The 54,898-nt window shown below is 70.3% G+C and carries 51 protein-coding genes and 4 pseudogenes (2 of these 55 only partly in view); 28 read left to right on the plus strand and 27 right to left on the minus strand.

What is annotated here, in order from left to right; all coding sequences use genetic code 11:
* Positions 1 to 69, plus strand: the 3' portion of a protein-coding gene (gene pcp, locus ACH4F2_RS13160) for a pyroglutamyl-peptidase I (protein ID WP_398132799.1). 582 nt of this gene lie to the left of the window's left edge; 69 of the gene's 651 nt are visible here — the last part of the coding sequence; its start codon lies off the left edge, out of view; its stop codon occupies positions 67 to 69.
* Entirely contained in the window at positions 69 to 1,082 is a 1,014-nt protein-coding gene (locus tag ACH4F2_RS13165) for a DUF2891 domain-containing protein (RefSeq protein WP_398132800.1), read from the plus strand. Before pcp ends, ACH4F2_RS13165 begins: the two co-directional genes overlap by 1 nt.
* Before the next feature lie 387 nt (positions 1,083 to 1,469).
* Here ACH4F2_RS13165 and ACH4F2_RS13170 read toward each other — a convergent pair whose 3' ends face one another.
* Positions 1,470 to 2,756, minus strand: a complete 1,287-nt coding sequence (locus ACH4F2_RS13170; protein WP_398132801.1) for a hypothetical protein — start codon at positions 2,754 to 2,756, stop codon at positions 1,470 to 1,472.
* Positions 2,731 to 3,573, minus strand: coding sequence for an alpha/beta fold hydrolase (locus ACH4F2_RS13175; RefSeq protein ID WP_398132802.1), 843 nt, complete (start codon positions 3,571 to 3,573; stop codon positions 2,731 to 2,733). Before ACH4F2_RS13175 ends, ACH4F2_RS13170 begins: the two co-directional genes overlap by 26 nt.
* 267 nt (positions 3,574 to 3,840) lie before the next feature.
* Here ACH4F2_RS13175 and ACH4F2_RS13180 point away from each other — a divergent pair, with 267 nt between their 5' ends.
* The 3 genes from ACH4F2_RS13180 to ACH4F2_RS13190 all read left to right on the plus strand — a co-directional run bounded on the left by ACH4F2_RS13180 (position 3,841) and on the right by ACH4F2_RS13190 (position 6,571).
* Complete coding sequence (locus ACH4F2_RS13180; RefSeq protein WP_398132803.1) at positions 3,841 to 5,691, plus strand: AMP-binding protein; 1,851 nt, start codon at positions 3,841 to 3,843, stop codon at positions 5,689 to 5,691.
* 189 nt (positions 5,692 to 5,880) lie between these two features.
* On the plus strand, positions 5,881 to 6,168 hold the full coding sequence (locus ACH4F2_RS13185; protein ID WP_398132804.1) for an ArsR/SmtB family transcription factor: 288 nt from the start codon (positions 5,881 to 5,883) through the stop codon (positions 6,166 to 6,168).
* A 10-nt stretch (positions 6,169 to 6,178) separates the two neighbouring features.
* Positions 6,179 to 6,571, plus strand: a complete 393-nt coding sequence (locus ACH4F2_RS13190) for a VOC family protein (RefSeq protein WP_398132805.1) — start codon at positions 6,179 to 6,181, stop codon at positions 6,569 to 6,571.
* An 80-nt stretch (positions 6,572 to 6,651) separates the two neighbouring features.
* Here the strand turns inward: ACH4F2_RS13190 and ACH4F2_RS13195 are convergent, their stop codons facing one another.
* A complete protein-coding gene (locus tag ACH4F2_RS13195) occupies positions 6,652 to 7,470 on the minus strand; it encodes a siderophore-interacting protein (protein WP_398132806.1) in 819 nt (272 codons plus the stop codon).
* Between the two features lie 257 nt (positions 7,471 to 7,727).
* Here ACH4F2_RS13195 and ACH4F2_RS13200 point away from each other — a divergent pair, with 257 nt between their 5' ends.
* The 4 genes from ACH4F2_RS13200 (at position 7,728) to ACH4F2_RS13215 (ending at position 11,635) form a co-directional block, all read left to right on the plus strand.
* Positions 7,728 to 8,525 carry an endonuclease/exonuclease/phosphatase family protein gene (locus ACH4F2_RS13200; protein ID WP_398132864.1) on the plus strand — a complete coding sequence of 266 codons (798 nt, stop codon included), beginning with the start codon at positions 7,728 to 7,730 and terminating at the stop codon, positions 8,523 to 8,525.
* Positions 8,526 to 8,586: 61 nt separating this feature from the next.
* Positions 8,587 to 9,453, plus strand: coding sequence for a GNAT family N-acetyltransferase (locus ACH4F2_RS13205; protein ID WP_398132807.1), 867 nt, complete (start codon positions 8,587 to 8,589; stop codon positions 9,451 to 9,453).
* Positions 9,454 to 9,840: 387 nt separating this feature from the next.
* The gene (locus ACH4F2_RS13210; protein WP_398132808.1) at positions 9,841 to 10,755 is read left to right on the plus strand and encodes a YceI family protein; all 915 of its coding nucleotides are present in this window, start codon (positions 9,841 to 9,843) and stop codon (positions 10,753 to 10,755) included.
* Between the two features lie 226 nt (positions 10,756 to 10,981).
* The gene (locus ACH4F2_RS13215) at positions 10,982 to 11,635 is read left to right on the plus strand and encodes a YceI family protein (protein WP_398132809.1); all 654 of its coding nucleotides are present in this window, start codon (positions 10,982 to 10,984) and stop codon (positions 11,633 to 11,635) included.
* Between the two features lie 93 nt (positions 11,636 to 11,728).
* Here the strand turns inward: ACH4F2_RS13215 and ACH4F2_RS13220 are convergent, their stop codons facing one another.
* The 4 genes from ACH4F2_RS13220 to ACH4F2_RS13235 form a co-directional block, all read right to left on the minus strand.
* A complete protein-coding gene (locus tag ACH4F2_RS13220) occupies positions 11,729 to 12,607 on the minus strand; it encodes an ATP-binding cassette domain-containing protein (RefSeq protein WP_398132810.1) in 879 nt (292 codons plus the stop codon).
* Positions 12,604 to 14,454, minus strand: coding sequence for a dipeptide/oligopeptide/nickel ABC transporter permease/ATP-binding protein (locus ACH4F2_RS13225; RefSeq protein ID WP_398132811.1), 1,851 nt, complete (start codon positions 14,452 to 14,454; stop codon positions 12,604 to 12,606). The genes ACH4F2_RS13220 and ACH4F2_RS13225 overlap by 4 nt, the downstream gene beginning before the upstream one ends.
* On the minus strand, positions 14,451 to 15,392 hold the full coding sequence (locus ACH4F2_RS13230) for an ABC transporter permease (protein ID WP_398132812.1): 942 nt from the start codon (positions 15,390 to 15,392) through the stop codon (positions 14,451 to 14,453). Before ACH4F2_RS13230 ends, ACH4F2_RS13225 begins: the two co-directional genes overlap by 4 nt.
* 79 nt (positions 15,393 to 15,471) lie before the next feature.
* Entirely contained in the window at positions 15,472 to 17,001 is a 1,530-nt protein-coding gene (locus ACH4F2_RS13235) for an ABC transporter substrate-binding protein (RefSeq protein WP_398132813.1), read from the minus strand.
* Between the two features lie 190 nt (positions 17,002 to 17,191).
* Here ACH4F2_RS13235 and ACH4F2_RS13240 point away from each other — a divergent pair, with 190 nt between their 5' ends.
* Complete coding sequence (locus ACH4F2_RS13240) at positions 17,192 to 17,851, plus strand: TetR/AcrR family transcriptional regulator (RefSeq protein WP_398132814.1); 660 nt, start codon at positions 17,192 to 17,194, stop codon at positions 17,849 to 17,851.
* On the opposite strand, the gene ACH4F2_RS13245 is transcribed toward ACH4F2_RS13240, so the two are convergent.
* Positions 17,841 to 18,758, minus strand: a complete 918-nt coding sequence (locus tag ACH4F2_RS13245; RefSeq protein ID WP_398132815.1) for an SGNH/GDSL hydrolase family protein — start codon at positions 18,756 to 18,758, stop codon at positions 17,841 to 17,843. The two genes, ACH4F2_RS13240 and ACH4F2_RS13245, sit on opposite strands and share 11 nt — an antisense overlap.
* 269 nt (positions 18,759 to 19,027) lie before the next feature.
* Between ACH4F2_RS13245 and ACH4F2_RS13250 the strand changes: the two genes are divergently transcribed.
* Together ACH4F2_RS13250 and ACH4F2_RS13255 are read left to right on the plus strand one after the other, a co-directional pair.
* Positions 19,028 to 21,457, plus strand: a complete 2,430-nt coding sequence (locus ACH4F2_RS13250) for a beta-glucosidase (RefSeq protein WP_398132816.1) — start codon at positions 19,028 to 19,030, stop codon at positions 21,455 to 21,457.
* Positions 21,454 to 22,677, plus strand: coding sequence for a serine hydrolase domain-containing protein (locus ACH4F2_RS13255; RefSeq protein WP_398132817.1), 1,224 nt, complete (start codon positions 21,454 to 21,456; stop codon positions 22,675 to 22,677). The genes ACH4F2_RS13250 and ACH4F2_RS13255 overlap by 4 nt, the downstream gene beginning before the upstream one ends.
* Positions 22,678 to 22,753: 76 nt before the next feature.
* On the opposite strand, the gene ACH4F2_RS13260 is transcribed toward ACH4F2_RS13255, so the two are convergent.
* Entirely contained in the window at positions 22,754 to 23,332 is a 579-nt protein-coding gene (locus ACH4F2_RS13260) for a TetR/AcrR family transcriptional regulator (RefSeq protein ID WP_398132818.1), read from the minus strand.
* A gap of 10 nt (positions 23,333 to 23,342) precedes the next feature.
* Positions 23,343 to 24,614 carry a glycoside hydrolase family 1 protein gene (locus tag ACH4F2_RS13265; RefSeq protein ID WP_398132819.1) on the minus strand — a complete coding sequence of 424 codons (1,272 nt, stop codon included), beginning with the start codon at positions 24,612 to 24,614 and terminating at the stop codon, positions 23,343 to 23,345.
* A gap of 294 nt (positions 24,615 to 24,908) precedes the next feature.
* Between ACH4F2_RS13265 and ACH4F2_RS13270 the strand changes: the two genes are divergently transcribed.
* Positions 24,909 to 26,501, plus strand: a complete 1,593-nt coding sequence (locus tag ACH4F2_RS13270) for a family 20 glycosylhydrolase (RefSeq protein ID WP_398132820.1) — start codon at positions 24,909 to 24,911, stop codon at positions 26,499 to 26,501.
* Positions 26,502 to 26,696: 195 nt separating this feature from the next.
* Complete coding sequence (locus ACH4F2_RS13275; RefSeq protein WP_398132821.1) at positions 26,697 to 27,488, plus strand: VOC family protein; 792 nt, start codon at positions 26,697 to 26,699, stop codon at positions 27,486 to 27,488.
* A 55-nt stretch (positions 27,489 to 27,543) separates the two neighbouring features.
* On the opposite strand, the gene ACH4F2_RS13280 is transcribed toward ACH4F2_RS13275, so the two are convergent.
* The 3 genes from ACH4F2_RS13280 to ACH4F2_RS13290 form a co-directional block, all read right to left on the minus strand.
* Positions 27,544 to 27,963 (minus strand): hypothetical protein, encoded by a 420-nt coding sequence (locus ACH4F2_RS13280; protein WP_398132822.1) that lies wholly within the window; start codon positions 27,961 to 27,963, stop codon positions 27,544 to 27,546.
* A 113-nt stretch (positions 27,964 to 28,076) separates the two neighbouring features.
* Positions 28,077 to 30,053, minus strand: a complete 1,977-nt coding sequence (locus ACH4F2_RS13285) for an ABC transporter ATP-binding protein (protein ID WP_398132865.1) — start codon at positions 30,051 to 30,053, stop codon at positions 28,077 to 28,079.
* Positions 30,054 to 30,076: 23 nt separating this feature from the next.
* Positions 30,077 to 30,247, minus strand: coding sequence for a hypothetical protein (locus ACH4F2_RS13290; RefSeq protein WP_398132823.1), 171 nt, complete (start codon positions 30,245 to 30,247; stop codon positions 30,077 to 30,079).
* 548 nt (positions 30,248 to 30,795) lie between these two features.
* Here ACH4F2_RS13290 and ACH4F2_RS13295 point away from each other — a divergent pair.
* Positions 30,796 to 31,167, plus strand: coding sequence for a hypothetical protein (locus tag ACH4F2_RS13295; protein WP_398132824.1), 372 nt, complete (start codon positions 30,796 to 30,798; stop codon positions 31,165 to 31,167).
* A gap of 38 nt (positions 31,168 to 31,205) precedes the next feature.
* Here ACH4F2_RS13295 and ACH4F2_RS13300 read toward each other — a convergent pair whose 3' ends face one another.
* From ACH4F2_RS13300 to ACH4F2_RS13315, 4 genes are all read right to left on the minus strand, one after another.
* Complete coding sequence (locus tag ACH4F2_RS13300) at positions 31,206 to 32,330, minus strand: hypothetical protein (protein WP_398132825.1); 1,125 nt, start codon at positions 32,328 to 32,330, stop codon at positions 31,206 to 31,208.
* Between the two features lie 46 nt (positions 32,331 to 32,376).
* A complete protein-coding gene (locus ACH4F2_RS13305) occupies positions 32,377 to 32,751 on the minus strand; it encodes a hypothetical protein (RefSeq protein WP_398132826.1) in 375 nt (124 codons plus the stop codon).
* A gap of 748 nt (positions 32,752 to 33,499) precedes the next feature.
* Complete coding sequence (locus ACH4F2_RS13310) at positions 33,500 to 33,805, minus strand: hypothetical protein (RefSeq protein ID WP_398132827.1); 306 nt, start codon at positions 33,803 to 33,805, stop codon at positions 33,500 to 33,502.
* Positions 33,806 to 33,932: 127 nt separating this feature from the next.
* Complete coding sequence (locus tag ACH4F2_RS13315; protein WP_398132828.1) at positions 33,933 to 35,612, minus strand: carboxylesterase/lipase family protein; 1,680 nt, start codon at positions 35,610 to 35,612, stop codon at positions 33,933 to 33,935.
* 177 nt (positions 35,613 to 35,789) lie between these two features.
* On the opposite strand from ACH4F2_RS13315, the pseudogene ACH4F2_RS13320 reads away from it, so the two are divergent.
* Positions 35,790 to 36,278 (plus strand): annotated as a pseudogene (locus tag ACH4F2_RS13320) (alpha-hydroxy-acid oxidizing protein); the annotation flags it as partial.
* A 33-nt stretch (positions 36,279 to 36,311) separates the two neighbouring features.
* Here ACH4F2_RS13320 and ACH4F2_RS13325 read toward each other — a convergent pair.
* Complete coding sequence (locus ACH4F2_RS13325) at positions 36,312 to 37,118, minus strand: helix-turn-helix domain-containing protein (RefSeq protein WP_398132829.1); 807 nt, start codon at positions 37,116 to 37,118, stop codon at positions 36,312 to 36,314.
* 267 nt (positions 37,119 to 37,385) lie between these two features.
* Between ACH4F2_RS13325 and ACH4F2_RS13330 the strand changes: the two genes are divergently transcribed.
* The 4 genes from ACH4F2_RS13330 to ACH4F2_RS13345 all read left to right on the plus strand — a co-directional run bounded on the left by ACH4F2_RS13330 (position 37,386) and on the right by ACH4F2_RS13345 (position 41,871).
* Positions 37,386 to 37,670 (plus strand): hypothetical protein, encoded by a 285-nt coding sequence (locus ACH4F2_RS13330; protein WP_398132830.1) that lies wholly within the window; start codon positions 37,386 to 37,388, stop codon positions 37,668 to 37,670.
* Between the two features lie 426 nt (positions 37,671 to 38,096).
* Positions 38,097 to 38,390, plus strand: a complete 294-nt coding sequence (locus ACH4F2_RS13335) for a hypothetical protein (RefSeq protein WP_398132831.1) — start codon at positions 38,097 to 38,099, stop codon at positions 38,388 to 38,390.
* Between the two features lie 714 nt (positions 38,391 to 39,104).
* Positions 39,105 to 40,550: an aldehyde dehydrogenase family protein gene (locus ACH4F2_RS13340; protein WP_398132832.1), complete on the plus strand. Its 1,446-nt coding sequence runs from the start codon at positions 39,105 to 39,107 to the stop codon at positions 40,548 to 40,550.
* A 136-nt stretch (positions 40,551 to 40,686) separates the two neighbouring features.
* On the plus strand, positions 40,687 to 41,871 hold the full coding sequence (locus ACH4F2_RS13345) for an FAD-dependent oxidoreductase (RefSeq protein WP_398132833.1): 1,185 nt from the start codon (positions 40,687 to 40,689) through the stop codon (positions 41,869 to 41,871).
* 81 nt (positions 41,872 to 41,952) lie between these two features.
* Here the strand turns inward: ACH4F2_RS13345 and ACH4F2_RS13350 are convergent, their stop codons facing one another.
* On the minus strand, positions 41,953 to 42,825 hold the full coding sequence (locus ACH4F2_RS13350) for an aldo/keto reductase family oxidoreductase (RefSeq protein ID WP_398132834.1): 873 nt from the start codon (positions 42,823 to 42,825) through the stop codon (positions 41,953 to 41,955).
* A 136-nt stretch (positions 42,826 to 42,961) separates the two neighbouring features.
* On the opposite strand from ACH4F2_RS13350, the gene ACH4F2_RS13355 reads away from it, so the two are divergent.
* Complete coding sequence (locus ACH4F2_RS13355) at positions 42,962 to 43,387, plus strand: winged helix-turn-helix transcriptional regulator (protein ID WP_398132835.1); 426 nt, start codon at positions 42,962 to 42,964, stop codon at positions 43,385 to 43,387.
* Positions 43,388 to 43,621: 234 nt separating this feature from the next.
* Here the strand turns inward: ACH4F2_RS13355 and ACH4F2_RS13360 are convergent, their stop codons facing one another.
* Both ACH4F2_RS13360 and ACH4F2_RS13365 read right to left on the minus strand, forming a co-directional pair.
* On the minus strand, positions 43,622 to 44,161 hold the full coding sequence (locus ACH4F2_RS13360; protein ID WP_398132836.1) for a hypothetical protein: 540 nt from the start codon (positions 44,159 to 44,161) through the stop codon (positions 43,622 to 43,624).
* 335 nt (positions 44,162 to 44,496) lie between these two features.
* Positions 44,497 to 44,958 (minus strand): MarR family winged helix-turn-helix transcriptional regulator, encoded by a 462-nt coding sequence (locus ACH4F2_RS13365; RefSeq protein WP_398132837.1) that lies wholly within the window; start codon positions 44,956 to 44,958, stop codon positions 44,497 to 44,499.
* 119 nt (positions 44,959 to 45,077) lie between these two features.
* On the opposite strand from ACH4F2_RS13365, the gene ACH4F2_RS13370 reads away from it, so the two are divergent.
* On the plus strand, positions 45,078 to 45,983 hold the full coding sequence (locus ACH4F2_RS13370; protein ID WP_398132838.1) for an NADP-dependent oxidoreductase: 906 nt from the start codon (positions 45,078 to 45,080) through the stop codon (positions 45,981 to 45,983).
* Positions 45,984 to 46,055: 72 nt separating this feature from the next.
* Here ACH4F2_RS13370 and ACH4F2_RS13375 read toward each other — a convergent pair whose 3' ends face one another.
* Positions 46,056 to 46,391 (minus strand): EthD domain-containing protein, encoded by a 336-nt coding sequence (locus tag ACH4F2_RS13375; protein ID WP_398132839.1) that lies wholly within the window; start codon positions 46,389 to 46,391, stop codon positions 46,056 to 46,058.
* Positions 46,392 to 46,534: 143 nt separating this feature from the next.
* Here ACH4F2_RS13375 and ACH4F2_RS13380 point away from each other — a divergent pair, with 143 nt between their 5' ends.
* From ACH4F2_RS13380 to ACH4F2_RS13390, 3 genes and pseudogenes are all read left to right on the plus strand, one after another.
* Positions 46,535 to 46,957: a MerR family transcriptional regulator gene (locus tag ACH4F2_RS13380; protein WP_398132866.1), complete on the plus strand. Its 423-nt coding sequence runs from the start codon at positions 46,535 to 46,537 to the stop codon at positions 46,955 to 46,957.
* A gap of 451 nt (positions 46,958 to 47,408) precedes the next feature.
* Positions 47,409 to 48,251 (plus strand): DUF899 family protein, encoded by an 843-nt coding sequence (locus ACH4F2_RS13385; protein ID WP_398132840.1) that lies wholly within the window; start codon positions 47,409 to 47,411, stop codon positions 48,249 to 48,251.
* Positions 48,184 to 48,564 (plus strand): annotated as a pseudogene (locus tag ACH4F2_RS13390) (transposase family protein); the annotation flags it as partial. The gene ACH4F2_RS13385 and the pseudogene ACH4F2_RS13390, both read left to right, overlap by 68 nt.
* A gap of 44 nt (positions 48,565 to 48,608) precedes the next feature.
* On the opposite strand, the gene ACH4F2_RS13395 reads toward ACH4F2_RS13390, so the two are convergent.
* A complete protein-coding gene (locus ACH4F2_RS13395; protein WP_398132841.1) occupies positions 48,609 to 49,172 on the minus strand; it encodes a DinB family protein in 564 nt (187 codons plus the stop codon).
* A gap of 722 nt (positions 49,173 to 49,894) precedes the next feature.
* Between ACH4F2_RS13395 and ACH4F2_RS13400 the strand changes: the two are divergent.
* Both ACH4F2_RS13400 and ACH4F2_RS13405 read left to right on the plus strand, forming a co-directional pair.
* Positions 49,895 to 50,128: pseudogene (locus ACH4F2_RS13400) on the plus strand (helix-turn-helix domain-containing protein); the annotation flags it as partial.
* A gap of 207 nt (positions 50,129 to 50,335) precedes the next feature.
* Complete coding sequence (locus ACH4F2_RS13405; protein WP_398132867.1) at positions 50,336 to 50,749, plus strand: hypothetical protein; 414 nt, start codon at positions 50,336 to 50,338, stop codon at positions 50,747 to 50,749.
* 513 nt (positions 50,750 to 51,262) lie between these two features.
* On the opposite strand, the pseudogene ACH4F2_RS13410 reads toward ACH4F2_RS13405, so the two are convergent.
* A pseudogene (locus tag ACH4F2_RS13410) lies at positions 51,263 to 51,532 on the minus strand (transposase); the annotation flags it as partial.
* A gap of 113 nt (positions 51,533 to 51,645) precedes the next feature.
* On the opposite strand from ACH4F2_RS13410, the gene ACH4F2_RS13415 reads away from it, so the two are divergent.
* Positions 51,646 to 52,083 carry a glutaredoxin domain-containing protein gene (locus ACH4F2_RS13415; RefSeq protein WP_398132842.1) on the plus strand — a complete coding sequence of 146 codons (438 nt, stop codon included), beginning with the start codon at positions 51,646 to 51,648 and terminating at the stop codon, positions 52,081 to 52,083.
* Positions 52,084 to 52,328: 245 nt separating this feature from the next.
* Here ACH4F2_RS13415 and ACH4F2_RS13420 read toward each other — a convergent pair whose 3' ends face one another.
* The 3 genes from ACH4F2_RS13420 to ACH4F2_RS13430 form a co-directional block, all read right to left on the minus strand.
* A complete protein-coding gene (locus ACH4F2_RS13420) occupies positions 52,329 to 52,484 on the minus strand; it encodes a hypothetical protein (protein WP_398132843.1) in 156 nt (51 codons plus the stop codon).
* Between the two features lie 530 nt (positions 52,485 to 53,014).
* A complete protein-coding gene (locus tag ACH4F2_RS13425) occupies positions 53,015 to 53,923 on the minus strand; it encodes a serine hydrolase (protein WP_398132844.1) in 909 nt (302 codons plus the stop codon).
* Positions 53,920 to 54,898: the 3' portion of a LysR family transcriptional regulator gene (locus tag ACH4F2_RS13430; protein ID WP_398132845.1), read on the minus strand. Its footprint extends 2 nt past the window's final position; the window shows 979 of its 981 coding nt (coding positions 3–981); the start codon is cut by the window's right edge — 1 of its three bases falls inside, at position 54,898; the stop codon is at positions 53,920 to 53,922. Before ACH4F2_RS13430 ends, ACH4F2_RS13425 begins: the two co-directional genes overlap by 4 nt.

The following is a 54,898-nucleotide window of genomic DNA, read 5'->3' on the forward strand; positions in this document are numbered from 1 at the left end:
CTGCTGGCCACCGCCGCCCGCACACCGGCGGAGCGGGACCTGAAGATCTCCGAAGGAGCCACCCACTGATGCCGCTCAGCGCCTACGCGGCCCCCTTCGCCGGGCTCGCCCTCGCCAACATCACCCGCGAGTACCCCAACTTCCCCGCGCACCTGATCAGCTCACCGGACGAGAGCCTGGAACCCCGCTCCCTGCATCCCGCCTTCTACGGCGCCTACGACTGGCACTCCTCGGTCCACATGCACTGGCTGCTCGTCCGTCTGCTCCGCCGCCACGGCGGCACGCCGGCACTGCCGGACACCGGGACGGCCGTCGACGTACTCGACCGGCACCTCACCCCCGACAACCTCGCCGCCGAAGCCGCCTACCTCCGTGACCGGCCCTCCTTCGAGCGGCCCTACGGCTGGGCGTGGCTGCTCGCGCTCGCCGCCGAGTGCCGGGCCGTCCCGGACGCGGCGGGCGCCCGCTGGGCCGAGGCGCTGAGGCCGGCCGTCGCCACCGTCGACCACCTGCTGGCCGACTGGCTGCCCAAGGCCACGTATCCCGTACGCCACGGCAACCACCCCAACAGCGCCTTCGCGCTGAGCCTCGTACTCGACTCGGGAGAACTGTCGGCCGCGACCGACCGAGCCGTAAGGGAACGCCTGCTGGCCTGGTTCGCCGACGACCACGACGCGCCCGCGCACTGGGAACCGTCGGGACAGGACTTCCTGTCCCCGGCGCTGACCGAGGCCGACGCGGTGCGCAGGGTGCTCCCGAAGGAGAGGTTCGCGGCATGGCTCGACCGCTTCCTGCCCGCGCTGAGCTCCGGTGACCCCTGCCCGCTGCTGGACGTACCGGTCGTCTCCGACCACGCCGACCCGCAGATCGGTCATCTGCTCGGCCTGTCTCTCAGCAGGGCGGCCGCGTTGCGCTCCCTCGCGGACGCCCTGCCCGACGGACCGGTCCGCAGCCGCCTGGACGCAGCGGCCGGGGCACACCTCTCGGCGGGCCTGCCGGCGGTGGAACGCGGCGACTTCACCACCGACCACTGGCTGGCGACCTTCGCCGCGCTGGCTCTCGACCCCGTCGCCGGCGGCTGAACGAGCCGCCGTCGGCGACGGCGGCAGACTTCGGGCGACCCGGTTCGCTGTCATCGGACAGCCCCGAGTACGCCGCCGCCCGGCCCGACATCACCCGCACCTTCACCGAGGCGACCCGCGGTGAGCCCGAGTGCCTGTGGTTCGACTGGTCCCGCAGGAGAACTGGTTCCTGGTCGGGGAGACGGAGGTTCCCGAAGAGGGCTGAGACGACGCCGGCATATCGCTTGCGGGGCCTTCCGCGGAGGGGAGGCCCACAAGCGGTGGCCGGCTCGGACGGTGCCTGCGGCCTGCCTCGCCCGTGTCGGGTCCGCTGCCCCGGAAAGAGCGCACGGGTCCCGGACGGTCCGTTCCGGCGAGCACCCCGTGGAGCGAGAGGTCCGCTGAGCGCTACGTGGCGTGCGAGGTGTTCAGGACGCGGGTCAGGACCGAGTGGACCGGCTCCCCTTCGAGCAGCCTGCCGAGCTCCTCGACGCCCTGGCGGCGTTGAGGCGCGGTGAGTGAGACGTACTGCTCGATGCGTTCGTTGAAGGTTCGCCGGTACTTCGCGTAGAGCCCGTCGTCTTCCCGGATGCGGCCTGCCAGCTCGGCGAGGGCCACAGTCCCGGCGAAGTCGTCCTCCGGCAAGTCGTGAGACGGCACCACGTCCGTGAATCGGCCGCCGCTGCGTCCGAAGAGTGTGCCGTGCAGTGCGCGCATGGTGAAGACGTGGGCGTAGTGCTGCTCGTGGATGGCCAGGGGCAGCCGCCCCAGGGCGATCGCTTCGTGGAGCGCCGTCAGCCCGGGAGCCAGCAGGTAGTCCGCCGTACTCGCCGCGACCTGGAGCAGGTCGCGCTGGCGCAGGAGACAGCAGTCGGCCTGCCTGCGCCCGACCGTGACGGTCCGCTCCCGGCCCCTCCCGAACGGGCCCCCGCAGACGAGGACACGGCGGAAGCGGGGCCAGTCACGCAGCAGGTCCGGTATCCACCGGCGCAGCAGGAGCACATAGTCGTTGTTCACGTCGAAGTCCAGGAAGAAGTTCTTGAACCCGCCGATGTTGAGCAGCAGGTCGTACTCCGGCTCGATGGTGTGCACGGCGTTCCGGAGCCCTTCGACGTCGACGATCGAGCCGGTCCGGTGCATCTCGGGACCGGTGGCCACAGCGGCGAGCTCGGCCGCGCGCTCGGCGACGCCGGGGAAGTTCTGCACGACGCTGTGCGTGGCGAGCAGATGAGCCGCGACAACGCGTTCGTGCGGCGAAAGAGGCGTCAGGTGACGGTCGGCGGAAGCGAAGCAGGAGCGTGGCATGGACAGGCATAGTTCATGGATCCTGGCCGGCGGGTGTGCGAGCCGCCAGAAACTGAACAGGGTGTCCACCATGGTCACGGGCCGCCGTGCCACGACCGACCGGACCACCAAATCGGCGTCCATGACGGAGACCACGTGATCGCAGCCCCGCAGCAGATCGTCGATCACCGCCGCCGCGGCCTGCTCCGGCATCCCGCTGGTGTCGTACACGTGGTCGAAGGCATCGGGGTTCCGGCGGGCGAAGACGGCGGAGACGCCGTCGCCCACGAACACCCGCTCGTGCTCGGGAAGTTGCCGGGAAACCGCGACGAGCTCGGAGGCCGGACCGAAGCCGCAGGTCTGCGCCCCCATCACGATCCGCACGTCACAGCCTTCCGCCGGTGGTCCCATGCGGACGGTCCGCCGCCCCGGATGCGGCGGTGAGGACCTCGACGAGCCGCTCGGCGAAGTCGGCCGGATATCTCGCGTAGCCGACGTGCCCGCCGGGGAACAATTCCAGTTCGCGGCCGACCCGCGCGGCGAGGACGAGCGCGGGGCGGTGCACGAGGTCCCCCCGCGAGGCGTGTCCACCGGCCCACACCACCTTGTGTGCCACCTCTTCGAGCGCCGTGGGATCGGGCACGAAGCGCGTGAAGGGCTGGACGAAGTGGGTCAGGAAGAAGTCGGTGTTGTTGTGCACTTCCGGGAGGGCCGGCGCGGGCCGGCCACCGTGGAGGGCCTGCAGCTTGACCAGGGCCGGTGCCATGCCCTCACTGCGGTACGTCCGGCAGACGTCATCGAGAAGTGCCAAGTGCCGGCCGGCGTCGGGAAGGATGCTGAGAACAGGCGGTTCGTGGGCCACGGTCAGCCGGATTCTGTCCGGATGGCGGATCGTGAGTTCCAGCGCTATGAGCCCGCCCGAGCAGCTTCCGAAGACGCACACGCGCTCATGCGGACCGGCGAGGTGTTCGATCAGCCGGTACGCGTCGTCGGCGTGCTCCTCGACACTCTGGTCCACGGGAGGGCCGTCGAGCACGCTGCGTGAATTCCCGCGCGGATCATAGGTGATGACACGATGGCCGTCAGCCAGGACGGAAGCCAAGCGCTTGTACACGGCCGCGTCGGAGTTTCCTCCCCCGATGAGCAGCAGGAAGGGTCCTGTACCTCTGACTTCGTAATAGATTCTCGCGCCCGGCACCGCGAGCGTCCCACTGTTCGGTTGGTTCATCACGCTCCAATGGCACAGTCGGTGTGGCAACACAGCGTGTCACGGTGAACCCGTACGGTGCAGGGCGTACGGGAGCTCGCCATGCCCACGCGTCACGCTTCCGCGGCCGCATACGCCTCCCACTGCTCCCACGCGCCGGTCTGGTGGCGACACGCACCGGGCATACCGACCGTGTCGTCCACCTCGTCGGAGGCCGCCCACCGACCGACGACGGACTGTGCGACGCGCTCGCGTCGCAGCGATGTGCCTCGAGGCAAGGAGGCCCGGGTGACGGGCATCGAAGAAGTGCGGAAGATTCTCCGTGACCTGGGGATCGAGGAAGAGCTGCTGCGTGACGACGCACAGCTGCGTACACAGCTCGGGCTCGACTCCGTCGACCTCACGCAGCTCCAGGTGGAGCTGGCCGAACGGTTCGCCACACGGGTCGATCTGTGGACCGAGCACGACTACACCTTGCGGCAACTCGCCGACATCGTCGGCGAACACCTTCCTGGCGCGGCGGGGGCCCACAGGGAGTACCGAGACCGTGGCTGGTGGCGCCCGGAGTTCCTCGACGACCTGGTGCTGAGCACCCGTGTGCACGCGGGTCACGGTGCGGCGCTGGCCGGCGAAGACCGCGCTTTCACCAGGGCCGAGCTCCGAGCGGCGGTCTCCGGCTGTGCTGCGAAGCTGGCGCACACCGGCGTCCGGCCCGGCGAGACCGTACTCGTGCAGCTACCGAACCAGGCCCAGATCGTCATCCTCGTACTCGCGCTGATCAGGCTCGGTGCGCGCCCGGCTCTCGTCCTCCCGGCCCTGCGCGAACACGAACTCGACTCGGTCCTCACCGCGTTGAAGCCGACGGTGCTGGCCGTTCCGGCCCGGCACCAGCGCTTCGACCACCTCCGGCTCGCCGGAAGGCTCCGCGAGCGGCATCCGTCCGTGCGGACGTTGCTCGTCTCGGGAATCACGGGGCCGGCCGGTGGCCACGTGAGCCTCGACGATCTCATCGAGGGCGATCTCCTCGAGGCCGGCGGTCCGGCTCCCGAGGGCGTGGTCCGACACCCCTCGGACACCGCCCTCTTCCTGCTCTCGAGCGGAACCACCGGCGCCCCCAAGCCCATCGCCCGCACCCACGAGGCGCTCGGACACGTCATCCGCACCTCGGCGGCGGTCTCGGGACTCACACCGCGATCCGTGTTCCTCGCCGTCCTGCCGGTGACACACGCATTCGCCTTCTCCGCCCCGGGAATCCTCGGCACCCTCGCCGGCGGCGGGAAGGTGGTGCTCGCGGCACCGGACGACGCGGCCGCGGCCCTGGCGCTGATCGAGCGGGAACGCGTCACACACTGCGCGCTCACTCCCGCGCTCGCCCGGCAGTGGCTCACCGCCCACGCCGTCTTCAACGGTCATGACCTGTCGAGTCTGCAGGTGCTGCAGATCGGTGGGGCGCGCTTGGACGAAGCCACGGCCACCCGACTGGCCGAGGCCTTCGACTGCCGGATCCAGCAGGTGTACGGCATGAGCGAGGGTCTGTTGAACTTCACCCGACTCGAGGACCCGCCCGAGGTGGCGTTCGCGACGCAGGGGCGACCCTCCTCGCCGGGCGACGAAACCCTCGTGGTGGACGACGAGGGCCGACGGGTCACCGACGGAGAAACCGGCGAGCTCCTGGCCAGGGGCCCGGGCGTCATCACGGAGTACCACGGCAACGTGGCAGCCGCGTCGTTCACCCCCGACGGCTACTACCGCACCGGTGACCTCGTCCGGCGCCATGCGTCCGGGAACTTCGTGGTGGTCGGGCGCCTGAAAGACGTGATCAACCGCGGAGGAGAGAAGATCGCGGCAGACGAACTGGAAGCGCTGGTACTGGCGCACCCCTGTGTACGGGCCGCCGCGGCCGTCGCGATGCCGCATCGCGTGCTGGGGGAAGCCGTCTGTCTGTACGTCGTGGGCGGCGACGACGGGGCGCCGTCCCTGCGGGAGATGCGCAAGCACCTGGAGGACAGTGGACTGGCCCGGTTCAAGTTCCCCGAACGTCTCATCGAGGTTCCGGCACTTCCTCTGACCGGGGTCGGCAAGACGGACAAGATGCGGCTGCGTGAGGACATCAGGTCTCGACTGGAGTCCGAAGGCTGACGCCCCGGCTTCGGTGCGGCGTCGTCCCTGCGGCCCCGCAGCAGTGAGGCGAGGCGTTCCATGGGCCGGGCCGGTGTCGACGCTGCGCTGCCCGAGCGGCGCGCGAGGCCGCTGTCGAGCGGCTGTGACGCCTGCTGCCGTGACCCCCTCGACTTGATAGGCAAGTGACTGCTTGCCTATCCTGTGGGCGTGGCCGACGACCTGTTCAAAGCCCTGGCCGACCCCACCCGTCGGACCATCCTCGACGAGCTCGCGGAGAGATCCGGACAGACACTGTTCGAGATCTGCTCGAGACTGAGCATGAAGCATCAGCTCGGCATCTCGCGTCAGGCGGTCTCCCAGCATCTCGCCGTGCTGGAGGGCGCCGGGCTCGTCGAGACCAGGCGGGAGGGCCGATACAAGTTCCACGACCTGAACACAGCCCCGCTCCAGCAGATCACCGAGCGCTGGCTCGTGCCCGACACGCACCGATCGTAAGAGAGCACCCATGAAGATCCATATGACCAGCGTCTTCGTTGATGACCAGGCCAAGGCTCTGCGCTTCTACACCGAGATTCTCGGCTTCGTGAAGAAGCACGACGTGCCGGTGGGGGAGAAGGACCGGTGGCTGACCGTCGTCTCGCCCGACGAGCCCGGCGGCACCCAACTCCTCCTGGAGCCCGCCGGCCACCCGGCCGTCAAGACCTACCGTGACACGCTCGTCGGGGACGGCATCCCGCTCGCCCAGTTCGCCGTCGAGGACGTGACGGCGGAATACGAGCGCCTGCTCCAGCTGGGCGTTCGCTTCACCCAGGAGCCGCTGGAGATGGGCCCCGTCACCACCGCCGTCTTCGACGACACCTGCGGCAACCTCATCCAGATCGCGACACAGGAGCAGTAGGCGACAGCAGACGGCAGGCCTCGACGTGTACGCCGAACGTCGCAGGCCTCGGGCCCCGGCCTGCTCCGTCGGAACCCCGGTCAGGCGGCCCGCGCCTTCTCGTGCTTCCAGAAGCCCGAGAAGGTGATGCGGTCCTTCGGCAGCCCCAGACGGTGCAGATGTCTGCGGCCCTCGGTGGCCAGGGCCGACTCGCCGACTACGAAGGCGTATCCCGTCGCGTCGGCGCAGGAGAGCCGTCGCAGCTCACGGAGTGCGGCGACGCCGGGAACGGAGGTGCTGTCCTGACGCACGACCCAGGAGACGGTCACTCCGGCCGGTCCGTTCAGTGCGCGCCTGTCCTCCGCGGTGGGAACCTCCTGGATGAGCCGTCCGACGGTCCCGCTGGGCAGGGAGCGCAGAATGCCCGCCGCGGCGGGCAATCCGGTCTCGTCGGCCACGACGGTGACCTCGGAGGCGTCGCGCGGGCAGTCGAACAGGACGCCTTGGTCGAGCAGCGCCAGGGCGTCTCCCGCGGCGGCTCGGCAGGCCCAGATCGCGGCTCTGCCCTCGATGTCGCCCCCGGGGCCGCGGTGCACGACGAAGTCGATGTCCAGCTCCGCCTTCTGCTGACGGAAGTCGGCGACGGAGTAGTTGGCGCAGTGCGGCCGTTCGCGTTCGGGGATGGCGAGGTAGGGCTGCCACCACTGGGAGCCGCTGAACTCAGGGAGGAGGAGGCGGCGTTGGTGGGGGAGCTGGAAGAACAGCCGGAACCAGTGGTCGTACCCCAGCCATGGAAACTCGGCAAGATCCGTGCCGGTGACGGTCACACGCTGCATGGACGGGGAGACACGTTCGGTGCCCACCACGCGGGCGCGGAACATCCTGGGGTGTTGTGGCATGAGCCGACGGACCTTCGCCATGCAGGACAGGCTAACCTAAGTTGAACGTCGTATCACCCTCCTGGCCCCTGAAGGGGCGTGGACGCACCCGCCGTCCCTCGTCGTCGACGTGACTCCACTCGGGCGGCCGCGGGGCGGCGAGCCCAGTGACTGGGCAGAAGCACGCGTTGCCGACAACCGCGTCCCATAACCTTGTGCACGGAGACGTCAGACGCATCTGTATCCACATTGAGGAGGCGACGGTGCTCGGAAGGGGCACGCGGTTGCTCGCGGGCGCCATGACCCTGGCCTGCATGGTGCTCGTCGGGGCCAGCGCGCCGAGCGGTGTTATCCCGGCCAGGTCACTGCCCGTCGATGCCGTCAGGGACGTCGTACCGAACCGGGTCATGACGTGGAACATCTGCAACCCTTGCGAGGTGAGCAATGCCGACCGGGCAGCGGAGATCGCCACGTACGCGCCCCAGGTCGTCGGCCTGCAGGAAGCGTGCGTGCGTGACGTCGAGAGGATCCGGGGCTACCTGAAGAGCCTCTACGGGCTGGATTACCACGTCGAGTACGGGGCGGTGCTGCGTCATCGCGGCCGCTGCGGGGGAGTGCCCTGGAATCCGGGGGCCTTCGGCCAGGCCGTCCTCTCGGCAGCACCGATGACGGACCCCGTCAACGTGGAATACCCCGACGGCGGATCCGAAGACCGTGGGTACATGGCAGTCACCACCACGGTGGGCGGCCAGTCCGTCCGCGTCTTCAACACACACCTCGCCCACCGACGTCAAGAAGCGGTCCGAGCGGACCAGTCCGGTGTACTCGCCGCAGATGTCGCCCGGTACGACCGCGCAGTCGTTCTCGGTGACTTCAACGCCGTGCCGGACGCCCCCGAACTCGGCAGGATATGGGCGCTGGCCGCGGACACTGACCCTCAGTGCCGTCCCTCGCCCGTCGGCACCTGCAAGCCGACCACCGACTGGCAGAGCAAGTTCGACTACATATTCCTGCGAGGCTTCGCCCCGCTCGAGCACCGCGTGCAACCCACCCCGTACTCGGACCACCACCTGCTCCACACCGACCTGGAGTCGTGACCGGCAAGCGGTGGCCGAAACCGGGTGCGGACCGCCTGCGCCGTGGTGTGTCATCGAGGGTATGGCGATTGTGTCGGGCAAGCCGAAAGTCGACGGACTGAGCGGGACTGTGGGCGTGCTGCGCGAATGGCAGTACGAGGGGGCGCCGATGCAACTGCATCCGGGGGACCTGGGATGGTTCTGGCGGTCGGGTCCGGAAGCAACGGCCGCGGCGGTCCGGACGTGGAGCCGGGACGGACAGATCCTCGCCGTCGGGCTGCTGGACGGTCCGGGGCTGCTCCGGCTGACGATCGCACCGGACGCTCAGCTGGACGAGGAACTGGCGCGGCAGTTGGTCGAGGACGTGACCCGGCCGGAGCGCGGCGTGCTGCCCGAGGGAAGGGTGAACATCGAGGCACCGTTGGGCGCACTGCTCCAGGATCTGCTGCTCGAGGACGGCTGGAACGCCGACGAGCCATGGACACCGCTGCGCCGAGACCTGACGAAGCCGGTGAGGGATCCAGCCGTGCGGATCGAGGTGGTGGGGCCGGAGCGGGCGCACGAGTTCACCGCCGTCCATCGGGCAGCGTTCGACGGGTCGGCGTTCACGGACGAGCACTGGCACGCGATGGCGGCCGGCTTGCCGTACGCCGACGCCCGGTGTCTCGTCGCGTACGACAACCGAGGCGACGCGGTGGCAGCGGTGACGGTCTGGTCGGCCGGCCCCGGCAGGCCCGGGTTGCTCGAACCGATGGGAGTACACCCAGAACACCGTCGTCAAGGCTACGGAGAGGCCATCACCGTCGCCGCGGCAGCCGCACTCCGGGAACAGGGCTCCTCCAGCGCGCTCGTCTGCACCCCGAGCTCCAACGTCGGCGCCGTCGCCACCTACAAGTCAGCCGGATTCCGGCAACTTCCCGAGCTCCGGGACCGATACCGGGACGCCTAGCGTCCTGTGCCAGTGATCGACCGCCGTCGGCCGGGAAGTGATGCCCGCCCGTTCGTCTGTGTCGGGTCCGTGATGAAGTCGCAGACCGCTGGTGAACATAGTGGTCTCCTTCCGTGTCCTTCACCACGGCATTGCTGCAAAGCAGGGAAGTCGAGGTGTGGCGTTATGGCCGGTCGATGTACTGATTTGCGACCCCACATCGGCCGCCGCAAGGTCTGGGCAGCCCGGATGCCGGGGCGAGCTACCTGTAGGCGGACGGCTTTATGATCGTCAACGAACTACTGTCTCCGCGCCCGTCCTCCTGAATTCGACGGAACTTGGCGACCGCGAACGTAACTGGCCGAGCGGGTCGCGCGACGGTGACGCATGTGAGGAAAGGTGAACTCCATGGCCCTCGGGCTGCTCCGCCGTCGGCGTTCCCGCGGCACCTCCGGTGCCGGACCGAGCATCTCGGTCCCCCTGCCGCCCGATGCAGGGGCCTTCGGCTTCGAGGTCGTCGATTCCATGGGGCAGCCCATAGGCGGAGCCGACGTCACCGTGACCTCGCTGGACAGCCACCGGGTGGTGACGCGTGGCACCACGGACCCTCACGGCTACTTCATCGCGACGCTGCCACCGGGCGCCTACAGCGTGATGACCGTGGCGGAGAGCCTGTCACCCGCCCGCGAGAACGTCGACATCGCCGCCGGTGTGGCCCTGCCCCCGGTGCGTATCACGCTCACGCCCGCCCGCCGGCTGGAACTTCCGACAGCCGGAACCTGGCTGTTCGACCCTCCGCACACCGCGATCCGGTTCATCGCCAAGCACGTGGGCATGGCCCACGTCCATGGCCGGTTCACCCGCTTCCAGGGTGGTATCCGCGTCGCACCGAACATGGCCGACTCGCACGTCTCGGTGCGCATCGACGCCGCCAGCATCACCACGGGCAACAACACCCGTGACAACCACCTGCGTTCCGCCGACTTCCTGGACGCGGAACGCTACCCGTACATCGACTTCACCAGCACCCGGTTCGCCCACCGCGGCGGCTCCAAGTGGACCCTGCACGGCACGCTGACCATGCACGGCACCAGCCGCTCCGTCGGCCTCGACACGACCTATCTCGGGACGGTCAACGGAGGCTACGACCAGGAACTGCGCTGCGCGGCGCTCGCGAAGGCGGAACTCCACCGGGAGGACTTCACCCTCAACTGGCGTTCCATGCTGGCCCGCGGTATCGCAGTCGTCGGACCCACCGTCCAACTGGAACTGGACGTACAGGCGATGTACCGCACCCACGACACGCCCACGCCCCCGGACTAGGCCCTCGAAGGGAGACGCCTGACGTGGGCTGCGGCCCGTCAGGTGTCTTCAGGCCGTCGAGGGGTGCGGACCGGGGCTCATCCGGCCGCGCACCCCCACATCATGTTGATCTTGTGCAGCTTCGCAGTCGACCGCGTGGAAGCCGGACGAGGCCACCCGTCTCGCCGGGCCTGCCCGGCGACACCGTGACAGCACGGAGCGATCAGATGGGAAAGGTCTCACGATCATGGGTATCTTCAGCCGTCGCCAGACCGACGTCCTCGAGCCGGCCCCGGCCGACGACACCGGTACCACCGTCGCGGAGGCCGCGACCCGGGGTGTCGCGCTCGCCCCGGCACTTCGCGCGCTGACCGGGCGATGGACCATCGACCGACCGCACAGCCGCATCGGATTCTCCGTGCGGCACGCGATGGTCACAACGGTGCGGGGATCCTTCGCCGACTACGACAGCACGTTGTACTTCGACGGAGCCCGGCCCGCACAGTCGCGGGCCGAACTCGTCATCCGGGTCGCCAGCGTCGACACGGGCGTGGAACAACGGGACGCGCACCTCGTCGGCCGTGACTTCTTCGACGCGCGCCGCTACCCGGAGATGACCTTTCGCAGCACCTCCACCCTCCACGAGGGCGGAGAGAGCTTCCGTATGACCGGGGATCTGACCATCCGCGGCGTCACCCGGCCCGTCGACCTGCAACTCGACTACCTCGGCTCGGTCCTGGACCCGTTCGGCTTCGAGCGGGCCGGCTTCGACGGCACCACCACCATCGACCGCACGGAGTGGGGCCTGGTCTACAACCAGCGCTTGAAGGCGGGCGGCACGATGGTGAGCGAGAAGGTCCGACTGCAGTTCGACATCTCCGCGGTCCGGTCGACGCCGTAGAGGGCGCTGGTGGGCCGCTCGGGCCGCGAGGCCGTAGTGCCGTGGCCGAGCGGTCGGCGCCGAACCGCACCTGTGCCCACTCTCCGTACCCGCTCAGGGGCTGATGCCGCGTACGGGGTCACTCGGCGCGGTGTTCCGCCGTCGGCGCTGCGCGGCGACGTTCGCGACGGGCGCGGCGAGCATCAGCGCCCGGGTGTAGGCATGCCGGGGAGTTGCGGTGACGTCGGCGGCGTCGCCCGTCTCCACGATCTCTCCCCGGTGGATCACCGCCACCCGGTGGCTCATGAAGCGCACCACGGACAGGTCGTGCGTCACGAAGAGGTAGGCCGTTCCGGTCTCCTCCTGGATGTTCAGCAGCAGGTCGAGCACGGCCCGTTGGGTGGTCAGGTCGAGCGCGGACACCGGCTCGTCGCAGATGACGAGCCGGGGCCGCAGGGCCAGCGCGCGGGCTATGGCGACCCGCTGCCGCTGGCCCCCGGAGAACTCGCGCGGCAGCCGGTGGACGGCGTCCGCGGGCAGGTGAACGCGGTCGAGGAGGCTACGGACCCGGTCCCGGGCCTCCTGCGGGCTCGTGCCGTGCGCGATCAGCGGCTCGGCGAGGATGTCCCCGACGGTCAGCGAGGGATTCAAGGAGGTGTACGGATCCTGGAAGACGACCTGGAGGTCCCGGCTCAGTGCACGGCGGCGGGCCCGGCCGGCCCCGTGGATGTCCTCCCCGGCGAAGGTGATCGTGCCGGAGCGGACCGGCACCAGCCCGAGCACGGCGCGGCCGATGGTGGTCTTGCCCGACCCGGACTCCCCGACCAGACCGAGGGTCTCGCCCGGCCGGATGTCGAGCGACACGCCCTTGAGTACTTCGGTGTGCGGGGCGCGTCGGCCCCTGCCGGGGAAGGAGACGCGCAGGTCCCGCGTCTGGAGCAGGGCGTCCCGTGCGACGGCGGTGTCGACGGTCTCGGTGACGTCGGCGGTCATACGGAGGTGCTCCTCGCCTCTCGGGGCTGCCAGGGGCCACGTGCCGGAGCCTCGTCGAGGACGGCATCGAGCAGGGTCCGGGTGTAGGGGTCCTCCGGGGAATGGAGGACCTGTTCGGCGGTGCCGCTCTCGACGATCCGGCCGCCGTTCATCACCGCGACGCGGTCGCACAGATCCGCGACCACCCCGAGGTCGTGCGTGACCAGGAGGACGCCGAGTCCGCGATCCCGCTGCAGCCTGCGCAACAGGTCGAGGATCTCCGCCTGGACCCGCACGTCGAGCGCGGTGGTGGGTTCGTCGGCGATGAGCAGGGCCGGGTCGCAGGACATCGCGCCGGCGATGAGGACCCGTTGGGCCATGCCTCCGGAGACCTGGTGCGGATACAGCCGCAGGGTGCGCTCGGGGTGCGGTATCTCCACCAGACGCAGCAGCTCGACGGCGCGCCGGGCCGCCTCCTTGCGGGAGAGGCCGAGCACGTGGCGCATGGGTTCCATGAGCTGGCTGCCGATGGTGAACGCCGGGTCCAGGTTGCTCATCGGTTCCTGCGGGACGTAGGCCACGGTACGGCCCCGCAGCGCGCGGCGGTCGCGTTCGGGCAGCCCGACCACCTCCTGACCGCCGACGAGGACGCTGCCGCCGCCGATCAGTCCCCCGGAGGGCAGGAGGCCCAGCACCGCGAAGGCGGTCTGGGTCTTGCCGGAGCCGGACTCGCCGACGAGGCCCACTATCTCCCCGGCGTGTACGTCGAGGTCGACGTCGTGCACGACCTTCTTCTCGGTGCCGTCCGGCCGCGTGTAGGCGACGGTGAGCCCGCGCACGGAAAGCAGTCCGGCCCGGTCGTTCGAGGTGCCTCCGGTGGCGGCCCGGTCCGTGCCGGCGGGCACCGGCGCGGTGCGGCGGCGCGATGCCCGGGGGCGGGCGGCGGCCGGCTGCCCGGTGGGGTCCTCCAGCCCGTCGCGCAGGGCCGAGGCGAGCAGGACGAGAGCGCCGTTGGTCAGTCCCAGGGCGAGGCCCGGCCACAGCATCAGCAGCGGCGCGCGCTGGATGTTCTGGAACGCCTCGTTGAGCATCGCGCCCCAGGTCGCCGAGGACCCGCTGCCGACGCCGAGGAACTCCAGACCGGCCTGCAGGCCGATCGCGACGCCGGCGACGAGGGCCACCTGGATGATGACCGGGCCGCGTACCACGATCAGGACGTGCCGGGCCACGATGCGGGCGTCGGACAGACCGGAGACCTTCGCGGCGTCGATGTACAGCTCCTTGCGCACGCCCGCGACGATGCCCCGTACCAGGCGGTGGAAGCTCGGTGCCGCGAGGACGCCCAGCACGATCATCAGGGCCCACACGTCGGGGCCGAGGATGGCACGGGAGGCGAGGAGCACCACCATCGCGGGCAGCGCCATGACGAGATCGACCGTCCAGTTGGCGGCGGAGTCGAACCGGCCGCCGCGGTAACCCGCGTACAGCCCGGCCGGCACGCCGAGGGCGAGGGCGATACCGAGGGCGATGAGCGCTCCGCCGAGGGTGTTGCGCCCGCCGTACAGGATGCGGGAGAGGATGTCCCGGCCCGCGGAGTCCATGCCCAGCGGATGCGCGCCGTCGGGGCCGGCGAAGGCCTGGCCGAGCGATGCGGCCGAGGGGTCCTGCGGCGCGAGCCAGGGGGCCAGGAGAACCGCGGCGACGAGCAGCACGAGCACGGTGGCGGACACGGCACCGAGCGGGTTGCGCAGCAGCCGCCGCAGCACACGGGGGTTGCGCGCGGCCTTGCTGCCGTCGGCCCGCGCGGCGCCGTCGGGGTGACCCGTGGCGGCCGTGCCGGGTGGGCCGGCCGGAAGGTTTTCGCTCATGCGGCCCTCGCCTTCGGGTTGAGCCAGCCGATCGCGATGTCGACCAGAAGGTTGATCAGGACGACGCCGACCACGGTGAGCATGACCAGTGCCATGATCACGGGGATGTCGCCGCGGGTGGTGTAGGTGACGGTCATGCTGCCGATGCCGGGCAGTCCGAAGATCTGTTCCACGACGACCGCGCCGCCGAGCAGGCCCACGAACTGCATGCCGAGGACCGACAGCGCGGGTGCGGAGGCGTTGCGCAGGACGTGGCGGAAGACGATCCGGGATGCGGGCAGGCCCCGGGCGCGCAGTGTGCGGACGTAGTCCTGGCGCAGTACGTCGATCACCGCGCCGCGCACCTGCTGGGAGACGCCGGCGACGGAGGCGACCGAGAGGGACAGCACCGGCAGCGTGATCGTGGACAGCCAGCCGCTGGGGGAGTCGGTGAAGGGGATGTAGCCGATGGCCGGGAACCAGTTCAGCTCGACCGCGAAGAGCAGGACGAGGACCAGCGTCACCAGGAAGCCGGGCAGCGCGTAGCCCACGACGCCCAGCACCTGGACGAAGCGGTCCACGGCGCCGCGCCGCACCCCCGCCCAGACACCGAGCAGGAAGGACACGGCCGTGGTGACCAGGGCGACGCCGACCATCAGGCTGGCGGTGACCGGCAACCGGCTCCACACCGCCCGCGTGACGTCCTCGCTGGTGAACCAGGAGGTGCCGAGGTCACCGCGCACAGCGTGCGCCAGCCAGTCGGTGTACTGCGCGAGCACTGGCCGGTCCAGGCCGAGTGACGCGTTCTTGGCTTCGACGGCGGCCTGGTCGGCGCCCTGGCCCAGGAGCTGCCGGGCGACGTCCGTGTCGGGAATCGACAGCAGCGCATAGGTGAGGAAGGAGATGACGGCCAGGAGCAGGGCGCCGGAGGCGATCCGGCGGGCGATGAAGGTCAGCATGGCACTCGGTATCCGTGACGCGGCGCCGGGGGTGGTGCGGGCGTCGGCCGCCCGTAGCCCTTTCCCCGGCAGTCCGGGGTCACTTGGCGGGGGAGTAGTTGTAGATCGACGGGACGGCCATGCCGGACTGCGGGCGGATGTTCACCGAGCCGTCGGAGACGTGCAGGTAGGTCATCCGGTAGAAGGGCACGAACCAAGCCTCCTTCACCAGGTGCTCGCCCAGCGCCCGCACCGCCGCCCCGGCCTGTTCGGCCGAGCCGGACTGGATACGGGGAACCAGCTCCCGCACGGTGGCGTCGGTGGTACCGAACATGTTGAAGGCGCCCGGGGTGACGAGTTCGTCGACCACCACCCAGTCCGACGAGGACTGGCCCATGTTCATCACCATCCCGGAGTAGGCGCGGTCGGTGAACACCTTCTGGACCGCGGAGGCTCCGTCGAGGTCGTCCCAGACCAGCTTCACGCCGATGGCCTCGAGGTCGGTGGCCAGCGATGCGGCGAGCGCGTCGTTGACGATGGCGGCGATGCGGGGGAGCTTCAGCGTGAAGCCGTCGGCGTGGCCCGCAGCCCGCAGCAATTCCCTGGCCCTGTCGGGGTCGTGGGCGTAGTACGTGTCCAGCTTCCTGTCGTACCCCCGGGTGTCGGGGCCGAAGACCTGGGAGGTGATCTCACCGCGGTTCTGGCGGATGGCCCCGAGCATCGTCTTCCGGTCGACGGCGAGGTTGAGCGCCTGGCGGACGCGGGGGTCCTGCAGCTGCGGGGTCAGCTTCCCGTCCCGGTCGAAGAGCAGCAGCCCCTGGAAGTCGAACTCCTGCTCCGTCGTCTTCATCCGGGGGTCGGACTCGACGCTGATCTGCTGGTCGGCGCTCTGCAGGAGGGCCGCGTTCACCTGGCCGGTCTTGAGGCCGTTGACGATGGCCGTCTCGTTGTCGAAGAAGCTCATCGTCACCGTCTCGTACGGGAGGGGATCGCCCCAGTAGTCGGGGTTGCGCTGGTAGACCCACTTGGTGCCGACCGCGGTCTTCGACTCCTCGAGACGGTAGGGGCCGGTGCCGTCGGGGGACGTCTTGAGGGCGTCACCCCTGCCGAAGGCCGCCGGGTTGGCCATCAGGCCGGCCGCGTCGCTCAGGTAGAAGAGCATCGCCGGGTTGGGCTGCTTCAGCTTCAGCGTGGCGTGCGAGGCGTCCTCGACCTCGACCGACTCGAGGTCCTTGAGCCACTTGGCGTCGGCGCCGCCGCCCTTCTTGAAGCGCTCCATGTTCGCCTTGACCGCCGTCGCGTCGAAGACGGTGCCGTCCGCGAATTTCACGCCCTCGCGCAGGGTGAGAGCCAGCTCGGTGCGGTCGGCGTTGTACTTCCACGCGGTGGCGAGCATGGGACGGAACTCGCCGTCCGGCTCACGCTTGACGAGCGTGTCGTACGTCGCCTGGAAGAACGGCAGGGCGCTGCCGACCGCCTGGGCGGGGTCGAGGCTCTGCGGGAACGTCATGGTCGCGATGTTCAGCGTCGACGTGCCGGTGCCCGCGGTTCCGGAGCCGGTGCACCCCGCGAGGGCGAGGGACGCCGCCACGCAGACGGCCGCGGCCCCGGTTCGGGTGGTTCTGGTCATGTGGATCGCTCCGTGTGGAGGGCCGGGAAGGGAGGTCCCGGACGAGATGGGCGGTGAGCTTAACCACAGAACTAACCGCTTGGTAGGTTTTTCACGGGGAAGCCGGCCGGCTGGTAACTTCCGGTCCTCGCGGGGCCGTGGCGGGCGCCGCCCCTCGATCCACCGGTGCCGACGGCAGGAGACCGCCGAAGTGAGCGCACGTTCCCAGGACGTTCCGCGCCGCCCCTCCAAGGGCGAGCGGACGCGGGCCCGCATCCTGGACTCCGCGACCGAGCTGTTCGCCCGATCCGGCTTCAACGCGGTGTCGCTGCGGGACATCGCGGCCCACGCGGGGCTGACCCACGCAGGGGTGCTGCATCACTTCCCGGGCAAGGATTCCCTGCTGGCCGAGGTGCTGAGCCACCGCGACCGGATCGACGCGCAGTCGGTCTTTCCCGGCATCACCCACCCGGGCACGCCCGAGCCGGCGCCGGCGGAGCGGCTGCGCATGCTGACCGGCGTGGTCGCCCGCAACGCCTCGACCCCGGGCCTCGTGGCGCTCTACACCAAGCTGTCCGCCGAGGCCACCGACCCGGGGCATCCCGCTCACCACTACTTCAAGGAGCGGTACCGCGTACTGCGGGAGGAGCTGACCCTTCTCGTCGACGCGCTGCGGGAGGCGGTCGACCCGCCACCCGTCGTCGAACCGGCTGTCGTGGCACGGCAGTTGCTGGCACTGATGGACGGGCTGCAGACGCAGTGGCTGCTGGAACCGGAGGCCGTGGCGATGGAGGACACGGTGCGCGACTACCTGGTCCGGCTCGGACTCGATCCGGACGGCGGCGTGCGGGAGGCCGACGTCAGCGGGTGAGGGCGGCGAGCACCGCATCGGCCGTACTCCGGTGCCCGGCGGCGTTGGGGTGGAAACCTGCCGCCGACGCGGTCTCCTCGGGCTCGATCCAGCGCACACCGGCCGGCCGGCACACATCGTGCCCGACGGAGGGGCCGTAGGCGTCGACATAAGTGGCGCCGTGCTTTCCTGCCTGCCGCGCGAGCATGGTGTTGAGCTGCTTCGCCTTGTCCCGGAGCCAGGGGAAATCGCCTTCGGCGAGCGTGACCGTCTCCCGGCAGGCCGTGCCGTCCTCGGGGAAGATCGCCGGATACCCGACCAGCAGGACCCGGGCGTCGGGGGAGCGGGCGTGGATCGCGTCGAGGACGGCGGCGAGGCGCGGTGCCGTGCCATCGATGCGGGAGCCGATCTCGTCCCTGCCGAACAGCGTGTAGCTCCACTCGCAGGGCGCGCCGCGCGGGGCCACGTGTCCCAGGAGCACGCAGCGGGTGATGACACCGGCGAGGTCGAGGTCGTTTCCGCCGATGCCCAGCGTCACCAGGGTGGTGTCGGGGCGCAGGGCGTCGAGCTGTGGTGGAACCGATTCCTGAGGAGCGGTCATGTGACTGGTTCCGGCGCCCGCGCACGTCACGTCGGTGAACGAGTCGGCTTCCACCGCTCGGGCCACCAGGGCGGGGTAGTTGACCGACGAGCGCCCGCACGCCGGGTCGGTCTGTTCGGGGATGCCGGGCCCCGAGCTGAAGGAGTCGCCGAGGGCGACGTAACGCACATCCGCTGCGGTCTGTACGGCCACGGGTGTCCGCGCCGGAATCGCGGAGGCGGCCGTGGCGGCGCCGATCAGGGCGGCGAGGGCCGCTGCGGCGGTGAACGCGCGCCGCGCCGCGTGTCTGCCGGGCGGTGCGCCGGCCGGTTGGCTGGAGGGAGGCATGACGGCTCCTCGTTTCGGAGGCGAGGGGAAGTGCGAAAACCGTACGGTGATCGGTTTCTGGTCGTCAATAGGCGTGCGGGGACAGGGTGCCGATGCCCGCCACTGCGGCTACCGGTGAGTAGAGAAGTCCTTGACAGTAAAAACCGAGCACTTTACGGTTTTTGCACTTCCCCCTACCCACTGCCGCCCCCTCACTCACCCGTACTCGCCTGCCTCAACAGATCCGAATAGGTGCGCGTATGACCCAGCAGCCCCCGACAGGTGCGCGTATGACCGAGCGGAACCCGTCGGCGTCGTCCCCGTCGACCCCTTCGACGCCGTCCCTACCGCTCGCCGACAAGGCCTCGCTGACCAGCGGCGCGGGCGACTTCGTCACGACGGACCTCTCCGCGGCCGGCATCCCCGCCGTCAGCCTGTCCGACGGCCCCCACGGTCTGCGGCTGCCCAAGGAGAGCGGCGACGGCGGCCAGCTCGACCTGCACAGTGCCGCACCGGCCACCTGCTTCCCGCCGGCCGTCGCCCTGGGCAGCGGATGGGACCCGGAACTCGCCCGCCGCGTCGCCGCCGCCATCGCGGCGGAGGCATCCGCCCACGGCGTGCACGTGGTGCTCGGACCCGGCATCAACATCAAGCGGTCACCGCTGTGCGGGCGCAACTTCGAGTACTTCTCGGAAGACCCCCTGCTGACCGCCGAGCTGGGCGGAGCCATGGTCCGCGGACTGCAGGAGTCGGGGGTCGGTGCGGCGCTCAAGCACTACGCGGCCAACAACCAGGAGACCGACCGCATGCGCATCAGCGCGGACGTCGACGAGCGCCCGCTGCGCGAGATCTACCTGCGCGCCTTCGAACGCATCGTCCGCCGCGACCGCCCTTGGTCCGTCATGGCCTCCTACAACGCGCTCAACGGCGTCCCGCTGGCGGAGAATCCGCGGCTGCTCACCGACATCCTGCGCACCGAATGGGGCTACGACGGCATCGTCATGTCCGACTGGGGAGCCGTCCGCGACCGCGTCGCCGCGCTGCGTGCGGGCCTCGACCTCCAGATGCCGGGCACCGGCGGGCGCACCGACCGCGAGGTCGTCACCGCGGTGACCGGCGGCGACCTCGACGAGGCGGTGCTCGACACCGCGGTCGAACGCCTCGCCCGCTTCGCACGGCGCGCGGTGGACGGCGCCCGGAACGGCGGAGGCTTCTCCGCCGAGGAACACCACCGCCTGGCCGGCGAAGCCGCCGACCGCTGCCTGGTGCTGCTGAAGAACGACGCCGCACTCCTGCCCCTGGACCCGGCCTCCGGCACCGTCGCCGTCATCGGCGAACTGGCCCGCACCCCCCGCTACCAGGGCGCGGGCAGCTCCCAGGTGACGCCCAGCCACCTCGACACGCCGCTGGACTGCCTGCGTCGGCTCGCCGACGGAGCCCGCGTGGAGTTCGCCCCGGGCTACGCCCTGGCCGGTGCTGACAACACCGGCCCGGCCACGGCCGACGAGGACGAAGCGGTGCGGCTCGCCGCCGGGAGCGACACCGTCGTGCTCTTCCTCGGCCTGGCCGCGCAGGACGAGTCGGAGGGCTTCGACCGCAGCCACATCGACCTGCCCACCGACCAGTTGCGTCTGCTGGAGCGGGTCCGCGCCGTCAACGACCGGGTGTGCGTGGTGCTGTCCAACGGAGGTGTGGTGCGCACCTGGCCCTGGCACGAGACGGTCCCCGCCGTGATCGAGGGCTGGCTGCTCGGCCAGGCGGGCGGCGGCGCCGTCGCGCGGGTGCTGTTCGGCGCGGTCAACCCCTCCGGCAGGCTGGCCGAGACGATCCCGCTGCGCCTGGAGGACTGCCCCAGCCACCTGTCCTTTCCCGGCGAGGAGGGCCGGGTCCGCTACGGCGAGGGTGTGTTCGTCGGATACCGCGGCTACGACGCCGCCCGCCGCGAGGTGGCCTTCCCGTTCGGTCACGGCCTGTCCTACACCACCTTCGCCTACTCGGGTCTGCGCGTCGACCGCCACGAGGACGGCGCGGCGTTCAGCGTGGCGGTGACCGTCACCAACACCGGTGACCGTGCGGGCCGCGAGGTGGTCCAGTTCTACAGCGCTGGGCCGGCCGGCTCCGAGGTCGCCCGGCCGCCGAGAGAACTGCGTGCCTTCGCCTCTGTCTCCCTCGCCCCCGGCGAGAGCCGCGAGGCGGTGGTGGAACTGGCACGTGCGGATCTGGCCCACTACAGCGAACGCGAGGGCGGCTGGCGAGTCGAGGGCGGTGTCCACCGCATCGAGGCGGGAGCCTCGTCGCGGGACATCCGGCTGTCGGCCGACGTCGATCTCGCAGGGGACCCCTCACGGCTGCGGCTGAGCGGTCGCAGCTCGCTCTCGGAGTGGCTGAGGCATCCCGTGGGCGGACCGCTGCTGGCCGAGAGGTTCGCACGCGCACGGCACGACGCGGCCGGGCCGAGCGCCATGGACGATCCCGTGCTGCGGCGGTTCCTCGCCGGCATGCCGCTCGACGTGATCTCCGAGTTCCCGCAGAGCCCCGTGTCGCCCGAGGACGTGCGGGAGTTGTCCGCCGCCGCCTCGCCCGCCGGCCTTCCCGGAGCGACGGCTCCGGCTGCCGAGTCTGGTGACGCCCCTCCCGGAGCCACCGCCCCGGCTGCCGCGACCACCGCCACCGCCCCGACCACCGCCACCGACGGCGCTCCCCGTGACACGTCACGGTGACCGCGGACGCGGTGGTACGCGGCAGGGTGCGGCCGGGCTGGGAGGCGGTGCGGGATGCCTTCGCCCACGGGCAGGCGGACGACCCGGGGGCCGCGCAGCTGGCCGTCCATCACCACGGACGGCAGGTCGCCGACCTGTGGACCGAGGGCAAGGCGCCGACCGTGGCCGCCCGGCCTTTCGGCCCCGACTCGATCACCGTACTGATGTCCGTGACCAAAGGACTGACGGCCGTCTGCGCCCACCTCCTCCGCGAGCGCGGTCTGCTGGACCTCCGGGCGCCCGTCGCCCGTTACTGGCCGGAGTTCGCCGCGGCCGGCAAGTCGGAGACGACCGTGACCGACCTGCTCGCCCACCGCGCGGGCCTGCCCGCCTTCACCGACGACGCGGCAGGCGTCGGCCTGCCCGGTCTGCTGGACGGTGACGCCCGCGTCGGCGCCCTCGCGGCGATGCGGCCGGTGTGGGAGCCGGGAACGGCGTACCTCTACCACGCCCTCACCTACGGTCACCTGATCGGTGAAGTGGTCCGCCGGGTGACGGGAACGAGCATCGGGGCTTTCTTCGCCCGCGAGGTGGCCGGGCCGCTCCGGCTGAACCTGTGGATGGGCCTGCCGCGATCCGCGGAGGACAGGTTCGTCCCGCAGTTCGCCGTCCGGCCCGCGCCCAGTGCCGAACAGATCGACGCGGCGGTCGGCGGCCTCGGACTCGCGCCCGGTGACCGGCTGGCGTCCGCCCTGCGCGCCTCGGCCGGTGAACTGGCCGCGGCCCTGGAGGCGTTCGGCACCCGCCGGGGGAGGGCCTGCGAGATTCCCGCGGCGGGCGGGATCGGTGACGCCCGGTCGCTGTCGCGCCTGTACGCGGCGCTCATCGGTGAGGTCGACGGCATACGTCTGCTGTCCGCGCCCGCTGTCGACCGGGCACGTGCCCCGCACACCGATCACCTGTCGCCGCCGAGGCGGCTGCGCCGGTCGGACGGACCCGACCGCTCCCGATTCGGCCTCGGTTTCGAGCTGCCCCGCCCCGGCGAACCCCTGCTCGGCGAGGGTTCCTTCGGCCACGCCGGAGCGGGCGGGCGGCTGGGCATGGCCCATCCGGAGAGCGGCCTGGCGGTCGGTTACGTCTGCACGGCCATGGCCTGGGAGCCGTCGGCGGGCCCCGACCCGCGCTGGACGCCATGGAGCGCGGCGGTCCGGGAGGCCGCGGCCGGCGCCGACCGGGCCTGAGCGCTCACCACACTCGACAGTACGGGGGCGGGGCCCGCACCGGGTCCCGCCCCCGCTGTAAGCCCACCGGTGCCGGTCAGCCCTCCCGTTCGGGGGCGAGCAGCCGCATGACGTCGTCGATCGGCTGCTCCATGTCCGTGGACCGGTCGATGAGCCACTGCAACTGGATGCCGTCGGCCACCGCCAGCAGCAGCACCGCCAGCCGCTCGGGCGGGATGACGGTGCTCATGCGCCCCTCGTCCATCCGCTCGCGCACGTACGCGGCCACCCGCTCCCGCAGCACCGGGTAGCGCTCGGCGAAGTGTGCGTGCGCGGGGTGCCCGGTGTCGCTGGCGGCCGCCGCCATGGACACGAACAACTCCACCAGGCCGGGGGTCCTGGCGCCCTCTCTGATGATCTCCCGGTAGCTCTCGGGGCTGCTGCGCTCGTCCTGCCGCATCCGGGCGGTCTCGTCGCGCATGCGCAGCACCTGGGTGAGCAGGTCCTCCTTGGAGTCGAAGTAGTGCATCAGCCCGGGCAGGCTGAGATTGCACCGGGCGGCCACCTTCCGCAGCGACGTCCCCCGGTAACCCTCGGCCGCGAAGATCTCCAGAGCCACGTGCAGGATCTCGCTGCGCTTGGCCTCGCCCTTCTCGTACGGGCCCCGTTTCGCCATGCCGGTCAGCCTAACCCGCGCGGACGGCGGCGGCCGTCGCGGTGTGGGCGTCCGGCAGGCGCCCGGAACGGGCCAGTGAGCCCAGCCAGCGGGCCGATTCCTTGGGCCGGCGGGCGAAGGAGTGCGGATCGACCGCGATGAGCCCGAACGTCGGCCGGTAGGAACCCCACTCGTAGTTGTCCAGGGCGCTCCAGTGCAGGTAGCCGCGCACGTCCACACCGTCGTGCAGGGCGGCGGCCAGGCTCGCCAGGGCCCTGGATGTGTAGGAGACCCGCAGCGCGTCGTCGTCGGTGGCGATGCCGTTCTCGGTGACCAGGATGGGCACGTCCGGTCCGACCACGGCGGCGGTGTGCCGTACCGCCTCTCCCAGCGCCTCCGGGTACACCTCCCAACCGGTCAGCGTGGTCGCGGCGCCCTGCGGCACGGGCAGCGGGCCCTCCGGGCCGATCCGGTGCCGCGTGTAGGCCTGTACGCCGATCCAGTCGTCCTCGCGGGCGGCCTCCAGGAAGACGTTCTCGCGCGGCCCGGCGTACGCGGCGGCGACCTCCTCGGCACCCGGCTCGGCCTGGTAGACCTGGTTGGCGACCGTCCAGCCCACCCGCAGGTCCGGATCCGCGGCCTTGAGTACGCCGAAGGCCGCCCGGTGCGCCCGGATCAGAGCTTCGGTCACGTCGGCGTCCGGTTCCAGTGAACCGGGGTCGAAGGCCGCCGCGCCCGAGCGGTCGCCGCCGCGGTCCGAGGTGCGGGCGGACTCGCGTACCAGGGTGTGCATCAACGCCACCATGTTCGGCTCGTTGATCGTCACCACATGGCGGGCGCCCGCCGCGAGAGCCTCGGCGGCCACGCCCGCGTAGGACGCGAACAACTCGGCCGACTCGGGTGAGGACCAGCCGCCGAGTTCGCTGAACCATCGCGGCGAGGTGAAGTGATGGAGCGTCACCACCGGCGTCAGCCCGCGCTCCAGGGCCCCGCGCACCATGGCCCGGTAGTGCGCGACGGCGGCCCGTGAGATCCGGCCGCGTTCGGGTTCCACCCGGGCCCATTCGATGCCGAACCGGTAGGCGTTGAAACCCAGTTCGCTCAGCAGGTCCATGTCCTGCGGCCAGCGGTGGAAGCTGTCGGCCGCGTCTCCGCTGCGCTCGGCGACCAGGCTGTCCGGCCGGTTCTCCATCGCCCACCAGTCGCTGGAGACGTTGTTTCCCTCGACCTGATGGGCAGAGGTGGAGGCTCCCATGAGGAAGCCGTGCGGCAGCACGGGACCGGGCCCGGTCGGGGGTGTCATACGGGGCTCCTTCCGCCTCGGAGCCCGTCGGCGCGGGCGCCGTACCGGGACTCCGTGAAAAGCGTTCACTGATCGGTTTTCGTGTTAGCGTACAGGCGAAGCCGCTCCGGCAGGAAGGCGCGCAGACCCGGCACCCCTACGGAACGGCCCACCGCCCCCGGGACCGCGCTCACCCGACGAGGCGCCCACCACCCCGGGGGCCGGTGTTCCCGGCGCCACCCGCCACGGCCCTCGATTCCGGCCAACGGCCCAGGGCCGCAGCGACAGCCGCACCAGCCGCGTGGAGGAGAAACCATGGACGTCGTCATTCCCGGCCCCGCGGAGTGGACGGCAGCCGTCACCGGCGGGAACCTGCGTCCCGCCGCCGGCCCTTGGCGCGTCGTCGCCACGGACCGCCGGCTCGCCCCCGTCGCCCGGACCGTCGGCACGCTGCTCGCCCCGCACTTGGGCGACCACCGGCCCCCGGAGGCGACCGGTTCCACCGTCCTCACCCTCGAACTCGTCCTGGACACCGCCGCGCCGGCCCCGCGCCGTCCGTCCGTCGGCGTCTGTCCGCGCGGCACCGCGGAGCCCTGCGACGAGTCGCACCGCCTCACCGTCACCGAGAGCGGCATCATCTGCCGGGCCGCCACACCGGAGGGTGTGTTCCGGGCCGCCACCACGGCGCTCCAGACGATCGCCACGGCCGCCGGCCGCATACCCTGCGGCGAACTGACGGACGCACCGCACTACGCGTGGCGCGGGCTCATGGTGGACCCGGCACGTGGCTACCTCACCCCCGCCGAACTACGCCGGATCGTCGACCTGGCGGCGCTGTACAAACTGAACGTCCTGCACCTGCACCTGACGGACAACGAGGCCTGGCGCCTGCCACTGCCCGGCGGGGCCCGGCCGACCGGCGCCCCCGAGGAGTACTACACGGCGGACGACTACCGCGACCTGCAGGTCTACGCGGCCGAACGCTTCATCACCGTCGTTCCCGAGATCGACCTGCCGGGCCACTGCGCCGCCCTGCGAGAGGCCGTGCCGGGCCTGCCGGCCGCGCCCGCGCCGGAAGGGCTGAGCGGCCGCTTCCCGTACGTGCCGCCGCTCGACCTCGCCGACCCCGGCACCCGGGCCCTGGTGGCCTCCGTCCTCACCGACGTGTGCGGGCTGACCGACGGCCCCTACGTGCACATCGGCGGCGACGAGGCGGTCGGCATGACCGCGGACAGCTTCGTTCTCGCCGTACGCGAACTGCGCGCCCTGGTACGGGCGGCCGGCAAACGCCCACTGGCCTGGCAGGAGGCCTCGCGTGCCGGCGTGGCCCCGGACGACATCACCCAGTTCTGGGTGGACGTGCCGATGATGGATCTGCCCGACACCCAGGAGGAACTCGATCACCGTCCCGACCTGCTCGCCGCCGGCCACACCCTCGATCTGATCAGGGCCCTCAAGAAGTTCTTCGCCCCCGCCGACCACGACCTCGCCCGCATCCTGGACGGCGGAGGCCGTGTCCTGCTCTCCCCGCAGTCCCACCTCTACCTCGACCGCCCCTACGCACCGGACGTCATCCCGCCCGAACAGGCAGAAGCCACCGCCGGCCTGGGCTTCGCCGCCTACCGGCCCCGCGGCGTGCGCCACACCGCCGCCTGGGGCCCCGCCGCCTACGGCATCCCGGAGGAACGGATGGCCGGGATCGAGGCCACGCTCTTCGGGGAGTCGATCCGAGGGCTCGACGACCTGACCACCCTGTTGCTGCCGCGCCTGGCATCCGTCGCCCACACCGCGTGGACCGGCCGGACACCGGACTGGGACACCCACCGCCAGGTCCTGGCCCGCCACGGCCGCCTCTGGGACGACCGCGGCCTTCGCTACCTGGCCTCCACCGAGATCCCCTGGGCGTGACCCGTCTGCCGCGCCCCGGGGAGCGGCGTGTCGCCTCCCGCCTCCACCGTGGCGTCGCACCGGCGCGAAGGAAGCGGACGAGGCGTGGAGTCGGCGCGGCGAGGGCGAGGGCCACAGAGCGGACCAGGACAACGGGCGGCTGCCGGCGCGGGATGTCACGCTGAGGTCACACAGGACCTGCGAAAGGGAATCGCCGTGATCACCAACGAGTCCGTCCCCGGCTCACCCTGCTGGCTCGACCTCGGCACCCCCGACGTCAGCGGCGCCGCGGCCTTCTACAGTGCCGTGCTCGGCTGGGACTACGAGTCCATGGGTCAGGACGCGGAAGGCGGCATGTTCCGCAAGGACGGCAAGACCGTCGCCGGGATCGGCAAGCTCACCGAAGAGGGCGCGCGCTCCGCCTGGATGATCTACTACTGCGTCTCGGACGCGGACGCCACGACGCAGGCCGTGCGGAGCGCCGGCGGTACGGTGCGGGTGGCGCCGATGGATCTCGACGACTGGGGGCGGATGGCCCAGTACAGCGACCCCTCGGGTGGCCAGTTCGCCGTATGGCAGCCGGGCACCAACAAGGGCGTCGAACTGGTGGACAAGCCCGGCTCGCTGTCCTGGACCGAGCTGTACACGAGCGACGCGGCGGCGGCCAAGGAGTTCTACGGGGGTGTCTTCGGCTGGCAGTTCGGCGACATGGAACTGCCGGGCGGTGGGGGCACGTACTCTCTCATCACTCCCGCCGGCCTACCCGAGGAGCGCATGCACGGCGGCCTCATGGAGGTTCGCGAGCAGGACCTCGCCCTGACCGGCGGCCGACCCTACTGGCACCCGGTCTTCGCCGTCACCGACTGCGACGCCGCCGTCGCCGCGGTCACCGAGAACGGCGGCAGCGTGCAGATGGGCCCGGAGGACGCGGAGGGCGTCGGCCGGCTGGCCGTATGCCTCGATCCGTCGAACGCGGACTTCGTCGTGCTCACCCCGGCCCAAGGGTGACCGGACCACTCGCCGACCGGCAGCGAGGCGACGGGCCCTGACGTCGTGTGACGGCTCAGAGGCCGGCACAGATTTCGCGGGCCTTGTCCAGGTCCTTCCGCACCTCGGTGTCGACCTCGAAGGCCTGGCGGTGGCGCTGATGAGCCCGGGTGATGGCGTCAGCGAGCGCATCGTACGACGAGTCGCCCGCAGCCGCGGCTGTGACCAGGTCGAAGGCGGCGGCGAAGCGGTACAGTGCCTGTTCTCCCGCTTTGCCCTTCGCGCCGAGCTTCGACTCGTCCACCGTGGCCAGCGCGTCGCATGCGCCGCGGGCGTCTCTCTCGGCGCTGCCGTGCCGGGAGGACGTACCGTCGTCCAGCGCCCAGGCCGCGCCCACGCTTCCACCGCCGACCAGCAGTCCGACCAGGGCTGCGATCACCAGTGGCCGGCGGTTGCGGTGTGGGGTAGGGACGGGGGCTTGGAACGAGGGCTGCATGTACACGACCATAGCGGGCCGGGGGTGGGCAGCGGCCGTTCGCCCACCCCCGGCCCACTGGGAGCCACAGACCCCGGCCTGGCAAGTGAGTCGTCACATCGCACTGTTCGCGATCAGGGCTCAGACGGGATCCGCGGTGATGGGTGGTGTGGAGCGGGGCGGGGGATGCTCCCGCTGGGGGCGTACTGGGCGGCCTGTGCGGTGAACATGGCGGCGTAGCGGCCTTCTGCGGCCATGAGTTCTTCGTGGGTTCCGTGTTCGCTGAGGTGCCCGTGGTTGAGGACGTAGATGCGGTCCGCGTGACGGACACCGGACATGCGATGGGTGACGAGGACGACGGCCCGGTCAGGGGCGGCGAGTCGGCGGATGCGGTCGAAGGCCTCGATCTCGGCTTCGGGGTCGAGGGCGGAGGTGAGTTCGTCGACGATGAGGACGCTGTCCGCCTGAGATGTCGAGCTGCGCCAGTGGGTACGGGCGAGCCCCACCTTCTGCCATTCACCGCCGGACAGTTCGACGGCTCCGCGGAACACGCGGGCCAGCAGGCTGTGCAGCCCGTCGGGGAGTCTGGCGATGACGGGGCCGGCGCCGGCGTAGTCCACCGACGGCTGCAGGTCGTGAGCTGTGGCGCCGTGCTCGGGCCGGCCGAGCCGGATGTTCATCGCGGCGGTCACCGGCCAGCGTTGAAAGTCCTGAGTGAGCAGACACACGCGTTCGAAGACCTGGGTGCGGTCGAGGTCGCGGACGTCCGAGCCACCCCACCGCAGGGTTCCGTCCTGGGGCAGCAGCAGGCCCGAGAGGATCTTCATCAGGGTGCTCTTCCCGGAGCCGTTCTCGCCCACGACGGCGGTGACCGATCCCATGGGCAGGGTGAGTGTCACCTGGTCCAGGGCGGGGGCTTCGCGGTCGGGGTAGCGGTAGGTGACGCGGTCGAGGACGATCTCCCCGATCCTGCCGGGAACCGGGGCGCCGCCCTCGGGGATGGTCCGCTCCGCGGCTTGCGTGAGGAAGCGTCCGTGGTCGCGGACGTACAGCGACTCCTCGTGCAGCTGGTTCACGTTCATCACGAGTGCGCCCAGGCTCGCCGAACCGGTCCGGACCGCGATCACCGCGGTGCCGGCGACGGCCAGGCTCATGTGCCCCTCCATGATCAGCCAGAACATGATGCTGTACGTCGCCGCCATGGCCAGGCCGGACAGTGCGGCGGCGACCCACTCGGTGAGGGCCTTGCTGGAGGCCAGCCGCTCCTGCTCTGCCTCGGCACTCTCGGCCATCCGCTCGTAGCGGCCGAGGAGGAAGGCACCGACGGAGTGGATACGCACTTCCTGGGCCGCGCTGCGCTCGGTGAGCAGGTTCCCGATGAGGCGGCTGGCCCGCACGTGCTCGATCCAGCTCATCACCGACACGTACCGCTCCTGCGCCACGCGCATGGCGCCCCAGCCGCGCGGGGCAGCGATCAGGATCAGCATGGGCAGCAGGGCCGGGTGCAGCAGGGTGAGCACACCGGCCGTGGCGATCAGTGAGATGATCCCGTTCAGCGCGGCGACGCAGGCCCCGATCATGCGGCGGGCCGCGCCCGGCCCGTGCTGGGCGATGTCCACGAGGCGGCGGAAGTCGGGATCGTCGATGGCTTCCAGTTCGACGGCGGCGGCAGCGGCCAGGTACTGGGTGGTGGCGATCCGCTCGACGAGCGGCTCCAGGCGCCCCGCCCGGGAGGTGGACCACGCCGCCAGGGTCGAGTTGACGACGGCGATGGCGGCGGCGGCCAGCAGGCCGGGCAGCAGCGCGTGCAGGCGCTCAGTGGCGCTGCCGGTTCCGGCGAGCAGGGCATGCATGACCGCGTTGATGGCGAGCAGGCCGACGGCCGCGGCGAAGCCCTGCCCCACTTCGCTGACCGCCACCGCGATCAGTGCCCGCCGGTCGGCGCGCCACGCCATGCGCAAGGTCGCGCCGACCAGGGCCGGCATCGAGCGGAGCGCGGACAGCATGGTCAGATCGAGGGTGGCGTGCTCGTGCTGGGACCAGCCCATGTCGTAGCGCAGTGGCCCGCCGAACAGCTCCTGTTCGGCCTCTGAGACCCGGGGCTCGGCCATACGCACCCGTCCGAAGAACCTCTTCACCAGGCACCTCCAGGTCCGGGCCGGTCCAGTGCCCGACAGGACGGGCTGTGCGTGGGCAGGTGGTGAACGGCGTCGGTGTAGGGGTGATGGGCGGCGGCCTTGATGAGCCCCGTGGCGGTCTCGGCGCAGAGGCCCAGCGGCGTGGGGAGGCATACAGAGACAGTCATGCCAGGTGCCTCGTGTCCGGTCGTGACCCGTCGTTGAGGAACCCGAAGCGGGCATCGGCGGGGCGAGCCGAAGTGGCCGGGTGAGCAGCGGAATTTTCGAACACAGGATGAAGAAACGCAGGGCGGCACCGGGTGTGCATGAGTGCTCCTCGAGGCGGGATGCGGACAGGTGATCGGATAACGGAGGATTTGCTGTCGCCGTCACGGGTGTGGGAGGGCGAGATCTAGAACTGGATTTCGGATAGCGTGGTGTGCCCGTACGTTGCTGGGATGGCGCCCTGTGACCCCGTGTTCGATCACTCCTGTGGGTTCAGGTACCGCTTCCGGGGGATTGCGCGACACGGTCCCCGTCTCTCGGCGTGCCGGGGTCGGGACCTCTGCCGGCGGTGCCCCGGTGAGCACGGCGTGATTCGCCAGTGACCGATGGGCGCGTGAGATCATGGTGTCTGCGTTGCCTGGGTCCCAGGCGCTGTCGTCCTGCTGGCCACGGGCTCAGTGGCCCGACCGCGCACTGGCGACACTGAACCGCAACTCCTGGGGGAATGGGCATGGGGTACAACGGGATGTCGGAAGTGCGCCGTGGGCGTGCGCGTGCCGAGCAGGTGACCGAAGGACTCACCGTCGTCGTGGCGTCGGCCCTCTCGTTCGTCCTGTTGATCGGCCCGGCAGTGGTCTTCGGTACGACGGCCTGGCACCTGGTCACCGACACCGGTACCACCGCGTTCAGCCGGGTCGCGACGCCGATGCTCTTCCTCGCCCTGGTGGCGCTGCCGCTCGTTCTGGCCCACGTGGCGTTCCGCATGGGCCGGCGCAAGGGCAGGGAGCGGCTGACGGCGGCGGTTGTGGCGGTGCTGACGCTGCTCGGCGCGTCCGTCGCACTGTTCGCGGCTCTGTGTCTGGTCCTCGTGTACGCGGACTGACCTCCGGCTACGGCGGTCAGTCCGCGTCGGGGTCGGAGTCAGAGGGTGTCGATGATGAAGACGTCGAGGGCTTGGGTGACGAGGTCGATCGGGTGGGCGAACGACCTGCTGAAGTTGTCGGTGCCCCCGTAGAGCATGCCGACCGGATTCCGCTGGACGAAGTCGAGAGTCCAGACGATCGCTCCGGAGTCTCCGGGTTCACTGAAGGTGCCGAGCGTCCCTTCCACACCGATCGAGCCGGAGAAGAACGCGTTGCCCCCGGGATAGGCGATCCAGTGCGAGGCGTCCACTTCCCGGACGGTCCCGGCTCTCACTTCCGTGGTCCGCCCGCTCTTGAACACCAGTTGGTCCACCGTGACGGCGCCGGTCGTGGAGCTGATCGGTACCTCGACGGGGCCGAGCACTCCGGTGATCAGGATGCTCGGACTCACGTCCTCGGGCCTGGCCCATGCCGTGGCGGCGTCGGCGATGTTGATGGAACCGTCGAACTTCAGCTCGACGAAGCGCTCCAGTACCGCGATGAGGTCCTGCGGCGCGGAACCTCCGTCGCGTCCGCCGGGCTGGATGATCACGTCTCCGAGTGCGGCGTTGTTGTTGTTCGCGAAGACGTGGTTGCAGCCGAGGACGAGGGTCCTCTGGTTGCGTGGGAAGGACCGTCCGGTCGCGAGGCAGCCGAACGTGCCGGCCACGGGCAGCGAGGTGGGCGTCCGGTGGATCGACACCCCACCGGGCGCGGGACGCCGGTGGAAGTCGTACGCCTGGGTCTCGATCAGCCCGGTGACGACGGGAACCACCGTGACCTGAGGGGAAGCGGCGGCGTGGACGCCCATCCGGTCGACGATGAACGATGCGAGGTCCTCGTCGTTCCTCGGCCGGGCCAGGTAGACGTTCAGTGTGGGCTGCCCGGACGGCGAGGCCCGGCCGACCCCGGCTCCTTGGATGTTCGTCGTTTCGGTCAGATCCTCCACGGACCGGACGGCACCGCGCTGGTCGCCCTGCCCGCTGAGCGTCTCCTCGATCACGGCTCGGGCCTCCAGCAGGTCCTGGGGGAGCTCGCTACCGTGGAGGCCGGTCCGTTCGCGCAGGCCGTGCAGGTCTCCGATCACCACGTCTTCACCGGAGTGTGCGAAGTCGTCGGGCGGCGGTACGTCAGGCCTTGGCATGGGACCCTCCGGAAGGCGTCGTGCCGGTGCCCAGCACGATCGGCGGTCAGAAGTGGTCGGGCAGGATGTTCCTGCCGATCCACTTGAGCGTTCCGGGCTCGCTCTGTGGACGGGTGTAGATTCCGGTCCCGGACTTGAACGTCCCGTCGGGATTCGGAACGCAGTCGTCCGGATACTTCATGCGGAGCTGGACACGCGTCGCCACGTTCTGCCACGGCACGTCCCTGAGTTCGACCGTGCGGGAATCCCATCCGACGATCCTGAACTCACCGCCGCCCACCCCGACCCAGTTGTTCGGCGTGGCGATGGCCCAGGTCTTCGTGGTGAAGGGCAGCCACGGGTCGGTCAGCACCAGGAAGATCTGCTTCGGTGAGCCCGGCGGGGAGTGCAGGTCCTCGATAACGATCGTGTGTACAGCCACCGGGAGGCCTCCTCGGTGCGTGGGCATGTGCCGCTCTTCCCCACCTCACGCGCTACCTCGATTTTCCCACACTCAGGAGCGGCCCGCCTGCCGGACGGCGGTCGCGGGAACCGGTCCAACAGCTGCGCGCAGACCGCTCCTTGACCGCGTCGAGGCAATCACCGGGATCAAGCCGCTCCGCCGGATGACCGAGTCGTTCGACGACACATCGGGGGCCGACTCTTCTCGAACACCACGGGGCCGGTCCTCCGACGCGACCGGCGCCGTTCTGCCCGGCTCGTCGTCGTGGTGATGCCGTCGCACGCGCCGAGGAGTCGCTCGGTGTGGAGCGCGCGACGGCCGCATCGGGCAGAGGCCGGCGAGCGGTCGGCCCTTGCCGGGAGCACCGCCGGTCGGACTTCGCGGGCAGAGTGAAGGGCTGGGCTTGCTGTACTTCAAGTAACAAGATCAGTGTTGGTGTGTGTGCCTCGCGCGACCACTCGAGGCTGCCTCCCGCCCCCCCCGTGTGCCCGCGATCGTGGTGCCCGGACCACCGACAGGATGCCGAATGAAGCCGTCATACGACCGCCTGGAGCAGGCGCGCGCGGACTACGACCACCACCTGCGGACCTGCCGGCAATGTGAGGCGGACGGTGCGAAGTGCCCCGCGGCCAAACACCTGAGACGCCTGTACAACAACCTCCTCAGAACGAGATGACCTCGTCCGGTACCGCGCAGCCGCACTCCTGCCGGTGCCGGCCGGTTCGTCTCATGCCTGTGCGCCGTGCACGGCGTGCCGGGGCGGGTGGCCGTCGTACTGTTCCCGGTACGTCGTGATGACCATGTCGGGCGGCAGGCTCGGCCAACCCGTGACGCGGCCGTTGCGGCGGTCGATGATCCAGTAGCCCACGCCGACGGACTGCGGCGGGCCGCCCGCGTCGCCGCGGGCCGTGGAGGTCGGATGGTGGACCGGCCGGCCCAGGCCGCACGGGCGGAGCGCCACGTCGGCGTGCCGGGCCGCCCCGCCCCCCGCCGCCATGAGGCGGACGGGTTCGGCCGCCCCCGCGGCGTCCATCGGATCGGGGTGACCGTGCCAGTACCCGACCGGCGATCGGCGCGGACAGCCCTGGGGGAACTGCTTCCTCCGCCTCCGTACATGCTCAGTTCGCTGTCGCGTCGCTGAGCGCACGGACGCGGGGCGGTCACGGGATCGGCTCCTTGCCCTCGGCGGGCTCTGCTTGCGGGAAGGTGTCCTGCTCCGCGAGTCGGCGCCAGAAGCCCAGCCGGTGTTCCATGGCGTAGTCGACCGGCCCGACATCGTCCGGCGCCAGGAACTGGGTGTGCGGCACGGTTCGGCCCGGATCGAACCGGGGCCACCGCGGAAGTCCCGGCCGGTTCGGTGTGCCGGTGCGGGCGAAGTGCGCCCAGTGGTCGGTCATGGTGTCGGACAGGCGCACCTGGGCCTGGGTGAAGTGCTTGCGGGCGCCGGCCTCCTCGAACACGTACGGGGTGTCGCCCGCGTGATAGGCGCCGAAGTCGAAACTCCCGGAGAAGGGGAGATACATGGGGGCGTCCCGGTCGGCGAACTCATAGGCGTACGTGGGCGTGTGGCGTCCGAAGGCGACGGCCTGGGCGTAGGTGCCCCGGGCCCACATCCGGTCGGTCACCACGGTGGCCCAGGCCAGGGCGGGTGAGGGAAAGTCCCCGACCGGGTACTGCGCGCCCACCGTGTCCGCCCCGCGGCCGAAAGCTGTGGCGAGCGCCCGCTCGTACTGGTCGGCGGTGAAGGGGGAACCCACCGCGTCGTGGGCCATCCCGACGAACAGCCGGTGTTCGTCCCTGGTGGACCCCGACATCACCGGGATGCGAGGAAAACGGCCTTCTTTCAGCGTCTTCTCCGGCAGTTCGGGAAGCACCTCGGTGCCGTAGGCGAACGTCTGGAAGGCGTTCATGATGTGCGGGACCGCCAGCAGTTCCCGCACCGGCAGTGCGCGCAGGCACCGCAGCGCGCGCTCGGAGTCGCGCCCTGCGCAGCCCAGCGAGGAGGTCATCTCGACACCGGCGTCGCGTACTTCCTGCTCCGTGCGCCAGGTGTAGTACGGGTAGGCCGGTACCCCCTCGCCCATCGCACCGGCGGGCATGTCCATCATGCCCTCGCCGCTGGCCATAACGGCTCGGTGGAACAGCCCGCGGGCCCCTGGTGAGGTGAGGTGCCCGCTGATGGCGGCCGCGCCGAAGGAAGATCCGGCCACGGTGACGTTGCCGGGGTCGCCGCCGAACGCGCCGGCGTTGCGCCGGACCCAGTCCAGCGCCGCCTGCTGGTCCTGGAGGGCGAACGTCCCCGACCCGTCGAGCCCTGGATACCCGAAGCCGCCGAACACACCGAGGCGGTAGTTGATCGTGACAACGACCAGGCCGCGGTCGGCCAGGCGCCGCGCGTCGAAGAGGCTTCCCCCGCCCACACTGCCGTCACCGTGGATCCACACCAGGACAGGGGCGGGCCGTTCCGCGGCAGCCGGGGCCCGCGCGGTGACGTCGAGGACCAGACAGTCCTCCTCCAGGCTCGCGGTGTCCGCGTAGGGCGAGGCGACCTGGGCACAGAGCGGGCCGGGCTTCGTGGCGTCGCGTACGCCCTTCCAGGGCTGTACCGGACGTGGTGCGGCCCAGCGGTACGCGCCTTCGGGCGGTCCCGCGTAGGGGATGCCCCGAAAGAGGGTGTGGGTGGCTGTCCGCAGGCCCCGGACGAGGCCGGTGTCGACGCGCACCGTGGCGGCGGCGCGCGCGGACACCGGGGCCCGCGGGAGATCCGGGGCACTGGTGCCCACCATCAGGAAGACCGCGCTCGCGAGGACCGCGATCACCACCGTGCGCTTCATTGCCATGGCCGCCTGCCGGGTGTCGAGTCGCCGAAGACGCGGAGGGATACGGAACATATCTACAGCGAAACCGCCAAGAACGCGCATACGCGATCAATGAAACAGGGCAGACACGGTCGCGCATCGGGGTGGAACTCGGTACGGCCCCGACACGCGGTTCACGGGGCACGGAAGGGATCCCGCATGAGCGGTGAAGCGGGTCGCGGAACGGACTGGACGGCGTACCAGCACGAGATCTTCCGGGACGGTCTGGCCGGGGCACTTCCACGACTGCCCACGGATCTGAACCGTCTGGAGGAGCTGACCGAGGCACGGCTCGGTTCCGGACCGGTGGGGACGGTGGTGGGAGCCGCGGGTGACGGGCGTACGGCGCGCGCCAATCGTGAGGCGTTCGACCGGTGGCGCATCGTGCCCAGAATGCTGCGTGACGTACGCGTACGGGACCTGTCGGTCGACGTGCTCGGCCGTCGGCTGCCCGTTCCGGTGGCTCTGGCACCGGTCGGCGCCCTGTCGGTGGTGCACCCCGAGGCAGAGAAGGCCGCCGCCCGCGCCGCCGCGGCGCAGGGGGTGCCGTTCATCCTGTCCTCGTCGTCGAGCACGCCGATGGAGGAGGTCGTGGAGGCGGCGGGGGACGGCGAGCGGTGGTTCCAGTCAGCCGACCCGCGCCGCCCGGGAGGCTGACCGACCCCACGGTTGAAGATCACGCTAGAGGGCGCATGGGGGCAGGACGGCGGTGAGTTGGTTGAGGTGGTCGGGATGGACGCGGATTCCTGGGAGCCAGAGGTGTTTACCGGTGTGTGTGACCTGGATCCAAATGCTGGTGTGTTTGTGGTTCTCGTCGGTGACGGTGACGCCGTTGGCGACGGTGCAGCGGGCTTGGAGCAGATCCTGGTGCCAGACGCGGCCGGCTGAGTTGGAGGTGACGTAGGGACGGTAGGGGTTGTAGGCGAGGGACAGCGCACACTCGTTCGTGCGCGGTTCCTGGCACTTCTCCTCGACGTTGTGCACCAGAACACCGGCACTGCTGCCTGCGCCGACCGCGGCACCCTGCGCGGACGTGGCACCGGGCTCGCCCTGCTCTGGAAGCAGGAGCAGCAGACCGGTCACCAGCCCGCCCGCCGCGGCAGCGGCAGCGGATGCGGCGATGACCCGACGGCGGGACCACGGCCCGCGCAGCCGACGCCACCGGGCCGGGCGAGGCAGGGGTGACGGACCAGCAGACTCGGCGCTGTCGCTGTCGATGAAGGCTGGTTCGTCATGGCGGGTGGGGCTGGCTGCTTCCCACAGGGCGCGGTACTCGGAAGGGTCCGCGTCCAGCGCCCGGCACAGGTCCCGCACCACGGGCCAGGTCGGCACGGTTTCGCCACGGAAGTAGCGGGAGAGCGACGAGTCGCTGGTCCGGACCTGAGTCTCCAGGCTGCGCAGCGGGCGCCCTGATCGCTGCTGCAGGCTCCGCAGTGCGTCTCCCAGCCTCCGTGCTGCCGCACGCTGGTCCGGTCGTTGGCCGGTCATCGGTGGGTGCCTTTCCGCAGGGCGGGGCAACTACGTCCCGCCGGCTGTCCCATGTCCCGGGACGGGCACGTCCCAGCAGGTCAGGACTGTATTTATCCCGACATCGATGAAGCAAGCGGGATCTGGTTGTAAGGGTGACGTTTCCTGCGCAAACTCGGCATACCGGCTCAGGAGATCACCCCCGAGGGTGAGCGCGCCGGTACTCGTGGCCGTGCGGGCGGATGCCGCCCAGGCCGACTCGAATCCCTTACTGGAAGGAACTTCACCATGCGTGTACGCACCGCACTGTCCGCCTTCGCCGCCATCGCCGTAGTCGGACTCGGCAGCCTGAGCGCGGCGGCTCCGGCCGTCGCCGCACCCGGCGCGGCCTCCCAGCAGGTCGCTGCCGTTCAGGCGGCCGACAGCCTCGACGTCCACCGCGGCAAGTACATGACCCTGGGCGGCTGCCAGACGGCCGGACAGCAGGGCATCGACCGCGGACACTGGGACCGCTACCAGTGCGCCGAGGGCAACATGTGGCCCTGGACCTGGAACCTGTGGACCAACCGCTGAGGACCTGGCACCGCCGGTGGCCGCCGCTCACGCAAGGCGGCCACCGGCAGCCGCTCGAGCCGTCCACTGCCTGCCCGTCTCTTCCCACAGTCCACCTCATACGGGGCGTCCGGAGCCCCGCCCCTGCGGCGGCGATCAGGCCCGACAGAGGGCCGGCCGCCGCGCCGACCGACAACGGCCCGCTCGCGCGCCGGGACGCCCTCCGCCAGGAGGACGGCCGGGAGCCGGCCAAGGCCCGGCGCCTGTGGCTGGATCCGCCCCCACACGGCTGAACCGGCTTCCCACCAGCACCGGATACGCGAGCGTGCTCCGCGATGCGACCTCTCGCTCGGTGGCAACGCCGTCCACGGCCCCGCACACCCGAATCCTCATCGCCCCGGCCACCCGTCGCGAACACCCACCAGCGCACGGAGGAAGGGAAAGCCCATGTCCGCCCGCTCCCACCACACCCCCGCAGGCACCACACCACGCCCCACCGTGCTGCGCCGGATCCTGCCCACACTCGCCCTGACCTGCCTCGCCGCAGGTGTCCTCGCGATGTCCACCCACGCGACCACTACGGCGGCGGCCCCCGCACCTGCCGGCGCTGTGCAGGCACTGCTCGCCGCCGCGCAGGCCGCCGCATCCTTCTGCACGGCCTACGAACAGCGCGGCGTCCACGGCACCAGCCACCGCTCCGTGACCTACGGGCTTACCGCAGGCCTGAAGGCAGGAGCGTGATACCGCCTCCTGGGCCCGGACGGTGATCTGATGGTGCGAGCTGAGGTGATGCGTACGGTCGTAGCGGCCCGGAGCCCGCCTCGCGAACGCGGCGAGTCCCGCACGGTCCGGTGCGTGGCGCGGCGGGTGACGCCGGGCCGTGCCGGGTAGCGCACGTCCACCATCAGTTCCCGGTACGGGCGGCCGGGCACCCACGGATCAGGGCGTGATGTGTCGACCAGCCGCAGCGACACCGTGCCCAGGACATGCGGTCCGTCCGGAGCGGGGAGCCTCAGCCGGACGGACGGGGTGCCCGTCTTCCGTGAGCCCGGCGTCGCCGAACGGGGCGGGCCGGAGCTGGTATTCCGCCCTGCGGCGTGAGCCGGCGTGACGGCGGCCAGGGCGGCGGCGACCGCGGAGAGCAGTGTGGCGCGACGGGGGGCACGATAATTCCCGTTTCCGATGCTGGTGTGGGTGCCATGGGGGCGCGGTCGGCAGCAGGATCTCGGATGAGGACGCCGGTTGCCGACCGGTCGGGGAGGCGTCGGCTGAAAGCGATATGCCGAATTCATAGGCGCGGCGAAAAAAGGCGTCAAGACTGCTGCATCGACAATTGAGAATGACGAACTTGGCTGCTTCTCATATCTTGACGGTCAAAAGTTGCTGATGTTCGATCGGCCGCAACGTCCGCCACGCCTCCGCCACGCATCCGTCACGACGAGAGGACCCCTCACTATGGCCACTGCTCCTCTGTCCCAGCAGCTGTTCCTCGCCGGCGTCTTCAGCGACGGGGCCGGCAGCGACACCTACGACGTGATCAGCCCGGCCACCGGCGAGCACGTCGGCACGGTCCCGCTGCCCGTGGCGGCCGACCTGGACGCGGCGGTCTCCGCCGCACACGGCGCCCAGGCCGAGTGGGCCAAGGTGAACGTCTGGACGCGCGCGGCACTGTGCCACCGGATCGCGGACGAGATCGACCGGCGCCGTGACGAACTCGCCCGGTTGCAGACCCTGGAGCAGGGCAAGCCGCTTGTGGAGTCGGTCGCCGACGTGACGGAGGCCGCCGAGCTGTTCCGCCTGCATGCCGAGGACGCGGTCCGCCTGAACGGCGAGACGCTGCCCTCCCGCGACAACTCCAAGCGGATGTTCACCTTCCACCGTCCGGTGGGCACCTGGGCGGTCATTACGCCCTGGAACTTCCCGCTGCTGATGTTCACCGAGTTCGCCGCCCCGGGCCTGGCCACGGGCAACGCCCTGGTGGTCAAGCCCCCGACGAACACACCGCTGACCGTGCTGAAGGCCATGGAGGCCCTCACCGCCGCTGGAGTTCCCGAGGGCCTGGTGAGCGTCCTGCCCGGCGACGGCGCCTTCGGTGACGCCCTCGTCCGCCACCCCGGCATCCATGCCATCGGTTTCATCGGGTCCTCCGCCACCGGCGCGAAGATCCAGTCCGCCGCCGGTCTGAAGCGGTCGCTGATGGAGTGTTCCGGCAACGGCCCCCTGGTCGTCCTCGCCGACGCCGACGTCGAGGCCGCCGCCAAGGCCGCGGTCGACGGTGCCTACCCCTGCGCCGGACAGGTCTGCTGCGCCACCGAGCGCGTCGTCGTGCACACCGACATCCACGACGCGTTCGTCGAGGCCGTCCTGCGCGAGGCCGAGCGGGTCCGCCTCGGCGATCCCTTCGACGACAAGACCGTTCTCGGCCCCCTCAACAACGAGGGCGTCGCGGCCAAGATGGACCGCCACATGGAAGACGCCCGTGCCCGCGGCGCGCGCATCCTCACCGGCGGCCGGCGCCGCGAGGGCATGCCCACCGACCTCTACTACGAGTTCACGGTGGTCGACGGCGTCCCCGAGGACAGTCTGCTGTCCAAGGAGGAGTCATTCGGCCCGGTCGTCCCCATCATCACCGGACGCGACGAGGACGACCTGCTGCGCATCGCCAACGACGACGCCCTGGGTCTCCAGGGGGCCGTCTTCACCCGCAGCATGACCTCCGCGTTCCGCTTCGTGGAGGAGATGGAGGTCGGCCAGGTCGTCGTCAATGAGACCAACAACTGGTGGGACATCAACATGCCGTTCGGCGGCGCCGGCTCCCGTGGGACCGGCTGGGGCCGCATCGGCGGCAAGTGGACTCTGATGGACATGACCGACACGCGCACCGGCGTGATCAGCCTCTGACCCCGCCCCGCCCTGGCCTCCCCGCCCCCGCCCCGACCGGCCTGCCTGCCTGCCCGGCCAGGTGGGCCAGGGCAGGCAGGCCCTCGCCCACCCACCACCTCGCTCGCTCACTCGCTCACTCGCGCACGAGGAATACATGCCCCGCACCCAGCAGCAGCGCCTCGACCACCGTGCGCGCCTGAGCCGTGCCGCCCCCACGGCGTACTGGCTCGACCGTCCGGACGGCCCGCCCGCCGAGCCCCGGCTCACCCAGGACACCAGTTGCGACCTCGCGGTCGTCGGCGGCGGCTACACCGGACTGTGGACCGCCCTGCTCACCAAGAGGCGCCACCCGCGCCTGGACGTCCTCCTGGTGGAGAAGAAGACCTGCGGTCACGCCGCCAGCGGCCGCAACGGCGGTTTCTGCTCTCCGAGCCTGACGCACGGTCTGGCCAACGGAGCCGAACGCTGGCCGGACGATATCGGCCTGCTCCAGCGCCTCGGGACGCAGAACTTCAACGCCTTCCAGGACGACCTGGCCACCCACGGCATCGACTGCGGCTTCACCCGCAGTGGGAAGATCACCGTCGCCGCCACCCCGTGGCAGGCCGACGCAGCAAGGAGCATACAGTTGACGACGTCTCATCTCGGTGCGCTGAACGAATTCTGTTGGATGGACCTCAAAACGCACGACGTGCCAGGCACCGCAGCCTTTTTCTCCACTGTGCTGGGCTGGCGGTTCGCCGTGGACGAAGACGACTGGCGCCGCGCGACGAAAATCTTCGCCGCCGGTCATCAGATCGGCAGTGTGAGCGACCTCAGCGCTCCGGTCTACCCGCCGGGCACTCCCGCCCACATCGCCTACTACCTCGCCGTCGATGACATCGACGCCCGCACCGAAGCCGCCACGGCAGCAGGCGCCCAACTCGTGCTCGCCCCTTTCGATGCCGGGGATCAGGGCCGCATCGCGACCCTGATCGATCCCGTCGGTGCGGTCTTCTCCCTGTGGCAGACACAGCCCTTCAACCGCTGGCTGCCAACGGCGAGCGCACTACAGCGCATGATCCTGGCCTGCCCCAGCCCCGAGCAGGCCCGCCGCTTCTATCAGGCAATGCTCGGTACGGTTCCCGGCTGCGCGGATTTCGTACTGGCATCCGGAGCCGAGGGCTGCGTGCCCCGATGGGAACTCGTCGTAGGCGTCGAAGACCCGAATGCTGCCGCCACCCGCGCACGCGGCCTGGGGCAGGAGGTGTCGTACGGACCCGATCGCACAGCACCGGGCGGTCAGCGTCTGAGCAGCCCGGACGGACTGACGTTCCGCATTCGAGCCGGCACCGCATGACGCCGCCGGTATCGGCCCTGTTCTCCTGAAGCTACGGCGAAGTGACAAGCAGCTCGGGACGACGACAGACCTGTGTGTTGTTCAGTAGCCGATGCTGTCCAGTTCGGCCACGTCCTTGTCCGAGAGGGAGAGACCGGCGCCTGCGAAGTTCTCGCGCAGGTGGGCGGTGGACGAAGTACCGGGAATGAGCAGGATGTTCGGCGAGCGCTGCAGCAGCCAGGCCAGCGCGACCGACATCGGCGTCGCCCCCAGTCGGTTCGCGACCTGCGAGAGGGCCTCGGACTGTAGCGGCGTGAAGCCTCCCAGGGGGAAGAACGGCACGTAGGCGATGCCATCGGCGGCGAGGTGGTCCACGAGGTCGTCGTCGTGGCGGTGGGCGAGGTTGTACATGTTCTGCACGCACACGATCGGAGCGACGCTGCGCGCCTCGGCGACCTGCTCCCCGGTGACATTACTGACGCCGAGGTGGCGGATCAGGCCCTCGTGCTGGAGGTCGACGAGCGTCTCGAACGCTTCGGTGATCGAGCCGGGCTGCGGGCCCTGAGCGTCGCCCATACGCATGTTGACCAGGTCGAGGGTCTCGACGCCGAGGGATTCAAGGTTCTCGTGGACCTGCTTGCGCAGGTCTTCGGGGCGCCGGGCTGTGGGCCAGCCGCCCTGCGCGTCGCGGGTCGCACCCACCTTGGTGGCGATGAACAGCGACTGCGGGTAGGGGTGCAGTGCCTCACGGATCAGCTCATTGGTGATGCGCGGTCCGTAGGCGCCGCTGGTGTCGATGTGGGTGATCCCGAGGCTGACCGCCTCGCGCAACACGGCCAGGGCACCGTCGTGGTCGGCGGGCGGCCCCATGACCCACGGGCCGGCGAGCTGCATCGCGCCGTAACCGAACCGGGTGACGGCTGAGTCACCCAGCGTCCAGGTTCCGCCGGGGAGGGGTGTGGAGGGCGTGTCCATCGCTGTGCCTTTCACTTCGTGCCAGGGGTGGTGTCTCCAGCCCTTTTGCATCAGCATGAGAGAGGAACTTCCTGTTGGGAAGTAGGCACTCTGAAGTGCGTAACCACCCAGAAGGTGAGAGGCGAGGTCAGCGACAGTGAAGGCCGACAAGAAGGCGCAGGCGAAGGTGGAGTACAACGCGTTCCTGGCCGTGTGCCCCAGCCGCCAGCTCCTCGACCGGATTTCAGACAAATGGGTCGTCCTGATCCTGTGCGCACTGGGCGGTGACACACCCGAACAGCCCGGCGCATCACACGTCCCCAAGGCGATGCGCTACTCCGAACTGGCCCGGCTGCTGGCCGGCGTCAGCCAGAAGATGCTGACCCAGAACCTACGGGCTCTCGAACGCGACGGCTTGCTCACCCGAACGGTGACACCCACGGTCCCTGTCACCGTCACGTATGGGCTGACCGACCTCGGCCTCTCACTCCATCACCTGACGCGCGGACTCAGACAGTGGGCCCAGACCCACATGGAACAGGTCCTCACTCATCGCGAGAGCCACGACGCACGCGCTTCCTAGCGTGGACGGCGCTCTCCGTCTCTGCTGCGGGTTGAGATCTGCCTGACCACGGGTGACGTGCAGCATGCGGGTCAAGTCGAGCCCAGATCTTCCGGACCGGCCGCCACGACCGGAATACCAGGTGGACGGCCCAAGGGAAACGGCCTGGTGACCTGACTCAGGTCACCAGGCCGCCGCCGTCAGGTACTCAAGGTACCGAGCCGCCTTTGTGTGCAGGGCGGACGTTGCCTGATGCTAGGAACGGTCGACGGCATCGACGGCGTGTTCTTTGAGGAAAGCGCCCGCATGGGCTGCTGCTTCCTCCGCGGTCGCGTGGCGCGTTCCATGGGTGACCGCGGCGGACGCTCCGTCAGCGCCCACGCCTGTCCAACTCCAGTCACCAGAAGGTGCTTGCACCAGTTCGGCGGTCCCGCCGAAGAGCGCGAGCGTGCTCCTGCCCGCTGCCGCGGGCGCTGAGCGGCTGACGGCGTCGGGCCATTTCTTCCGGGCACCCTGCCGGGTGATGCCCCAGGCAGCCCCCATCTGCTCGTAACTGGCGCCGTAGGAGCCGGCAGTTGCTGCCGCGTGCGCGGTCAACCGCCTGACCTCGGCATCCATCACCTTCCAGGCGGCCAGGACGGACAGTGCCACTTCGGCGGGATCCGCTGCCCACATGCGGTCCGCAGGCAGCCCGGTCTGTCGGGAGCGAATCGCCGAGGCCAGTGGAGTCAAGGCGTCGTACAGCGCCTTGTCGAGTTCTGCCTGTTCTTCCTGGGTGATCTCAGAGACCATCATGCGACAACCATAGTTCACGAATCGGCCCGCGGAAACAAAAGTTCACATGCCGTCTCACTCGCCGCCCGGCCGCATCGGCGAGACGGGCCCTCCATCGCGAGCCAGGCGGCGTCGTTCCCCCTGGAGACGACTTGGCGGAGGCGTTCGTCGGCGGCGTGCTTGTTCCACCCGACGAAGCCCGGGGGTGGCCATGAAGAACCGCTCCGCGCCCTCCCTCGCGCCCCACGGCCTGGTGCTCGTAGGCGGTCCGAGAGGCCGTCTGTGGGCGGAGAACCGGCGGCTGTCGCCCCGTGGGAAGACGTGCGGGTCGGGCCCGGTCCACGCCAGTGACTGCCTCAGTCTGCGTGGGGGTCGAGGGAGTGTGCGATGCGCGCCGCGATCCCGCCGAGTTGACCGGCCTGTTCCTCGGTGAGCCGGCCGAAGACGTGTTCGCGCAGGGTCGCGTAGTAGCCGGGCGCCGCCTGCGCGTACTTCAGTGACCCCGTCTCCGTCAGCGATGCGATCGTGACGCGGGCGTCCGAGGGGTCCTGCTCGCGCACGAGCCAGCCCTGTCTCTCCAGCCGGGACGCGATACGGGACAGGTGTGACGGGGTGACCCGGGACAGCTCGGCGAGTGAACTCATGGTGTGCGTGCGGCCCCGGTGCTGCGTCAGGCACCACAGGATCAGGAACTCGTGATGACTCAGTCCCTGCTGCTTGAGCCGGCCGTCCAGCGCTGCCGGAAGCCAGAGGAGCACCGACAGCAGTGACTCCCACGTCTCCGCCTCGGCCGGGACAAGCTCGCGATTCGCTTCCACACGCGCGATCGTAGCGCGGAAGCACTTTCCATGGTAAGTGACTCTCAGGTACTTGCTATGGAAAGTTTTACACTCTAAGTTAGTTTCCGAAGCAAGCGAATGGCGATCAAGGAGTAACGATGCGTGCTGCCCGCTACCACGACTACGGCCCCGCCGACGTACTCGTCATCGAGGACGTCCCGGAGCCGCACGCCGGCCCCGATGAGATCCGTATCCAGGTCGCCGCGGCCAGCGTCAACCCGGTCGACTGGAAGCTGCGCTCGGGGGAGGTCCGCGCCCACTTCCCGGTCGACTTCCCGGCGATCCCCGGTCGCGACGCCGCCGGCGTGGTGGACGAGGTCGGCGAGGGCGTCGCCGGTGTCACCGTCGGTGACCGGGTCTTCGGCCTCGGCGGCATATTCGGAGCGACCGCCCAGTACGCCACGCTGACCGCCTGGTCCCCGGTGCCGGAACCGTGGACGCTGGAACAGGCCGCCGGGGCCGGGCTGGCCGTCGCCACCGCGGGCCGGGGGCTCAACGCGCTCGGCGACCTGTCCGGCCGCACGCTCTTGATCGAAGGAGCCGCCGGCGGTGTGGGCAGCGCCGCCGTCGCCATGGCGGTGGCCCGCGGCGCCACCGTCATCGGCACGTCGAGCACGGGCAAGCACGCCTATCTGCGCACGCTGGGGGCCCTGCCCACCACTTACGGCCGAGGGCTGGCCGATCGAGTCCGCGAACTCGCCCCGGCGGGAGTGGACGCCGTGCTCGACATGGCCGCCTCCGGCTCGCTCCCCGACCTCGTCGCCATCGCCGGCGACGCGGACCGCGTCGTGACGGTCGCCGACGCGGCGCGCGCGGGCCAACTCGGAGTACGGCACCTCTACGCGGAGAACGACGCAACGGTGCTCGCGGAGGGTGCAGCACTGGGCAGCCGGGGCAGGTTCACGCCCCACCTCGCCGCAACCTACTCGCTGGACAGGATCGCCGAAGCGCACCGGGAGGCCGAACGCGGCCACACCCAGGGGAAGATCGTCATCACCCTGTAGCGGCAACCGCTGCCCGGGCGGGACTGCCCGCCCGGGCAGCGTCACGGCTGGACGGGGCTGTTGTACGAGAAGCTAGATCAAGGTCCTTTCTTCGGTGACCATTACTGCCACCGAATTCACGTCGATGAACTTGCTTTCGTCCGGGTTCACCAGTTTCTTGTAGTTCTCGGACGTGAAGAAGGCGTCGTGATCTGCCCAGTTTTCGAACCAAATCTCGGTGAGGCCGTCGTAGGCGGGCTCCGGGTAACCTTCGGCGCGTACCGGGTGGGAGACGGTGTACTTCTTCACGTACTGCTGGGATTCCGGAATGGAGGTGAACAATGGGCCGTGATGGCATCGGTGATGCTCGACGAATTCCTCGAAGGTCATCCCATCGATGCGGTTTATCATGAAAGCGAACTTGATCACGGACTTCTCCTTTTTCGTGCTTGCGGACGAGAGGGACGGCGGCCGGATGCTCCACCGGTTGGTCGCGAGCCGTGGGGTTAACCTAGGTGCTCACATCGATGTCAGGGGCAAGCCGTTGTGCCCCGAGGCGCATGGGGGTGGAGATGCGGATCGGTGAACTGTCCGCCCGGACAGGAGCAAGTCGTCGATCGCTGCGCTACTACGAGCAGCAGGGCCTACTGGTCAGTGCAAGGTCCTCCAGCGGCCAGCGATGCTACGACGACGACCACGTCCGGCGGGTGGAGCTGATTCAGACGTTCCTGGCCGCCGGAATGTCCAGCAGAACCATCGCTCAGTTGGTCCCCTGCATGGCGCAGCCCAACACGGACAGAGCCCGGGAGGCCATGGCTGTAATGGACCAGGAGCGGACGCGTCTGTCCTCCGCGATCGACGGCCTGGCCGCCGCAAGAGAAGCGCTTGATCACCTGATCGGCGTCAATCGGAACTTCCTGGAGAACGCGACGGGTGACTCGGCCTCGGGCCGACCGGATCACAGTGTGAACGCCGCACGCGCCGGCGCAGGCTGAGCCGTTTCCTCAGCACAGCTCGCCCTTGCCCACCCGCGCAAGAACGAGACGCTCGCCCAGCTCGGCGCAGGGTGCGGCGTCTTTGAAGCAACGGCCTGTCGGTACGTGGACGCGAGGGTCGAGGTCCTTGCCGCCTGGGCGCCGGCGCCGCCGTCCGCACCCCTGCCGCCACCACGAAGCCGGTCGACGAGTTCGGCCTTCTCGAACTTCGCACCGGCCCGAGCCGGCGCGACCCGGTGGGAAGCGTTGACGGCGCGCCAGCGGGCTTGTGCGGACTCGATGAGCTTGTATGCCAACTCGCGCAGAGGTCGTGGATCGATACGGTGAGTGACACCGTGGGGGTGTTCGAAGACGGTAGAGCCGGGTCGGATGCGTGTGACGGCGATTCCGACCGGCAACTACGTCGCTGAGGAGCGACCCGCAGTCACGGCGAAGCGATCAGGAGCCGCTGATGTCCGAGAACCCGAGCAAGGCGCAACCGCCGGTCGTCGACCGCACGACCTTTCAGCAGCGGTTGGAGGGGCTGCGGGCAAGGGAGAAGGCCCACACCCGCGAAGGCGACGCGATCGCCGCCGCGCGCCGCAGGCTCCCGATGGTCGAGGTGGCCGCAGACAGCCCGCTGCTGGGGCCGGACGGTCCCATGACGCTCCTGGACGCGTTCGAAGGGCGACGCCAGATGATCGCCTACTACTTCATGTGGTGGCCGGGCCGGCCGGCCGCTGAGCAGTGTGAAGGCTGTACCTGGGTGATGAGCCACGTGGGCGAGCTGGCCTATCTGCACTCCCGTGACATCACCTTCACCGTGCTTTGCCAGGGACGGAACACCGCCTACGGCTTCGCGGATGCGCAGACGTCGTACGAGGAGAGCCTGCGCTACCGCGCCTTCATGGGCTGGACGATGCCGTGGTACTCCGCCCAGCCCTCGCTCGAGCCGCTTCTTGTCGGCCGGGAGCTCGGCTTGTTCCACCTGGTGTGCTACCTGCGAGACGGCGACCGTGTCTTCGAGACGTACTGGACCAAACGTCGCGGGGCCGAGGCGGTGGACTACAGCTACGCGCTCATGGACCTCACAGTGTTCGGGCGCCAGGAGGCCTGGGAGGACTCGCCGGCAGGCTGGCAGCGCCTCGGGCACGCCACGCGGACCCTGGGCGGGGCTCCCGACTGGCCGCCGCTGTGGGAGGAGCGGCCGGTCGGACGTCCCACAGCACAGTGGCCGCGCGTCGACGCCGGCCGCTCTGATGACTTGGGCGCCACCGGCACCGGCCCGGCGGCCGAGTCCGACCACTGCCACTGATGGCGGATGGGCGATCGGGTCGGCGACTCAAGCGCGGATCATCCGGATCCGCGAGCGCAGGGGCGTCCCCATCCTGGCCCCGACCTCGCTCACCAGGGCGGCGGCCCCTGGCCGACCACGAGCACCAAACGCAGACTCCTGCAGGAGCTCACCCCCACCGAGAAGACCGTCACCCGGGCTTTGGCCGCCGCACGGGCGGGTCGCACGCGGGGTCGCCCGCCTGAAGTCCTGGCGGATCTTCCGCAGATCTCGCTGCAGTCCCAGCCGCATCACGTCAATCGCCGAAGCCGTCCTCACCCTCGAGCGGCAACGCTGTCCACGTGAGTTTCCGAAGCTCGATCGCCGATTACCAAAAAGTCATGTCCGGCGCCGCAGGGTACCGTCCTGCCGGCGGTAGAGGTCGCGCAGCAGGGAGATCTCGGCGCCGTGATGGATCAGCTCCCTGTTGACGTGCAGGACGATGCCCTCCATGGGAAACCGCTCGGGACCCACCGTGGGCGGATTCTCCAGGTCGGCGTCCGAAATTTCGCGAACCCCCGCGTTCCATCTCCCGTACATCTCATCGAGCTGTTTCAGCGCCTCGTCAGCGGTCCCCGCGTAGGCGAATGTCTGGGAGTCGACGTCCTGGCCGCCGAAGTGCCATCCGACCCGATAGCCCAGGCACGAGACGATGATGTGCGCCAGCCGCCAGGCAATCGTGGTCACCGGCGCCGGCACCGGATCAGGGGACGCGGAGTCCACCGTCCACTCTCCCGAACCTGCCGACGTCGGTGCGGCCGACGTGCCACGTGGGCGGATGCTCCAGCAGCCGTGCACAGGCTCCCAGAAGTACTCCTCATCAGTAAGACCGTCCAGCCGCGGCCGCAGGTTCTTGCGCCAGTGCCAGTCCAGTTGCTCCGCGAGCCGCTCGCTTCTTGTCATTTTTCGCACACTACATACAACGGAGACCTGGCTGCGACAATATGACGGCCAGTCAGAGTCACGCACTCCCGCCCTGCGATCAGCGTAAGTACCCCGAGCGAGCGCCACGCCAGAGCCTCCGACACGCCGGAACGTCGGGCGACAGCGGGACAGGTGATCGACATCTGCTCGCGCAGGCTGGGGCGGGGGGACGCCTTGCACCTGCCGTTCGGGTGGTGGCACCAGGTCCGTTCCGACGACTTCTCGGTGTCACTGAACTACCCCTGTCTGCCGCTGCGGGACGCCTCGCGGCTGCGAGCACGCGTGCTGCCGCGCCCCAGGCGGAGAGATGAGCGTCGCCCTGTCGGGTGGACCATCCGCCGGCGGCAAGCGGCGCGCCCGCCCCGTATTGCTGCTGCGTGCCTGCCGCGTGGGTTGTTCCCCGGGAGCACCGGACCTGCCGACCCCACGTGAGGGCCGGGTAATGCCGATGCCGTTGCCCGTGAATGCGACAGCACCGGGGTCCCGTCGACTGACGTCGCCCGTCGGAGCCGACGGGCATCACGCCGACTGCGTTCGCTGCTGGGACGGGAGGACGCTTCGACCGCCCCGGCACCCGCGAACTCTCCACGGGGCGTGCACATCGGCCCCCGGTCGCGGGCTCCATCGTGCAGGCTGTCTGTGTGGACCGACGGGCAGACGCAGAGACGGACCGGGCCGGACTCTCCGGTGATACCGGGACCGTGGAACCGGCCGGAGCAGCCCCGCCGGCAGGGGGGCGGCAGGACCAGGCTTCCGGGGAAGACCTGGAGAGCTTGAAGCGCCTTCTTCGGCGCCTCCGAGTGGAACAGGGCCTCAGCGTAGGAGGGTTGGCTCGGCGCGCCCGGCTCGGGCGTACCACGACGAGCCAGGCGCTCAACGGGGGGACCGTACCGAGCGAGGCGACGCTCGTCTCCTTGGCGCAAGCTTTGAGGGCGCCGGCAGACCAGTTCCTCCGCCTCCGAGCTCTCGCCCGCACGGGCGGCGACTCACCGATGGCTGCGACGCGCTCCGAGGGCTCGGCCCGCCCACCCGGACAGGAGACAACGAGGACGATCGGGCCTGCGCGGGATCGGGAGACCAGATTCACGTACGACTACCTGGACCAGCGGCCCCTGGGCCTGCTCCGTGTGCTCCACGGCAAAATGCTGGACTCCCCGTTGATCGGGCTGAGGATCCGGACTGTCGACATCCACCGCTCCACGGAGCTCAACGACCCTGAGCTCGCTGACCGGATGGTGCAGTACGCGGACGAATGCCTCGCCTGCGAGGCTCAGATCAAGAGCTGTCGGGATGGGGCAGAAGCGCTGCTTCTCCTCGTCCAACTCACCAACGTCAGCGAGGCGCGCTCGTCGTCGGATCCGGCACAGGCGAGCGTGTCGAACCACGTCTACGGCAGTGCCATGGTGTTCCTGGACCGCTTCGGGGTCGATTCAACGACCTTCCTCCAACTGCAGTCGTTGGTCGATCGGGAAACGGGCGGCGGCAGAACCCCACCCTGGTCCCTGCTCGAGGAGTTCGAGCGCCAGCTGGCAGACGTCTTTCCGCCGTACCAGTGACCCCTGCCGCTCTCCGGGTGATGTCAGTGTTCACCAGTGTTCTTCTTCGATCACCCGAACGCCGCTGAACACCGTTTCAGGAATCTTCGACGTATCAACCTGAAAGCCCAACGCATCAGGAGCCGTCGTGTCCGGTGTCGCCACAGTCCTCCTCGCCGCCTTCGCGGCCCTCTTCCTGGCTGTCCTGGTCTCTGTGGGGGCGGGCAAGCTCGCCCGCCTGGACGGGGCTACATATCCAGCCGCGATCCTGCGGGCCGCGACCGCGTTCGCCTCCGTCGTGACGCTCACAGCAGCAGTGACCGCGGCCCTCGCCGCACTGCTCCGGTGACAGGGTGACGCCGGCTCTGCGAGTTGTGCCGGAGCTTCATCGACCAGCGGATCAGCCTGGCTCCACCCTGTGAGAGCGAGGATCTCCCAACGGGACGCCGTCTTCGTCCGAATCACGGTGGGCAAAGGCACGTCTCCAAGGAAGCGCACGCCGACTGACGGCAGCCGAAGAGAGCTCCACGGAACCGGGACGGACTTGCGCATCACCCGGTCCGTACGCATCCGGCCCAGTACCGTCACCGGCAGCCCGGCCAGGAGGTGGGCCATGCGCGGGGTGTCGCAGCCGGCGTCGAACACGATCAGGATGTCGCGGTCGCCGAGGCGCCGGCGCCCCATCTCGATCAGATCGACGATCACCCGGCGGACCTGGGCGGCGGTGGCCTCGGCGACGTCGTCGGCCGGGCCGAGACGCACGGCGTCCAGCAGTTGGCACCAGGGCGTCCGGCCGCCGCCGAGCAGTCCGTGCAACAGGCGTTGCACGGGGCCTCGTGGCTCGCCCGTTTCCAGAACCACCCGGGTGGACGGCCTGGTTCGAGGAGCATTTCGACTCTTCGATAGCCTGCATCACCATGATGCGCGCTTGGATCCTGCCGACGCTGCTCGTGCTCAGCGGCTCAGCCGTCGCGACCGGGCAGATATTGAAGGGGAGCCCCGGCACAGCCGCAGCACTCCTGCTGGCCTTCCTGGCGCTCGCCAGCGTCAACTCACCCCTGATCTTCCCGAGGTCGATCGGTGCGCAGGAGGCACAACGCCGCAGCGCGGTCGACGGCCGACCGGTCGTCTTCTGGCGGCCGGGCTGCAAGTACTGCATACGACTGCGCATCCGGCTGGGCCGCAGCGCCCGCCAGTTGCATTGGGTCAACATCTGGCGCGACCAGGCAGGAGCGGCAGCGGTGCGAGCAGCCAACGACGGCAACGAGACCGTACCGACCGTCGTCGTGGCGGGCCGGCCACACACCAACCCCGATCCCGAATGGGTGCGCGAACAGCGCTCCCCTTCCGCGTGACCAGAGAGACCGCGCCCTACGGCGAGGCACCCGCAGACACAAGCGCACAGAGGTTGAAGAACAAGCTCAGACGCTCACTGGCCAACTGAGGCACTCAGGTGACCGGCTTGGCCAATCGCCTGCCGCAGCGACGTCGACCGCGGCGCAGGAGGGCAGCGGCTCCGTCACCTACCACGGCGGCCTGCCAGCCACCGTGGAAGGCAGCGGCACCCCCCTGTGACAGGTGGGGCGCCGGCGTCGTCCTTTCAGCGCTCGGGCGACTCGGCCCACACGCGTGCGGCCATAGCCTCTGCCTCGTCCTGCGGTGTTCCAGCCTGTACCAAGATGATCCCGCGGGACTGGTCCGGGAACGTGACCTCCCGCATCGCCGTACCCAGCGGGCCCATGGGCTCGTCCGACATGGCAGCCTCCCTTCGCGGCTATGGCCCACGTTAGAGGGGCGCCGACCAGAAGACGAGGACCCTCGTCCGGACGGGGCGCGAGCCTGGCCGCAACCGGACGACTTCGCCGACCTCGGCGCCACCGGCATGGAGATCCTCGGCGAGGGCAACATCCCCGGCTACGCGCACCCCGACCCGTCCTGGACCGACACCTGACACCGGCTGCTGGACCGCTACGGACTCACACCGGCGAACTACGGCTCCTGGGTGGACACCGCCATGCGGCGCGGCCGCAACCCTCATCGCAGGGAAGGTCGCTCCCACCTCGCACGGGACCTGCGCCTGGCCAAGCCGCTCGGCTTCACGTCGATCCGCCCGAAGTGCTCCGGGACCGCGCCCGTGAGGAGGGACACACCCGTGAGCGGTTCCGCCACCACGTCTGGACGCAGGCCGGCCACGGCGACCAGCTCGCGTGAAGGCGAAGGCGGCCGAGTTGCCCTGAGTCGCTCGGCTCCGGTCCCCTCTTCGGCCGAGCGGGTGAGGAGGCAGGGTCACTCCCTCCCTCTCAGGTACTCGACGGCCCTGCGTGCCGCAGCGCCGATCACCGCGTCGGCGCGGGGCAGCCGACGGTCGGCCCGGGCGGCCTGGGTGAAGACGACTGCCGTGTACGCGCGGCCATCGGCGAGTTCCACCACCCCGACCTCATGCCGCATGACGCCGAACGTCCCGGTCTTCCCGTACACCGCCACGTCGTCGTAGGGGAAACCCGCCGCGAGCCGGTGCTGCCAGGGCTGGAGTCCCATGGTGCGACGGATGAACGCGCAGCCGTCGGGGGAGGCCGCCTCGTCCGTCCAGACGGCGCGCAGCAGACGCGCCATCTCGGCCGGGGTGGTCGAGGCCGCCCACGCGGGGTCGTAGACGCCGGGCGGCACCGCCCGATCGTTGTCCGCGATGTGCGCCATGGCCGCGTCCACGGACTCGGCCCCCGTCACCGCCAGCAGCCGGGCCAAGGTGCCCGCGGCACCGTCGTGGAGGTGTGTGCGGACCAGGCCGAGGGCGCGGCAGGCGTCGCCGAACGCCTCGGCCCCCACGTGGTGCAGCACCGCGTCGGCAGCCGCGTTGTCGGAGACGCTCATCATCATGACGACCAGGTCGCGCAGGGACATGGACACCTCGTCGCGCAGTTGTGAGATGCCGGTGGGTCCGGGCAGCCTGTCGCCGGGCGGTAGGGTGATCCGCCGCTGCGGGTCGAGGATGCCGGCGTCCACCTGCCTGCAGTAGGCCACCGCCAGCGGCACCTTGTAGACGGAGCCCATCAGCACGGCTGTGTCCGCGTCGACCGTCACCGCCGCCGCGGGCCGGTGCAGTTCGGCCACATGCAGCAGGCCGCGCACACCGGCGTCGTCGAACATCGCGCGCAGGGTGCGCTTGATGTCCCTGTCGGAGGCCGTCGCGCTCATCGGGCCGCCTCCGCACTCGTCCGGTGGGCCGAGGCCAGCGCGTCGACCAGGACGTCGGCCGCTTCGGCGGCGTCCGCGGCTGCGAGCCGCCGGGCGTCCCACACCACCCGCAGTCGTAGCGGCAGCGCCGGGGCGGTGGCCGGTCGCCGGACGACCCCGTCCGCCGTGAGCGATTCGTCCGCGGTAACGAGAACGGCCTGACCGGCGGCGACGAGCGCCAGCCCGGCGCGTTCGTCCGAGACCGCCACCGTTTCGACCCGTTGTCCCCGCCCCGCGAGCGTGTCCAGGAAGAGATCGTGCGCCGCGGGCGCCTCGGCACGCGGCCGTACCGCGTAAGGCAACCGCCGCGCCGCCCGCGCCCCCGCCGCACGTGGACCCGGCGTGCTCGTCCTGTCCTGCGAACGGTGCGCAGGAGACCGACCGGCGTCCGTCTCGCCCGGTGCGAACCGCCCCGCACCAACGGCGTCGTCCGGTACCAGCAGCCACGTCGGCAGCAGCGTCACAGGACCAGCGGACAGGCCGTGCAGAACGGCGGGGTGGCGTACGACGGCCAGATCGAGCCGCCCCGCGGACACATCCGTCAGCAGCGTCGCCGTCGGCGCCGTGACCACCGAGACCCTGGCCCGGACACCCGCCCGGACGGGTGAGGCGGCGACGGTCGCGCCGAGCCGGGGCGGGAGCTCGGGCGACAGGCCGAGCCGGAGGCGCTGTCCGTCCGCGCCCTCCCTGGCGCCGGTGTCCCGCAGTTCGACCAGTGCGGAGAGCGCCCGGCGGGCGTGCGGGAGCAGCGCCGCTCCCTCCTCGGTGAGGGAGACCCCGCGCTCCCGGTCGAACAGCCGCACCCCCAGCAGCGCCTCCAGCCGACGCAGTCCCTGAGAGAGAGGCGGCTGAGTGATGCCCACGCGCTGTGCCGCGTCGCCGAAGTGCCCTTCCTCCGCGATGGCGACGAAGATCTCCAGATGCCGCTCGGTCAGC

The sequence above is a fragment of the Streptomyces sp. NPDC017890 genome (assembly GCF_044328675.1).
Lineage (GTDB): Bacteria > Actinomycetota > Actinomycetes > Streptomycetales > Streptomycetaceae > Streptomyces.

Excerpts from the sequence above, each read along its gene's own strand:
- ACH4F2_RS13210 (WP_398132808.1), top strand. The coding sequence starts at position 9,841 with ATGGCCCTCGGGCTGCTCCGCCGTCGGCGTTCCCGCGGCACCTCCGGT.
- ACH4F2_RS13345 (WP_398132833.1), top strand. The coding sequence starts at position 40,687 with ATGCCCCGCACCCAGCAGCAGCGCCTCGACCACCGTGCGCGCCTGAGC.
- ACH4F2_RS13260 (WP_398132818.1), bottom strand. The coding sequence starts at position 23,332 with ATGGCGAAACGGGGCCCGTACGAGAAGGGCGAGGCCAAGCGCAGCGAG.
- ACH4F2_RS13325 (WP_398132829.1), bottom strand. The coding sequence starts at position 37,118 with ATGACCGGCCAACGACCGGACCAGCGTGCGGCAGCACGGAGGCTGGGA.
- ACH4F2_RS13170 (WP_398132801.1), bottom strand. The coding sequence starts at position 2,756 with ATGGGACCACCGGCGGAAGGCTGTGACGTGCGGATCGTGATGGGGGCG.
- ACH4F2_RS13315 (WP_398132828.1), bottom strand. The coding sequence starts at position 35,612 with ATGGCAATGAAGCGCACGGTGGTGATCGCGGTCCTCGCGAGCGCGGTC.
- ACH4F2_RS13330 (WP_398132830.1), top strand. The coding sequence starts at position 37,386 with ATGCGTGTACGCACCGCACTGTCCGCCTTCGCCGCCATCGCCGTAGTC.
- ACH4F2_RS13220 (WP_398132810.1), bottom strand. The coding sequence starts at position 12,607 with ATGACCGCCGACGTCACCGAGACCGTCGACACCGCCGTCGCACGGGAC.
- ACH4F2_RS13175 (WP_398132802.1), bottom strand. The coding sequence starts at position 3,573 with ATGAACCAACCGAACAGTGGGACGCTCGCGGTGCCGGGCGCGAGAATC.
- ACH4F2_RS13190 (WP_398132805.1), top strand. The coding sequence starts at position 6,179 with ATGAAGATCCATATGACCAGCGTCTTCGTTGATGACCAGGCCAAGGCT.
- ACH4F2_RS13335 (WP_398132831.1), top strand. The coding sequence starts at position 38,097 with ATGTCCGCCCGCTCCCACCACACCCCCGCAGGCACCACACCACGCCCC.
- ACH4F2_RS13215 (WP_398132809.1), top strand. The coding sequence starts at position 10,982 with ATGGGTATCTTCAGCCGTCGCCAGACCGACGTCCTCGAGCCGGCCCCG.
- ACH4F2_RS13230 (WP_398132812.1), bottom strand. The coding sequence starts at position 15,392 with ATGCTGACCTTCATCGCCCGCCGGATCGCCTCCGGCGCCCTGCTCCTG.
- ACH4F2_RS13265 (WP_398132819.1), bottom strand. The coding sequence starts at position 24,614 with ATGACACCCCCGACCGGGCCCGGTCCCGTGCTGCCGCACGGCTTCCTC.
- ACH4F2_RS13195 (WP_398132806.1), bottom strand. The coding sequence starts at position 7,470 with ATGGCGAAGGTCCGTCGGCTCATGCCACAACACCCCAGGATGTTCCGC.
- ACH4F2_RS13295 (WP_398132824.1), top strand. The coding sequence starts at position 30,796 with ATGGGGTACAACGGGATGTCGGAAGTGCGCCGTGGGCGTGCGCGTGCC.
- ACH4F2_RS13310 (WP_398132827.1), bottom strand. The coding sequence starts at position 33,805 with ATGGACGCCGCGGGGGCGGCCGAACCCGTCCGCCTCATGGCGGCGGGG.
- ACH4F2_RS13200 (WP_398132864.1), top strand. The coding sequence starts at position 7,728 with ATGACCCTGGCCTGCATGGTGCTCGTCGGGGCCAGCGCGCCGAGCGGT.
- ACH4F2_RS13425 (WP_398132844.1), bottom strand. The coding sequence starts at position 53,923 with ATGAGCGCGACGGCCTCCGACAGGGACATCAAGCGCACCCTGCGCGCG.
- ACH4F2_RS13395 (WP_398132841.1), bottom strand. The coding sequence starts at position 49,172 with ATGACAAGAAGCGAGCGGCTCGCGGAGCAACTGGACTGGCACTGGCGC.
- ACH4F2_RS13235 (WP_398132813.1), bottom strand. The coding sequence starts at position 17,001 with ATGACCAGAACCACCCGAACCGGGGCCGCGGCCGTCTGCGTGGCGGCG.
- ACH4F2_RS13245 (WP_398132815.1), bottom strand. The coding sequence starts at position 18,758 with ATGCCTCCCTCCAGCCAACCGGCCGGCGCACCGCCCGGCAGACACGCG.
- ACH4F2_RS13360 (WP_398132836.1), bottom strand. The coding sequence starts at position 44,161 with ATGATGGTCTCTGAGATCACCCAGGAAGAACAGGCAGAACTCGACAAG.
- ACH4F2_RS13225 (WP_398132811.1), bottom strand. The coding sequence starts at position 14,454 with ATGAGCGAAAACCTTCCGGCCGGCCCACCCGGCACGGCCGCCACGGGT.
- ACH4F2_RS13370 (WP_398132838.1), top strand. The coding sequence starts at position 45,078 with ATGCGTGCTGCCCGCTACCACGACTACGGCCCCGCCGACGTACTCGTC.
- ACH4F2_RS13165 (WP_398132800.1), top strand. The coding sequence starts at position 69 with ATGCCGCTCAGCGCCTACGCGGCCCCCTTCGCCGGGCTCGCCCTCGCC.
- ACH4F2_RS13280 (WP_398132822.1), bottom strand. The coding sequence starts at position 27,963 with ATGCAGCCCTCGTTCCAAGCCCCCGTCCCTACCCCACACCGCAACCGC.
- ACH4F2_RS13270 (WP_398132820.1), top strand. The coding sequence starts at position 24,909 with ATGGACGTCGTCATTCCCGGCCCCGCGGAGTGGACGGCAGCCGTCACC.
- ACH4F2_RS13380 (WP_398132866.1), top strand. The coding sequence starts at position 46,535 with ATGCGGATCGGTGAACTGTCCGCCCGGACAGGAGCAAGTCGTCGATCG.
- ACH4F2_RS13405 (WP_398132867.1), top strand. The coding sequence starts at position 50,336 with ATGCTGGACTCCCCGTTGATCGGGCTGAGGATCCGGACTGTCGACATC.
- ACH4F2_RS13340 (WP_398132832.1), top strand. The coding sequence starts at position 39,105 with ATGGCCACTGCTCCTCTGTCCCAGCAGCTGTTCCTCGCCGGCGTCTTC.
- ACH4F2_RS13285 (WP_398132865.1), bottom strand. The coding sequence starts at position 30,053 with ATGGCCGAGCCCCGGGTCTCAGAGGCCGAACAGGAGCTGTTCGGCGGG.
- ACH4F2_RS13415 (WP_398132842.1), top strand. The coding sequence starts at position 51,646 with ATGATGCGCGCTTGGATCCTGCCGACGCTGCTCGTGCTCAGCGGCTCA.
- ACH4F2_RS13205 (WP_398132807.1), top strand. The coding sequence starts at position 8,587 with ATGGCGATTGTGTCGGGCAAGCCGAAAGTCGACGGACTGAGCGGGACT.
- ACH4F2_RS13420 (WP_398132843.1), bottom strand. The coding sequence starts at position 52,484 with ATGTCGGACGAGCCCATGGGCCCGCTGGGTACGGCGATGCGGGAGGTC.
- ACH4F2_RS13350 (WP_398132834.1), bottom strand. The coding sequence starts at position 42,825 with ATGGACACGCCCTCCACACCCCTCCCCGGCGGAACCTGGACGCTGGGT.
- ACH4F2_RS13300 (WP_398132825.1), bottom strand. The coding sequence starts at position 32,330 with ATGCCAAGGCCTGACGTACCGCCGCCCGACGACTTCGCACACTCCGGT.
- ACH4F2_RS13250 (WP_398132816.1), top strand. The coding sequence starts at position 19,028 with ATGACCGAGCGGAACCCGTCGGCGTCGTCCCCGTCGACCCCTTCGACG.
- ACH4F2_RS13385 (WP_398132840.1), top strand. The coding sequence starts at position 47,409 with ATGTCCGAGAACCCGAGCAAGGCGCAACCGCCGGTCGTCGACCGCACG.
- ACH4F2_RS13290 (WP_398132823.1), bottom strand. The coding sequence starts at position 30,247 with ATGACTGTCTCTGTATGCCTCCCCACGCCGCTGGGCCTCTGCGCCGAG.